At 48.8% G+C, this 41,982-nt stretch carries 34 protein-coding genes; 15 read left to right on the plus strand and 19 right to left on the minus strand.

The window, feature by feature from the left end:
- The 5 genes from AC2215_RS05740 to AC2215_RS05760 all read right to left on the minus strand — a co-directional run.
- Positions 1 to 1,828, minus strand: a 1,828-nt coding sequence (locus tag AC2215_RS05740) for a GUN4 domain-containing protein (RefSeq protein ID WP_486809005.1), incomplete at its 3' end; no start/stop codon positions are given.
- Positions 1,829 to 1,847: 19 nt separating this feature from the next.
- The gene (locus AC2215_RS05745) at positions 1,848 to 2,225 is read right to left on the minus strand and encodes a Pepco domain-containing protein (RefSeq protein ID WP_486809006.1); all 378 of its coding nucleotides are present in this window, start codon (positions 2,223 to 2,225) and stop codon (positions 1,848 to 1,850) included.
- Between the two features lie 103 nt (positions 2,226 to 2,328).
- Complete coding sequence (locus AC2215_RS05750; protein ID WP_486809007.1) at positions 2,329 to 2,463, minus strand: hypothetical protein; 135 nt, start codon at positions 2,461 to 2,463, stop codon at positions 2,329 to 2,331.
- Positions 2,464 to 2,996: 533 nt separating this feature from the next.
- Positions 2,997 to 3,128 carry a hypothetical protein gene (locus tag AC2215_RS05755; RefSeq protein WP_486809008.1) on the minus strand — a complete coding sequence of 44 codons (132 nt, stop codon included), beginning with the start codon at positions 3,126 to 3,128 and terminating at the stop codon, positions 2,997 to 2,999.
- Positions 3,129 to 3,179: 51 nt separating this feature from the next.
- Positions 3,180 to 3,971: a DUF928 domain-containing protein gene (locus AC2215_RS05760; protein ID WP_486809009.1), complete on the minus strand. Its 792-nt coding sequence runs from the start codon at positions 3,969 to 3,971 to the stop codon at positions 3,180 to 3,182.
- A 393-nt stretch (positions 3,972 to 4,364) separates the two neighbouring features.
- Between AC2215_RS05760 and AC2215_RS05765 the strand changes: the two genes are divergently transcribed.
- Together AC2215_RS05765 and AC2215_RS05770 are read left to right on the plus strand one after the other, a co-directional pair.
- Positions 4,365 to 5,546, plus strand: a complete 1,182-nt coding sequence (locus AC2215_RS05765; protein WP_486809010.1) for an ABC transporter permease — start codon at positions 4,365 to 4,367, stop codon at positions 5,544 to 5,546.
- Positions 5,547 to 5,712: 166 nt separating this feature from the next.
- Positions 5,713 to 7,785: a TolC family protein gene (locus AC2215_RS05770; RefSeq protein WP_486809011.1), complete on the plus strand. Its 2,073-nt coding sequence runs from the start codon at positions 5,713 to 5,715 to the stop codon at positions 7,783 to 7,785.
- A 413-nt stretch (positions 7,786 to 8,198) separates the two neighbouring features.
- Here AC2215_RS05770 and AC2215_RS05775 read toward each other — a convergent pair whose 3' ends face one another.
- Positions 8,199 to 8,480, minus strand: coding sequence for a DUF6464 family protein (locus AC2215_RS05775; protein WP_486809012.1), 282 nt, complete (start codon positions 8,478 to 8,480; stop codon positions 8,199 to 8,201).
- A gap of 308 nt (positions 8,481 to 8,788) precedes the next feature.
- Between AC2215_RS05775 and AC2215_RS05780 the strand changes: the two genes are divergently transcribed.
- The gene (locus AC2215_RS05780; protein ID WP_486809013.1) at positions 8,789 to 10,024 is read left to right on the plus strand and encodes a response regulator; all 1,236 of its coding nucleotides are present in this window, start codon (positions 8,789 to 8,791) and stop codon (positions 10,022 to 10,024) included.
- Positions 10,025 to 10,146: 122 nt separating this feature from the next.
- Here AC2215_RS05780 and AC2215_RS05785 read toward each other — a convergent pair whose 3' ends face one another.
- Positions 10,147 to 10,665 (minus strand): protein-tyrosine phosphatase family protein, encoded by a 519-nt coding sequence (locus AC2215_RS05785; RefSeq protein ID WP_486809014.1) that lies wholly within the window; start codon positions 10,663 to 10,665, stop codon positions 10,147 to 10,149.
- A gap of 759 nt (positions 10,666 to 11,424) precedes the next feature.
- Here AC2215_RS05785 and AC2215_RS05790 point away from each other — a divergent pair.
- The 8 genes from AC2215_RS05790 to AC2215_RS05825 all read left to right on the plus strand — a co-directional run bounded on the left by AC2215_RS05790 (position 11,425) and on the right by AC2215_RS05825 (position 21,692).
- Entirely contained in the window at positions 11,425 to 13,608 is a 2,184-nt protein-coding gene (locus tag AC2215_RS05790) for a GumC family protein (RefSeq protein ID WP_486809015.1), read from the plus strand.
- Between the two features lie 240 nt (positions 13,609 to 13,848).
- Positions 13,849 to 14,679 carry an ABC transporter permease gene (locus AC2215_RS05795; RefSeq protein WP_486809016.1) on the plus strand — a complete coding sequence of 277 codons (831 nt, stop codon included), beginning with the start codon at positions 13,849 to 13,851 and terminating at the stop codon, positions 14,677 to 14,679.
- A 90-nt stretch (positions 14,680 to 14,769) separates the two neighbouring features.
- Complete coding sequence (locus AC2215_RS05800) at positions 14,770 to 16,083, plus strand: ABC transporter ATP-binding protein (protein WP_486809017.1); 1,314 nt, start codon at positions 14,770 to 14,772, stop codon at positions 16,081 to 16,083.
- 3 nt (positions 16,084 to 16,086) lie between these two features.
- A complete protein-coding gene (locus tag AC2215_RS05805; RefSeq protein WP_486809018.1) occupies positions 16,087 to 17,067 on the plus strand; it encodes a sulfotransferase family protein in 981 nt (326 codons plus the stop codon).
- Between the two features lie 236 nt (positions 17,068 to 17,303).
- Entirely contained in the window at positions 17,304 to 18,335 is a 1,032-nt protein-coding gene (locus AC2215_RS05810; protein ID WP_486809019.1) for a glycosyltransferase family 2 protein, read from the plus strand.
- Positions 18,332 to 19,543, plus strand: coding sequence for a glycosyltransferase family 4 protein (locus AC2215_RS05815; RefSeq protein ID WP_486809020.1), 1,212 nt, complete (start codon positions 18,332 to 18,334; stop codon positions 19,541 to 19,543). Before AC2215_RS05810 ends, AC2215_RS05815 begins: the two co-directional genes overlap by 4 nt.
- Before the next feature lie 516 nt (positions 19,544 to 20,059).
- Complete coding sequence (locus AC2215_RS05820; RefSeq protein ID WP_486809021.1) at positions 20,060 to 20,908, plus strand: glycosyltransferase; 849 nt, start codon at positions 20,060 to 20,062, stop codon at positions 20,906 to 20,908.
- A gap of 16 nt (positions 20,909 to 20,924) precedes the next feature.
- Positions 20,925 to 21,692 carry a HEAT repeat domain-containing protein gene (locus AC2215_RS05825; protein WP_486809022.1) on the plus strand — a complete coding sequence of 256 codons (768 nt, stop codon included), beginning with the start codon at positions 20,925 to 20,927 and terminating at the stop codon, positions 21,690 to 21,692.
- Positions 21,693 to 21,824: 132 nt separating this feature from the next.
- On the opposite strand, the gene AC2215_RS05830 is transcribed toward AC2215_RS05825, so the two are convergent.
- Entirely contained in the window at positions 21,825 to 23,339 is a 1,515-nt protein-coding gene (locus AC2215_RS05830; protein WP_486809023.1) for a SagB/ThcOx family dehydrogenase, read from the minus strand.
- Positions 23,340 to 23,860: 521 nt separating this feature from the next.
- On the opposite strand from AC2215_RS05830, the gene AC2215_RS05835 reads away from it, so the two are divergent.
- Positions 23,861 to 24,454 (plus strand): pentapeptide repeat-containing protein, encoded by a 594-nt coding sequence (locus AC2215_RS05835; RefSeq protein ID WP_486809024.1) that lies wholly within the window; start codon positions 23,861 to 23,863, stop codon positions 24,452 to 24,454.
- A gap of 115 nt (positions 24,455 to 24,569) precedes the next feature.
- Here the strand turns inward: AC2215_RS05835 and glsA are convergent, their stop codons facing one another.
- The 4 genes from glsA to AC2215_RS05855 all read right to left on the minus strand — a co-directional run bounded on the left by glsA (position 24,570) and on the right by AC2215_RS05855 (position 32,275).
- Entirely contained in the window at positions 24,570 to 26,636 is a 2,067-nt protein-coding gene (gene glsA / locus AC2215_RS05840; protein WP_486809025.1) for a glutaminase A, read from the minus strand.
- A gap of 71 nt (positions 26,637 to 26,707) precedes the next feature.
- The gene (locus tag AC2215_RS05845; protein WP_486809026.1) at positions 26,708 to 28,213 is read right to left on the minus strand and encodes a mechanosensitive ion channel domain-containing protein; all 1,506 of its coding nucleotides are present in this window, start codon (positions 28,211 to 28,213) and stop codon (positions 26,708 to 26,710) included.
- Positions 28,214 to 28,344: 131 nt separating this feature from the next.
- Positions 28,345 to 30,552 carry an adenylate/guanylate cyclase domain-containing protein gene (locus tag AC2215_RS05850; protein WP_486809027.1) on the minus strand — a complete coding sequence of 736 codons (2,208 nt, stop codon included), beginning with the start codon at positions 30,550 to 30,552 and terminating at the stop codon, positions 28,345 to 28,347.
- Positions 30,553 to 30,832: 280 nt separating this feature from the next.
- On the minus strand, positions 30,833 to 32,275 hold the full coding sequence (locus AC2215_RS05855; protein WP_486809028.1) for an ammonium transporter: 1,443 nt from the start codon (positions 32,273 to 32,275) through the stop codon (positions 30,833 to 30,835).
- A gap of 140 nt (positions 32,276 to 32,415) precedes the next feature.
- Here AC2215_RS05855 and AC2215_RS05860 point away from each other — a divergent pair, with 140 nt between their 5' ends.
- Positions 32,416 to 32,625 (plus strand): hypothetical protein, encoded by a 210-nt coding sequence (locus AC2215_RS05860; protein WP_486809029.1) that lies wholly within the window; start codon positions 32,416 to 32,418, stop codon positions 32,623 to 32,625.
- 454 nt (positions 32,626 to 33,079) lie between these two features.
- On the opposite strand, the gene AC2215_RS05865 is transcribed toward AC2215_RS05860, so the two are convergent.
- The 3 genes from AC2215_RS05865 to AC2215_RS05875 all read right to left on the minus strand — a co-directional run bounded on the left by AC2215_RS05865 (position 33,080) and on the right by AC2215_RS05875 (position 36,414).
- Positions 33,080 to 34,456 carry a serine/threonine protein kinase gene (locus tag AC2215_RS05865; RefSeq protein ID WP_486809030.1) on the minus strand — a complete coding sequence of 459 codons (1,377 nt, stop codon included), beginning with the start codon at positions 34,454 to 34,456 and terminating at the stop codon, positions 33,080 to 33,082.
- Positions 34,457 to 34,605: 149 nt separating this feature from the next.
- Complete coding sequence (locus AC2215_RS05870) at positions 34,606 to 34,971, minus strand: hypothetical protein (protein WP_486809031.1); 366 nt, start codon at positions 34,969 to 34,971, stop codon at positions 34,606 to 34,608.
- A 66-nt stretch (positions 34,972 to 35,037) separates the two neighbouring features.
- Positions 35,038 to 36,414 carry a serine/threonine protein kinase gene (locus AC2215_RS05875; protein WP_486809032.1) on the minus strand — a complete coding sequence of 459 codons (1,377 nt, stop codon included), beginning with the start codon at positions 36,412 to 36,414 and terminating at the stop codon, positions 35,038 to 35,040.
- A 332-nt stretch (positions 36,415 to 36,746) separates the two neighbouring features.
- Here AC2215_RS05875 and AC2215_RS05880 point away from each other — a divergent pair, with 332 nt between their 5' ends.
- The gene (locus AC2215_RS05880) at positions 36,747 to 37,472 is read left to right on the plus strand and encodes a pyridoxine 5'-phosphate synthase (RefSeq protein WP_486809033.1); all 726 of its coding nucleotides are present in this window, start codon (positions 36,747 to 36,749) and stop codon (positions 37,470 to 37,472) included.
- A 28-nt stretch (positions 37,473 to 37,500) separates the two neighbouring features.
- On the opposite strand, the gene AC2215_RS05885 is transcribed toward AC2215_RS05880, so the two are convergent.
- From AC2215_RS05885 to AC2215_RS05900, 4 genes are all read right to left on the minus strand, one after another.
- Complete coding sequence (locus tag AC2215_RS05885; protein WP_486809034.1) at positions 37,501 to 37,995, minus strand: DUF2721 domain-containing protein; 495 nt, start codon at positions 37,993 to 37,995, stop codon at positions 37,501 to 37,503.
- Between the two features lie 56 nt (positions 37,996 to 38,051).
- Positions 38,052 to 38,810, minus strand: a complete 759-nt coding sequence (locus AC2215_RS05890; RefSeq protein ID WP_486809035.1) for a flavodoxin family protein — start codon at positions 38,808 to 38,810, stop codon at positions 38,052 to 38,054.
- A 148-nt stretch (positions 38,811 to 38,958) separates the two neighbouring features.
- Positions 38,959 to 39,690, minus strand: coding sequence for a hypothetical protein (locus tag AC2215_RS05895; RefSeq protein ID WP_486809036.1), 732 nt, complete (start codon positions 39,688 to 39,690; stop codon positions 38,959 to 38,961).
- Positions 39,691 to 40,058: 368 nt separating this feature from the next.
- Positions 40,059 to 40,274 (minus strand): hypothetical protein, encoded by a 216-nt coding sequence (locus tag AC2215_RS05900; protein ID WP_486809037.1) that lies wholly within the window; start codon positions 40,272 to 40,274, stop codon positions 40,059 to 40,061.
- A gap of 93 nt (positions 40,275 to 40,367) precedes the next feature.
- On the opposite strand from AC2215_RS05900, the gene AC2215_RS05905 reads away from it, so the two are divergent.
- The coding region (locus AC2215_RS05905) for an ArnT family glycosyltransferase (protein WP_486809038.1) at positions 40,368 to 41,982 on the plus strand (1,615 nt) is incomplete at its 3' end.

Below are 41,982 nucleotides of genomic sequence, written 5' to 3' on the forward strand. Positions count from 1 at the left end.
AGTCTTCCTCCGTAGATGGTTCTTCGATGATTGGCGGCTCTGAATCTGAGGGAGGCTCGGTGTTTGAGTCTTCCTCCGTAGATGGTTCTTCGATGATTGGCGGCTCTAAATCTGAAGGAGACTCGGTGTTTGAGTCTTCTCCTGAAGAATCAATAGGGGGTTGGGTTTCGATGTTCTCAGATGTTGGGTTCGAGTTGCAAGTTTCAAAACGAGATAGGAGTGCCACCACAGATCCTCGATGAATATCCCCATGACTATCTTGAATTCTCGGGAGATGACCCTCTCGAGAGCGGATTAAGCTAAAGGTCAGTTTATCGTTAGACAACAATTTTTCTCCGACTCGCCAGCCGACAAGCTCGCTAAAATCATTCCAGTCTTCTGTATTGTCCCAACCTCGATAAATATCGTTCTGAATGCTAAAGCCAAAGTGACGATCGCTGTTGTCAAGCCAAAGTTGGTTAATTTTGTTGAGTTTCGAGCAGGAGAATTTAGTAATTTCGTCGATCGAAAGACTCTCGTCACCATTGGCATCGCCAATCTGAAGCATCAGTTCAGTGGTCGTCCAGTGAGCCTCTTTCCATCGTTTCTCTGTGAGGAGGTGTTCGAGTTCGGTTTCATCGATCTTCTCCGGCACTGGTGGATTTGGAATCGGTTCGTTTTCTCCTTCTCCTGTTACTGTGCCATTTTCTACGAATGGAGGTTGGGGTGTGTTGTTGTAATGTGAGATCGCGGCTAGAATGCCGATGGTTGCCAGAAGACCGATCGCAGCTAAACTCAACCACTTCAACTTCCGAACGTTCGATCGAGAAGACCCAATTTTAGAAATTCCCGTTTCCCCCCCAGAAGAAGAAGCCGATTTTTGACCTTTGCTCCCAGCGAACTGGTTTCGAGGCGGCTGGAATAATTTTGACTGTCCCCAGGACTTCCGCACGATCCGTTTATATGCTGTTAATGCTTCGGGATCGGCAGGAGAAATGGCTAAAACCCGAATCGTCAATGCCTCGGCGGTATTGAGTTCTCCATCAACTTCTGCGGTGAGGGCTTCTTTTTTGAGGCGATCGATATCCCCGAGGGTTGCCTGCCGGGGCAATAAAATCAGATGGTACTTGTTTGCCGGTTCGGCAATAGCATAGGGGGTTTGCCGAGGCTTGCGAAACCGCTGATTGATTTCGGCAACGCGGTATTGCAAGCGCTGGTACAATCGTTCGACAGTGGCACAGTTTCCTTCTCCTTGAATCCGCAATGCCTCCAACAGCGCGTAGGTAAACGCACCTTGTCCGATTTCATCAATCTCGTAAGACCGCTCTGCCGGACTGCACGAGGCAATGGCGATCGCCCCTTTCTGATTTTCCGGTCCAATTCCCAACCCTTTCGAGCTTTGTTCGTCCCGGCAGGCATCCAGCAGCAGCACGACATTATCTGCCCCGCAACGCCGCAATCGTTCTGTCACCCAATTGAGGGAAATTGCCGTTTCTTCTACGCCGTCGGGATGGGGATCGGCATCGGAGGGCATGAGATAATCGCGATCGGCATGGCGCAATCCGTGACCGCTAAAGAAAAACCAAAAGTTATCCCCAGCAGACATAAATGGCGTGTTAAACCGGGTTCGGAGAAATCGCCTCAATCGGTTGCCAATCGGTTGAGAGGAAAAGGGTTTTCCAGTATCGTGAATGGGTGGCGAGTTATCGGTAAACAAGTACACTTTCTCAAATCCCGCTTCCGCCAGAAAGTAATCTCGCATCAGTTCCGCATCCCGCTGTGCGTACTTGAGTTCTGGCAGGTTATCGTACTGGTTTACGCCAATACAAATTGCCCAGTTTTTTCCCATGACTTACGCTTCCCATCGTTTACGGTTCTTTGCGCTTGAACTTCAGTTCGATCGCACCCTTACCGCCTATTTTTCCGCCCGTTCCCAACAAATTCACCTCTCCCTGACCGTTGATTTCTACCGAGAGTTTGAGTTCGTCGAGTTGCATCTTTTTCGATCGAGATGCTTCGGCGCGATCGAAGGCTTCTTCTACCACCGCTAAAAACTCCGTCAGATTGGCTTTCAAATCTTTGGCACTAACGCGAGTGCGCAACTTCAAAGCATCCGGCTGACGCTCGTTATATTCGTCGCGATCGTAATCCGCGCCGATATCTTCGATTCCTTTGCTACCGGTTCCCCCCAAGTTGGAGGTTTCCTCGCTAATAATCCAAATCCCTTTGGGTGTTTCAGTTGACATAGCCTACCGACTCTTGTAGAGAAAAGTTTCTGAAAATTTGCGATCGACAATGGCGAAGCAGTTTCAGCCCTTAGATCGCACTGAAATCCGCCAATTCTAAGATTCAATCCACCACTTGGAAGCTTATTTCCGAACGTATTGCCGTACCTAAATTTGAGAGATCGTATACGAGAGAACCGATCGCCCAAAATGCCTGGAATCTCGTTGAGGCGATCGTTACCTTCCAAGTTGTATTCACGGGACTTACGCAAGTACGCTAAATAGGGCTTGCTGTGATGGGTTACACCAACACATCCTACAGATCGAGTTTCTGCGTCAGTCCTAATTCAATACCCTACGGGCCAATACCTATGATTCCCATTACGAATGTCAGCACTCAGAATCCGTAATGTTTCGCTTTTTTCACAGAGGAGTTACACCAATTCAGGTTCAAATTTGTGTCGCGAGAGTAATTTCCCTGAGAATATACCCTTTTTATTGAGAACGAGCGAGATTTTGGCAACGAAATTGCAAGGGTTTTATCCCTGTGGTACGATAAATTTTATCGAAACAAGGGCGAAGCTATATCAACTTACCGTACGCTTATCTTTTGTGATGGTAAATTATCGATCGCTCTAAGCTGAAAAAATGAAGTAATGGGAAACGTCACGATCTCGGTGATGGGGTCGGTCATGGGTGTGAGGGAATTGGCAAGCGCGATCGCCCGCGAAACACAGAGTCTTGAGTACTTTGGGACTTTGGCGACTCCTCTGCCACACAGCGATCTAAAGTCTAATTTGCACTAGCCATGAGTGATTCCACATCCGGTAGCAACTCTATCGTGCGATCGGGCAGCGTCGGCATCTGACATTCATAGATCTCTCCAGAAATCCAAAATAAAATCAATTTAGATACCGAATTCATACATTTTTTATCCCTTTCCCCCTTAACCCTTAACCCTTTTCCTCCAGATGTCTAATATTCCCCAGAAGCCGATTCATCGTTGCGTACGGTTTGTTGTCCCGACTCGAGAGTGCAGCAGGGCACGAGCGGCTCTAAGCGGAGGTCTTCCAAACGCACCACGGGATGTTGCAACACCTCCGTCCATTCCGCCGCCAGTGTTGCATCTTCGGGATTTGCCCGGTAGAGTTCCCCCAGTTCGGTGAGCATATCGTGCCACAGACCGTTTTTCCCGTAGATTTCAATCCGTTCTCGGGGGGTGGCATTTTCTAGTTCGGACTCGAGTCCCATCGAAAGTGGTTCCCGAATCGTCACGCCACTAATAAAAGAGATGTTTTCGGAGTTGGGGGTAGCAAAATGAAACATCCAACGATACCAGGTCCCAATTTCCAGGGATGGGGCGGTTTCGGGCAGACGAAAGCTGACGATACCCGGTCCGTCGGTCATATTAAATTTTGTTTGGTAGAGAATTTCATCGGTCTCGTCATCGAGAAGATCGAATTCCACAGAACCCAAATTACAGGGGACGTACAGCCAAAATGTGGGGCGTTCTTCGAGGGTTAAACCAACATTTGTATCTGGGACTAATGCCAAAAATCGAATCGCAGACAGTCGGCAAGACGTGCCGCGACTCCCCGCATCTTGTCGGTTTCCCGGAGCGCCCACCGTCGGCGGGTTAAAGCGCGCGAGTTCCACCTCGGTCTGCGGTAGCGAGCTGCGGGCAGGTCCCCCCATCCCTCCCAGGGTGATTCCCGCGATCGTCAATGCAAGAGATACGTTCCAATATCGCCATCTGGTCCAAAGCATATTCTTAATCGGTTCCGTCAATCTGCGCAAATTTAATGATACAAAATCCATTCGATCGCATTTCTTGTGAGGCACTTAATATACGATCGAGCCATCAATTTGGTTTTTCGGGCGATCGATTCTGAGCGATCGCCTAGATGCACGTATAGCAACCGCGCCTTGCGGTTAGGACAACGCCGGACAATTGTGTAATGAACCCGCGGTCTTTCCCCCGAGAGCTAGCGTTGCCCCCTTCGCCCCCTTCGCCCACAGTCACTGGTGTCCTAACGACAGTGGCGACTGCTATATATTAGATGAGGGAAAGACAACGAACCCTAGAAAATAGACAGATAAACAATTGGCAGATCGTTATTTCCCTTTCCCCGTCTTCTTTTTCCCGCTTTCAACACAATTATGGGACTCCAGATCCCGGACTTATTTAAACTGACCTATGTTTCCTTGCGGGGCAATCCCCTGCGATCGAGTCTGACCACCCTCGGGGTGTTTATGGGGGTCGCGGCTGTGAGTGCCACTCTGCAAGTGAGTAACATCAGTCAAGCAATTATCGCCCGACAACTCGCCGAACGAGAAGCTCCCCACATCCGCGTCAGACCCGACTGGCGACAAGGCAACTACCAACCCTTCGAGCTAGAAGACTTGACCTACCTGCAAAATCGGTTGAGCGGGGCAAAAGCTGTGAGTACGACACGGTGGATGCGACCCAGTCCGGCGATTTTTCAAGATCGAGAAGCTCAACCGGAAATGTACGGTGTTTCCCAAGATTATTTTGACACGTCCGGCCGAGTGATGGTGGCGGGGCGATCGTTTACTCCAGCGGATTTCGCCAACTATCGCTCGGTGGTTATCATCGATAAAACCCTAGCCGAGGAACTTTTCGGCAAAGATCGCCCCATCGATCGGCGTATCTACGTTGGAGGACGGCCCTATGTTGTCGTGGGGGTGATGGCGGCCAAACTGCGAGATGCCGCAGAAGAAGATCCCCAAGGAATACTAGTGATGCCCCTATCGGTTCATAATGCGTTAACAGGCAGCCGATTTTTGCGGGGGATTCTGATTCGTCCCAACAGCATCAGCGATATCGAGACCCTCGAACAGCGGTTGCTGCAACTTCTCGAACAGCGTTACCCCAATCGCTCTTTTCGCACCTCCAATAACATCCTCGATATCCTCGAACAACAGAAAACCCTTAACGTGGTGGGGCGATCGCTCCTGGCAGTGGGAGGCGTGGCGTTGCTTGTCGGTGGTGTGGGGATTGCCAATATCACCATTGCTTCGGTGATGGAACGCACCAAAGAAATCGGCTTGCGACTGGCAATCGGGGCACAAGCCAAGGATATTCTCCTCCAATTCGTGCTGGAGGCGATGTTACTGAGTTTACTCGGCGGAACCCTTGCCATTGGCAGCGTTCACGGTTTGACGGTTGTGGTCAGTCGGCAATTTGAGTTACCCTACGAATTCGATGGAAAAAGTGCGGCATTTGCCCTGAGTTCGGCATTGCTGGTGGGCATTGGGGCGGGGTTTTTCCCGGCGTTGCGGGCAAGCCAGCTCGATCCGGTGGCTGCATTGCGATCGTAAGAAAACGTCAGTTTTGAATAAGACTGTTTCGGGTGGGGGTGGGATGTAGGGTGTGGGGTGCGATTCTTTAGGTAAAATCGATCGATGTCACTCGACGTATTCAGCATTTATTGGTGTTTCTGCCTTGAGTCACGAGCCTCTTGAGAATCAAACATCTTCCTCGAAAATGAATTCTCGCCCGATCGGGAAAGTGATGGGACTCGCCGTAGCTTTTGGCGTTGCCAGTTCCTTGGTTTGGGGATTGAGATTTAACCCCCAAGTTCGCGCAGATTCGAGTGTGGTATCGGCGAAAAATTTGCCCGATCGATTTTTTCCGAATCTATCGCCCGATCGCCTTTCTCCATCTCCATCGACCCCAGAATCAACTAGCGATCGCCGATTGGAAGAGTTGCCACCCAATTTGCCTCAACCACCCGAACCGAATGCCAGAATATTACCCTCGGTAGCAACGCCTTCTAACTCGGCTTCAAAGAATCTAGTCGTTGATTTACAACGGGAGCAAGATACTCTACAAGGCGAGCAAGATGTTTGTGCTACGCACACGTTGCGCGAACGCACTGGTTATTCTCACAAACCTGACGGTTGCGATCGTGCTGTTGCCTCTTCTCAAATCTCCGAATCCGAGAATTCTACCGAACGTCAAAACTTACCGATCGATAACGAAATTCTAATTTCCGAACGTGAGATTCTCAATCTAGCCCGCGAAAATTTGAATCGAGAACAAAATGAAGAGAAGAATGCGATCGCTTTAGCTGAACGTAGGGAATCGGAAACCCTTGAAGAGCAAAGGGAGGAAAGCGAGGACATCCAAGAATCCGAACCCTTAGAAATTCTCGATCGACCTGAAGAATTAGAAACCATCGAAACTAACGAACCGGCGCTAGAACTTACCCTAGCCGATACTGTTATTTTAGCCTTACAAAACAATCGAGACATTAAAAATGCCTATCTCGATCGCATTCTCGATCGACAAGATTTAGCCGTTGCCGAAGATCGATTCAATCCCGATTTTACACCGGAACTTTCCGTGGAAATCGATCGAGATTTCTCTGGGGAAAACCGAACCCATGGCGAAGCGATCCGAATTGGCGGGGGGATTAATTGGCGGGTTCCGAGTGGTGGAACCTTTAGCGTTAACCTGCAAGGGGTTGGCAACGCCCGCAGGCAGTCGGGGGGTTTACGGAGCGATCGCAACTCCGTGGATGGTAACTTTTCCCTCACATTTCGACAACCCTTTCTTCGCAACTTCGGCACCGATGTCAACCGCGCCCCGATTGAAATTGCCCGCTTAGTTGAAGCATCCAATCTTTGGGATTTGAAGTCAACCCTCATCGATACGATTACCAATGCGATTCAGAGTTACCGAGAGTTACTCCAAGCCCAACAACAACTCAATATCGAAGAACGCGCTCTAGAAAGTGCCAAAGAACAGCTTGAAAGAACCCAGGCGTTAATCGAAGCCGGTAGAACCGCCCGAGTCGAACGAGTGCCTAACGAAACGGCGATCGCCAATCGAGAAGTGAGCGTTCTCAACGCTCAAAATCGCCTCCAATCTCAGCAACTTTCTTTGATTGAAGTTTTGGATATCGATCGAACATTCATTCCCGTGGCCATTGAAGTACCCCAATCCGATCGATTAGAAGAAATTTCCTTTGAGGAAGAGGCGTTACTGCAAGTTGCTTTAGCCCAGAATCCATCCTACCAGCAAACGTTACTTCAGCTCGATCGAGAGCAGTTGCAATTATTAATCGCCGAAAACGATCGCCTGTGGAACTTGGATGTAGAAACCAGTTTGACTGGAGATTTGAGCAGCGAATTGAGCGATCGAACCGACTTTCGAGCAGGAGTCGTCTTCAGTCGAGAATTTGGCAATCTCAGCCGCGAACAAGCCGTCGAGCGCAGTCAAATCCAGATTCAACAGCTCGAAAATGATATCGAAGAAGCCCGAGAAAGTCTCGCCATTGATGTCAGAAATGCCATTCGAGACGTGCGGGATAATTTTCGCCAAGTCCAACTCGCCCGCCGCGCCCGAGAACTTTCAGAACAACAACTGGCAAACGAACAGCGCCGCCTCGAACTGGGACGGGGTAGCATTATCGAGGTGGTTCGATTTGAAGATGCTTTGGTTCGGGCGGAAAATGGAGAACTTAACGCAACGATTAGCTATCTCAATTCTCTGACTTTTCTCGAACAAACGATCGGGATTACCTTAGAAGAATGGGGCGTTACGATTGAGTAAGTAATAAGTAATAACGCCATGTGCAACTTGTTTATCCAAAACCTGACCCCACGGGGAATGGGGAATGGGGGATTTTTCGACTCGCTCACCATATGGCTTGGCTTAAAGTTGCACACCGCGTTAATAAGTAATATCAAGTTCGGATAATTACTTACAATAAAGAATCGCTTGTGCCTAAATTCAGGCGAATTTTAATGAGAAGTATTTAAGCGAACCTGATGTAATATAGCGCTTCTCATACTCATGAGGTACGGAAGATCCCCCTAAATCCTCCTTCATCAGGGGGAAGCCAGAGGAAGCTGCACTATTCGTTAATTCAAGACTTTTCCGAGTTCCCCCCCTGATGAAGGGGGGTTAGGGGGGATCTCAATTTCCACCGCAGTCTTTCTCCCCCAGCTTCCCCAGCTTCGATCCTAGCGGCTGCTGTAGTGCCGACAATCCTGACAGGGACCTTGGGGATTAATCGCACAGCGCAGATAGGGAGATCGAGCGTTAAACTCGCAGGTGCGATCGCCGATGATGCGAGTGTGGACGATTCTGGGGGGAGTTGACAAGAGAATGCCGGTGGCGGTGGCATCTCGGGCAGCAATCAGTCGATCGCGTGCCCGATCGCGTAACTTCCGAACGTACCAGCCCGAAAACATGGCGGGGGCTAAACCCACCGCGAAAATTAGCAGGATTTCAACGGTTGCCATTTAGTCTGCAGTTGATTTTTTTCACGATAGCGCATCCTTTTGGGAAGAGCCACCGCCAACGCAAACAAACGCAAACATAAATATACACGAGCATCAACACGAAGACTTTAGCGTAAAGAATAAGTCAAGAAAAATCAGTCAATCGATTGGCAAGATTTCAATAATCCGGAACTCGGGAACTCAACTCGCCCGAGGTGCTACAGACTCCGAGCACCGATCGATACATCGAACGAGGGAACCTTTGAATCCGAAGGAAGACCCAGCATTTATTTCGGGATTTATTAGAACGGTTTTTGGGAGATATGACGATGACATTCAATCTAAAAAAGGTAAGCCGTAAAAGCTTTATTTATAAGTTAACGATTTTGGGAGAACATAAATTTACCGGGCGTTTAACCATCAGAACCCTATCGGGCGTGGAATGGACGCTGTATCTATGTATCGGTCGTTTGATTTGGGTGACTGGTGGCAATCATGTTGCCCGACAGCTTTATCGACACCTCTATCGAGATAAACTCAAGCTCGATCTCGATGCGCTGCTTCGAGGCCCCAACTTCCAACCGGAGAACAGCAATTTTGAATATGGTTGGGATTATCACGCGATCTATATGTTGATGGAGAAGAAAAAAATTAGCATCGATCGAGCTAAAGAAATCCTCGAAAAAATTATTGTCGAAAATTTATTCGATATCATGCAGCATGAATTTCGAGAAATGCTGATTTATGAAGAGTTTAATTCCGATCTCGATCGCTCGACAATTAACTTCATTAAAATCTTTAATATTAAACCACTCCTTTTGAATGCGATCGAGAATTGGAAACAGTGGCAAAAACTAAAATTAAATAGTATCTTTCTCGATTCAGCACCAATTTTAAAACACTCAGACAAACTCAAAGAGAAAACCAATCCACAGACTTACCAGCATATGGTAAGATTGATGAATGGCAAAAGAACCTTCCGAGATGTTGCCAACTTAATTAAGAAAAACGAAATTAAAGTCGTTAAACATTTAATTCCTTTGGTGGAAACGGGCATCATTCAATTGGTAGAATTGCCGGATTTTCCCCATCCCGGACACAAAGCTCGAGCTTCTGAAAATGCGATCGCCGATCGAGCTAAAAAACGAATTGCTTGCGTAGACGATAGCCTGCAAGTTTACAATCTGATGAGGGGAATTATCCAAGAAGCCGGTTACGAGTTTATCGGTTTACGCGATCCGGTTCGCGCGTTAGGCGTTTTAATCGATCGCCAGCCAGATTTAATCTTTCTCGACTTAGTCATGCCGGTGATTAACGGTTACGAACTGTGCCGCCAAATTCGCCGAGTTTCGAGCCTCAAAAACGTGCCGATCGTTATTTTAACCAGTGGGAGAATTGATGGTTTTCGCTCCAAAATGGCGGGGGCTTCCGATTGTACGAAAAAGCCGATCGAAACGTCAAAAATATTAAGTGCGATCGACAAATATTTATCGCCAGATAACGCCCTCCGAGGGATGGAGAAACCTCCCGCCGCCACGCATTCGATCGATACGATAGCAGTCTAAATGCACCTCCCATTGCCCCAAACGCTTCAGAAGACGCGCGCCTCTACTGAAATCGGTGAAAACCGATTTCAGCAAGGCGAGTCGTAGACTCAAGAATCCCCATGCCTTTAACCTGGGGAGTGTCAATTGGCGATAAACTGCTCTAGTACTTGTAGTTGTTCGGCGGTCGGACAAGTGCGAGGGTGAACGGATTTTACCCATTCGAGGGCTTCCCAGAGATTTTGCTGGTTGTAGCGACACAAATAGGCAATGCAAACCGTCGGAGAGCGCTCCATACCCGCAAAACAGTGAACGTAGATAGGCTTTTGGTTTTGCAAGCTTTGATGGACGATTTCCACGGCAGCCGCCAGTTGTACCGGAGTGAGTTTTTCTCGGTAATGTCGATCGGGTAGAACGTAGCGCCAGGTTTGAAAACTTGCTTTGATAGCGGGTAGCATCTCCCCTTCCGATTCATCGCACAGTGCCAGCACCGCTTCAATGCCGGCATTTTTCAACTGTGCGGCCCGTCCCACTCGCGGCAGTCCTCCCACCGCCAATTTTCCCGGAATTACCCAACTAATGGCATCACTTCCTGGCCGATCGCATTGCCGTCGTCTGCGTCCCAAACGTCGCATCAATTCTTCGTACAGTTGTCGCACCATCTTTTAATAAGTAATAAGTAACGCCATGTTCAACTTGTTTATCCAAAACCTAACCGCACGGGGGAATGGGGAATGGGGAATGGGGAATGGGGGATTTTTCGACTCGCTCACCATATGGCGCGCGCAAAAAGAGCGCACATCGCGTAAGTAATAAGTGATAAGGGACTTGCAAAAAAATAAGGTACCCGCTTCACAAATACGTGCAGTAGGGGTCAAGAGCCCTTGACCCTTACGATGGGTACGTTATTTTCCCGCACATCCCTAAGTCGTATCGGTGAAGCCTGAATCAAACGGAACGTGCGCCTCTTAATTCATCAAGAAAAAATTGAGACCTCATTCGTTTATTGAATCTGAAGATTTTCAGTACCCGTCAAACTTATTACTTATTACTTGTAAACGCACTTCCCATTATCAATTGTCCATTGTCCATTGACTCCAGACGTTGCTTCTGCGTAAAAGTTGCCTTCTCGATCGATCCCAGCATCGATGCGTAATTATCCCCGATACCCCACGAAATCGATTCCGAGAAAACCCGGAACTATTTGCAGCCCGAGGGGTCTATGGCAACGGAGAGGCACGGAAACTTACGTAAATTCCCGTAACTTGCGTTGTCAATTCCGGTGGGTCTGCCATAACATATCAGTAACATTTCCGAGGAGACGGTTTGGGAGCATTCTCCCACCCAGGCAAAACCCACCCAGGCGAAAAACCGGGCGATGATGCTACTGCACCATCGCGCGCGATCTGCGAGTCAAGGTGATGAGCAACGAATCTACCCTCCTCAATGGAGTTGGGGTGCCAGTCGAAGATACGGATTTCTCGCTGTCGGAGCTAGGGCAGACCTTGCGCCGGCAATGGAAACCTTCGCTCCTCGTGGCGGTGGGCGCATTTGCGTGGCTCGTGTTTTCGACGATGCGGCAAACGCCTCAATACAAGTCCCAAACGCTGATATTACTGGCTAACGAGAAAGCGACACCCACGATTCTCGGGTTGGAGGCGGCCGAGGTTGGCGTCAAAGATTTATCGACGGAAATTCAGATTTTACGCAGTCAGGCGTTAATCGAGAGCGCGATCGCCCGATCGGATGCTATCGATTTGAGCGGGGCGCAAATCGTCGAAAGTTTATCCATCGGGCAAGCGGGGGAAGCGGACGTACTCATCGTTTCCTACACCGACCCCGATCCCCAACGGGCGAAGACGGTGTTGGATGTTCTGGGGGCCACCTATGTCGACTACAGCCTGGAACGGCAGCTCTCTCAAGCCACCAATGCCATTACTTTCATTCGCGAACAACTCCCCGCCGCGATCGCCGAACTCGACGAAGCCGCCCTGGAAATTCGCGAGTTCCGCCAGCGTCACGGCATTGTCGATCCCGATGCCTATGCGGTGTCTGCGAGCAACTACAAGCAATCCCTCGAACAACAAGCGCGGGACGTGGAAGTGAACCTCAGCCGCATCCAGCGCCAGTACGGGGAACTGCGCCGCCAATTGAACCGGGCCGGTCAAAATCCAGATACGGCACTGCCCTACACGATTCTCAGCCAAGATCGAGACTATCTCGATTTAGCTGCCCGATTGCGGGAAATCGAAGCCCAGTACGCCCTAGAGCGCACTCGCCTGCACGATACCCATCCGACGGTGGAAGATTTGCGGTTTCAACGCGATGAGCTGCGGGGGCTGTTGCAAGGGCGAATGGGGCAGGTGTTGGGTCGCGCGCCATCACCTAAAGATATCAAGCAAGCCTCGCGGGTGGAAGATATTCAACGGGGTTTGACCGAACAACTGTTGGAAGTGGAAGCGGAACTCGCGGCCGGCAAAAGCCAGTTGACTGCCATTCGAGAGTTGGAAGCCGAAGTCGCTTTCAATTTTCAGCAAATCCCCCAACTCCAGCAAACCTATGCCGAACTGCAACGTCAGTTAGCCTTGAAATCGGAATCGGTCGATCGCTTTTTATCCCAGTTACAGGAATTGGAGATTGCCGAGGCTCAAGAAATTGCCCCCTGGCAGGTATTGGAACCGGCCTATTTACCCAGCGAACCGATTTCGCCCGATGTGAAGCGCGGATTGATGATGGGGGCGATCGTCGGCGGATTGCTAGGGGTGGGAGTGGCGATCGTCTTAGAACGGCTCGATCGCCGCGTCAAACAAATCGAGCAGGTCAAACAACTCACCCGCTTGCCATTGCTTGGCATCATTCCCAGAGTGAAACATCCCCACGAACGAGACGGCGCGTTTGTCGAAGCACTCCGTTCCGTGGCGATGAACTTGCGCTACCTAGTGCGCGAAACCGGCGCGATGAAGGTATTGGCCTTCACCTCAGCCACCCCCGCAGAAGGAAAAACGACGCTGACTTACGGATTGGGGGTGGTGATGGCCGGGTTGGGGATGCGGGTGCTGGTGGTGGATGGGGATTTGCGCAAGCCGACACTGCACAAACTAGCCCAACAAGCCAATGCGACGGGGTTGAGTACGGCGATCGCCACCGAACGACCTTGGGAGGAATTGGTCAGATCTGGGGAAATCGAAAATCTCGACATCCTCACCGCCGGTCCGAGACCCCCCAATCCCGTGGCGCTGTTGAATTCCAGCAAAATGCTGACCCTGGTGGGGCAATGGCGGCAGGCCTACGATTACGTTCTCCTGGATACGCCGCCGGTGGGGTTGCTGGCGGATATGCAGAGTTTGAGCGATCGCATCGATAGCGCGATTTTCGTGGTGGGGATGGAAAAAGTGACTCAGGGGGCGATCGAACGGGCGATGGAAATCTTGCGGGGATGCCGGATGGCAGGGGCGATCGCCAATTTGGTCGATCGAGGCCATGGGGATTACGGCTATGGGAGAGATTACGGGGACTACGCTCTTTCTGAGTTCAATGGAGGCGATCGGGTTGGGGAAAATAACGGACAAGTGGAGAAACTTTTAGATATTTTTCGTCGTCGCTGAGGGGGATTATAGCAGTTGCAATCTGGGTGAGGACACACGCGATCGCGAGTAGGAGAACCTGTAGGGGCACAAGCATTTGGGCAATAAATTCTGGGTAACGCGAAACTTAAGATATCCAAATGTTTGGCCCTCCTCTGGGGATGCTAGCGGTTACTATAAATTTTGAAAAAAAGATAAATCTTGCCAGAAATTTTGATTCGATAAACGTCAATCGTCCGCGCTATTTTTCGGAGAACAGTGGTGTCATCTCACGCTCAAAAACTGATTATTGAAGCCGGTCGGACCGAAAGCCAGTATTGGAAAGATTTATGGCACTATCGAGAGCTATTTTATTTCCTAGCTTGGCGCGATATTCTCGTTCGATACAAACAAACGGTTATTGGTATTGCTTGGGCGCTGCTGCGACCGTTTTTAAGCATGGTAGTGCTAACAATCGTCTTTGGAAAAATCGCCAAACTGCCCTCAGAAGGGGCACCCTACCCGATTTTAGTGTTTGCGGCGATGCTGCCGTGGCAGTTTTTTGCCAACTCTTTATCAAGCTGTAGTACCAGTCTCATTACGAACACGAATTTAATCGCTAAAGTCTATTTTCCGCGACTCATTATTCCCTCCAGTGCAGTGGTGGTGAGTTTCGTTGATTTTCTCGTTTCGGGCATGATTTTACTGGGGTTAATGGCATGGTATAACTTTATTCCCGGTTGGCGCATTGTGACGTTACCGTTTTTTATTGCGATCGCCTTTGCTGCGGCGATTGGCGGGGGATTGTGGCTGGCATCCCTGAACGTTAAATATCGCGATTTTCGCTATATCGTGCCGTTTATCGTCCAATTTGGCTTGTATATTTCTCCGGTGGGTTTTAGTAGCAGTGTCGTGCCGGAACAATGGCGATTTTTGTATTCTCTAAATCCCATGGTGAGCGCGATCGATGGTTTTCGCTGGGCAATTATTGGCGGCGAAGCGACATTATATTTACCGGGATTTATCCTATCTCTGGCTCTCGTTTCTACGTTACTCGCGAGTGGGATTTGGTACTTTCGAAAAGTGGAGCGAACCTTTGCCGATATTATTTAACTCTGAAACCATCGATTTATCCCTTTTGTTCTAGTTTATCGGCTTCCGTTTAATCTTCGAGCCAACCCTTAAAAAAATCCTGCTAAATTCATGTCTGATACAGTGATTCAGGTCGAAAATCTCGGTAAAAAATATACGATCGCCCATCAGAGACAAGAGCGATATGCGACATTTCGAGATGCGATCGTTCAAGGGGTGAAGTCAGTTAGTCATCTTGTAAAACCCCGTAAAACTAAGGATTTACGTTCAACTCGCGAAGAATTTTGGGCGTTAAAAGATGTATCGTTTGAGGTCAAAGAAGGCGACAGAGTTGGAATTATCGGTCGAAACGGAGCGGGAAAATCGACACTTTTAAAAATATTAAGCCGCATCACCGATCCCAGCCGAGGACGCATTACTATCAATGGTCGAGTGGCAAGTTTATTAGAAGTAGGAACGGGATTTCATCCCGAATTAACCGGTCGAGAAAATATTTTTCTCAATGGTGCAATTTTAGGGATGAGTAAAGTTGAAATCAAACGCAAGTTCGATGAGATTGTGGCGTTTGCTGAAGTCGAAAAGTTTTTAGACACTCCTGTTAAACGCTATTCATCCGGGATGTACGTACGTCTGGCGTTTGCTGTGGCCGCACATTTAGAGCCGGAAGTTTTAGTGGTGGATGAAGTTCTGGCAGTTGGGGATATGGCGTTTCAAAAAAAATGCTTGGGAAAAATGGAGGATGTCGGAAAAGAAGGACGCACGGTATTATTTGTCAGCCATAATATGAGTGCGATTGAAAAACTCTGCGATCGAGCCATTCTTTTCAATTCGGGTCATCTGTTATTAGATGATTCGACTCAGAACTGTGTTTTTCAGTATTTAAATTTAGGCAGTCAAGAGTTAGAGACTCATTTAGCCTATTCAGTTAAACGCAACTTATTACAATCTGTTAGAAGTGGCATTACGATTCAAAATATTGAAATTTTATCAGAACTCGAATCCCCCAAGAAAGTTATTCATACGGGTGATTTCTTAACGATTAGAATCACCTACAGTACTGAAGAACATTTTTTACAGTCTTCGATCGCATTTATGGTGAGTTTAAAAAGTTACACCGGTCAAGAAATTTTTCGATTGAGCACGCTTCCCATTAGTGGTTTTGAAATTGATAAACTCGAACCTCAAGGCTATATCGATCTCACAATCCCTCAACTCCCAGTGACCGCTGGCAGTTATCGTTTTGACATTGCAGTCACCAAACCGAATATTGAATTTCTATTTAAACTTGAAAGTGTTGTTTCTTTAGAAGTGAGTTCTAAAGATATCTATGGAAGTGGAGTGTCTTTAGATCAAAGTAGTGGTTTTTTAGTCTTACCTCACAGTTGGTCTCACTCTCCAAGTCCCAAAGCTAGCAAATTGAGATAAATCATGCACTCTCCAATTGATGATATCGGGAAAAAATTAATTTTTTTAATTTCTCAGCCTCGTGCCGGTTCGACGCTGACTCAACGCATTCTGGGCAATCATCCAGAAATTCATACCGTCTCGGAACCTTGGCTGATGCTGCATCCTCTTTATGGTCTACGAAAAGAGGGGTATGACGCAGAGTATAACGCGCGTTGGTGCCATTCCGCCTTGGTTAACTTTATCAAAGAAGTTCCAGGAGGAGAAGACACTTATTTCCAAGCAATTCGTCAAGCTTATACATCTTTATATGCATCGGCATTAAGCAGCTCCGGAAAAAATTATTTTCTCGATAAAACACCTCGCTACTATCACATTCTTACCGAATTGTATCGAACGTTTCCCCACGCTAACTTTATTATCTTACTGAGAAATCCGTTATCGGTCTTATGCTCGATTTATCGCACTTGGATTCAGGATAAGTGGGAACGTCTGTATCTATACAAGCACGATTTACTGCAAGCTCCCCATTTACTCATTAATGGAATTAAACATTTACAAAATAAAGCATTCGTTTTGCATTACGAACAAATTCTGGAGAATCCAGAACGAGAGTTTAAGAGAATATACCAACAGCTCGGTCTAAATTTCGATCGAGAAACGATTAACTACGATAATTCGAAAAAATGGGAATTTGGAGATCGGGATATGGTCTATCGTTACACTCAGCCAAATCCGCAAAATTTAGATCGCTGGATTCAGTATTTAAAACATCCTCAAGTCTGGCGTTTAGTGAATGAATATTTACAGTATTTAGGAAAAGATATTATCGAAACGATGGGTTACACTTGGGAAGATTTAAATCGCACGATCGAGTTCAATCGCCCGTCTCGAATCAAATCCTGGAAAACATTACCTTTAGAGTTTTTCCTGCGAGAACCTCACGAACGCAACAAAATTGAATACGAATCCCTGTTATTTAAATTCTCAAATATTTTTAAATAAGCCTATACCATGCCTAAATATATAGATTTTTTTTGTTTTTGTTATATATATAGGAATTTTCAGTAGACGGAGGTACACCCAAATTCTATTTCCAATTCCCTATTCCCCATTCCCTGTTTCCTAAAACCAGAAACTCTGGACCTCATGAGTATGAAAACTGCTATATATTGATGATTTTTTTCTTGAAGTGAGAATTAGGTTGCTCTGACAAATTTGAATAGTCTCGGATTGAGAAAATGCAAACCGTTCGAAATTTGCCGACTCTACAAATGCTACCACCTCCTCCACTCGGAAAGGAGGGGTGGCCTTGGACGCCAGAAACATTACCCATCTCCGAGAAAGATTCCAAGAATTCAGAATCTCCAAAAATTAGTATTGTTACTCCCAGTTTTAATCAGGGTGAGTTTATCGAGGAAACCATTCGATCTATTTTATTACAGGGTTATCCCAATTTAGAATATATTATTATCGACGGTGGCAGTAGCGATAATTCTCTGGAAATTATTCGCAAGTACGAACCGTGGATATCTTATTGGATTAGCGAACCCGATCGCGGACAATCTCACGGGATTAATAAAGGGTTTGAAAAATCCACGGGTACCATTTTAGCTTGGCTCAATTCCGACGATTTACTCAAACCCAACGCACTACATTTTGTCGCGAAAAATTTACGAGATTTCTCAACTCCAACTTGGCTTGTGGGTGGGACGGAAATTATTGATGCGTCCAGTCAATTTTTGGATACTCGGTTTGTGGCGGATATTTCTAGAAAAACGCTGATTTCCTGGTTAGCGAACTGGTTTCCCCAACAATCAACCTTTTGGAATCGATCGATGTGGGAACGGGTGCGTCCCCTAGATGAAAAACTACACTACACCATGGATTTGGATTTGTGGTTATCCACGATCGAGCAGGCAAACCCCATTTATTGCGATCGCTTACTTTCTTGCTACCGATATCAACCAGCCGCCAAAACTCAAGGGGATGCAGATGTCGTGTGGCAAGAAACATTGCAGGTTTTTAAAAACTATTTGCGCTCGTCAAATCTTGACGTGACTCAAAAACGAGAAATTGCTCGTGCAATCTCACAAGAAGCATTAGTTTATGCGAATCGAAGTTCAGTCAGCAGGCAAATTTTTCACTACTTATTATCGGCGATCGAGCATCATCCATCAACTCTCTTGACCCAAAAATTTATTTATGCGATCGCCAAACTTGTGTTAGGTCGAAATAACTATCAATTCTTGAGCAAACTCCTGAAGCCATGACCTCAGTAAAACCGGTTAATGTCACCTATTTAACCCACATTCAAGAATTTGGAGGTTGCGAACATCATTTACTCCAACTGATAGAATCACTTGACTCTCAAGAATTTAACAAAAATATAATTTTTATTACAGATACTTACTTTTCCCATAACACTGAGCCGTTTTTCGAGTATGTCGCTCGACTCCAACAGGCAAAAATTATCGATCGAGCCATTCATATTCAAATTCATAAAGGCTTAAGAGATATTCGCAAGATTTGGGAACTGACCAAAGCGATATCGAAACAAAATAGTATCCTTCATGTTTATAAAGGTTCGATCGATTCTGGCAATATTCCAATTGTCATTGCTCTGGCTTTAAATAAGATTGTCATTCAGACGATTCAAAATAAACCCGCAAAACCCGATCCGCAATATTTTATAAAATCTCAAATCCTGCGTCCGTATTGTTTGAGAACGCCAAAACTCGCGATCGCTGTCTCAAATTCCGTTCGCCAAGATTGTATTGACCACTATCAAACTCCCGCCGATCGGATTAAAACAATCCAGAATGGAATTCACTTAACCAATTTTAAAACTATCGATATAGACCGAGAAGAAAAAAAGAGAAAAATCGAACGGGAGTACAACATTAATCTCAGCGATAAAACGATTTTCTTGAATGTGGCTAGACTTTCCGAACAGAAAGGTCATATTTTCCTATTCGAGGCTTTACTTAAGATTTCTAAACAACATCGATCGCTTTTAAAATACGCTATTTTTTTACTCGTCGGTAATGGTCCTTTAGAAAAAAAATTAAAACAAACTATCAAAGAATATCAACTCGAAGATAATGTTGTTTTTTTAGGATTTCGACAAGATATCAATGAATTACTCGCCTGTGCGGATGCGTTCTTACTCTCAAGTCTTTATGAAGGTTTACCGCTAACCATCGTTGAAGCTATGGCAATGGCAAAACCCGTACTGGCAACTGCAGTCGATGGCGTTTCAGAGATTGTATCTGATGGAGAGACGGGTTTATTATCTCCACCTCGAAATGCTGAGGAGTTAGCGAATACAATCCTTCGTTTTATGAATTTATCGAGACCAGACCGAATTAAGATGGGTCGAAAGGGTCAAGAGGTGGCAATGAATCAATTTAACTTAGAACATCAAGTTCGCGAAATCGAAAACATATATCAAAAACTTTGGCGGCAATATTTTGAATAATGGGGAGTTTATTAAATGATTTATCTCGTCGTTCAAAATTTTCATTATCACTCTAAAATTATCAATGGTGGTTCTCAAAGTGCTAGAAACTTAATTTTAGGCTTAAAGAATTTTTCGTTAGATTTAATAATAATTAGCTGGAGATGGAAGACCGATTTTCAAGTTTTTGATTTCTCGAGTTCGATTAAAGTTGATACCTGTGAATTTGGAAAATATATTTCGATCGAACTCCCAGCCATTCAAACTTGGAAAGATAGAAATATAATTGCGTTATTTCAAAAAATCTTAAGTCAACTCCCCACTCAAACTGGAATTTTTCACCTGCTTGAGGTTAAAGAATCTCTAGGATGTTGGTTAGAAGCATTAGCATCAACCGAGTTTAAAGTCGTCGTCACCGCACTCGACTACGCATGGCTTTGTGCCAACTCTCACCTCCTCACGAGAACCTCACAACGCTGTCAAGGACCACAAGATGAAGTCTCTTGCTTGCAATGCCATTACAATCATCGAGATGTGATGAAAAAAGTTGCGCTCAAACTTTTCCTGGCATCCACATATTTTCCATCAGAATTAAAAAAAATATATCCCGAAAATATCTCTGAAATTATAGAGAAAACTTCTCGGAAGCGGCGAATTACTGAAACGCGACTGACAAATTTAAGACCAGATTTTCAACAAATTGATGCCCTCATTGCACCATCACAAAGTCTCAAACACTTTTTTGCCAGAAATGGCTTACCGGTCGATAAAATCTTTCACGTTCCCTATGGGACGCAACCGGGAACTCAAATTCGGAGATCGGATCGACCCTCAGATGGAATTGTGTTTGGCTTTGTCGGCAAACTCACCTTCGATAAAGGATTAGATATCTTAATTGAGGCATTATCTCAAGTGCGATCGCAAACCGAGCGAAATGTCTTTTTAATCGTCTATGCTGGCAACGATCGGTCTGGATTTGGCAAACAAATGACGCGCAAAATTAACGCCCTTCCTTGGGTTAGCCAACGACAGTTTAACGGACGCGATACTCGATCGATTGATGACGCACATCGACAGATTCATTTTCAAGTTGCCCCCAGTCGGTGGACGGATAATTTACCCAATGCCGTCCTCGAAGGGATCGAACGCCAGACCCCCATCATTGCACCGAAGTACGGGAGTTTTTTAGAAATGGTGGAAGAGGGGGTCAATGGTTGGTTGTATCCGGAAAATACCGTTGGCGAACTCAAACTATTGCTCGATCGAATTGCGAGCAACCCAGATCGTTTTGCGCGCCTGCCCTTTGACAATTCTAAAACGCGACTCCCCCAAGCAGAAGCCGAAGATCTCCGGCAAATCTACCAGCAACTCCTGCCATCTTCGTGAGTCTATGAAAGTGCCCATGACCAGACGCGGATTTCAATCTCTCGAAATTTTCCGGTACACTAGGCGCACGGAACCCGATCTGCTGATTTTTCTTCCTAGCCTGCTTCAAGCACATGACAGCGATGGAGGATTCGGGTTCTGGAGCCGAACCCAGCGCGATCGTAATGAGGAAGATTTTGTGATGACCATCGACGAGCTATTCCAACAACTCAAACACCCCAACCCCAACCTCAGAAGTCGGGCGATGCGAGAGATTGCCGACTGTCGCGACGAAAATACCATCGGGCGGCTGATGGGGGTGTTGGATGAGGAAGATGTGGTCTATCGGCGCGCTGCGGTGAAAACCCTCGGCGTTATCGGTGCCGATGCCGTTGCCCCCGTCGCCCAGTTGTTGCAAGAGAGCGAGAATCCCACAGTGCGCGCCAGTTGTGCCAAGGCGCTGGCTCAGGTGGCGGTCAACTATTTCGACGATCCCATGCCAGAAGAAGGCTTAGCGGGATTAGAAGCTGCCCTCAACGATGACAATCCCGTAGTTTATATCGCCTCCGCAATGGCATTAGGGGAAATGGGCGCTCCGGCATCCCCCATCCTCGCACAGACTCTGAAAACCACCGATAACATCGCTCTGGCGGTCGCGATCGTCAACGCGCTGGCTTCTGTCGGGGGTGACGAAGCATCAGAAGTGCTGACAGCTTTGGCCAACGATGAATCCATCGATACTTACATTCGCGAATCCGCAACCAGCGCCCTATCCCGATTGGAGTTTGTCGGGCGAGGGCGCTGACGATTCAAGGGCGAAGAGGGCGAAGGGGGACAATAGACAATGGCTCAGTCGCGACGCTCTTCCCCCTCTCCCTTGTCCCCTTGTCCCCTTGTCCCCTTGTCCCCTTGTCCCCTTGTCTCCCCCCTCTTCCCATCACTTCGGTTGTCCCAGGGTGGTGATGTAGAGAACGGCTTCATCTTCGGGAATGCCCAACACTTCATTGACGCGATCGTCGAAAAAGCCAGCGATACCGCTCGCGCCCAAACCGAGGTGAATCGCTGCCAAATTAAGACGCTGTCCCAGATGTCCGGCATCGAGGTGTAAGTAGCGGTAGGCACGATCGCCGTATTTCCCCACGGCCTGTGCTAAATCGGCGGTATGGAAGAGCACCACGGCTGCATCCCGTCCCAACGGCTGACCCAAACATAAGAAATGCAGCTCCTGGCGGAAGTTTTTAAACCGGACTTGTCGCAGTTCTTGGGCTTTGGGTGCGTAGTAGTAGCAGCCATCGTCGAGACCTTCCACGGCCGTTACGGCAATAAACGTTTCGATCGAATCCAAATCGCAATAATCGGGCGCGTTATCGAGTCCTTGCTCGACGTAATGCTTCGGCTGATAGGTAAAATCGAGCAGCAGTTTGAGCTCGGCCAGAGAAATCGAACCTCCGGTATATTCCCGCGTCGAACGTCGCTCGAATATCGTTTTTTCCAGACCGATCGCATTTTCCCCCCAATCAATCGGAGGTGTCGTGGTTGCTACCTTCGTACAAAACGGGAAGTTGTATTTATCTTCCAGGGGAGATTCTTTCGAGGTAGATGCGGTGGCATCGGCGGGTTTCGGTTCGGTATCGATTTGCGAGACGCGATGGAGATAGGGCAGTAACTCCCCTTCCTCTAGTTTCGGATAGTCGGTGGTAATGGCAGAGGCGATCGCACTTTGATGGAGGGAAATGTGATGCTCGATATCCCGCAAATCGGCTAGAGCAACGATCGAAAGGGTGCCTTCGGTTTGGGGATCGAGGTAAAGCAACTTGTTGACGGCTAGATCGGAAAAACCGACGATGAGGTGGGGGCGATAGTCGTTGAGGGCCGAAGCCAGTTCGATATTCCCCAGCAGGTGACCCGTATCGAGGTTGATGCGGCGGTAGGCTCGATCTTGGTAGCGCCACGCGGAACGGTAGAATACGGCAGTGGTAGCGATCGCCAGTTGAGTACGATCGAGCGATGGGTGCCAGAAACTCGCCTCCTGAAGCGATCTCCACAGGTCACTATCCCAAAACCTTATCAGGGAGTGGCTTCGGACTTGGTAGTTGTACAATCCCGCCGGCAGTTCTGGGGTTCCCCGCGAAATCAGATAGATTTCTGCTGGATACAACCCGCCAGCCGATGGGGCCGAACGCAGAAAAATCGATTCCCCGTTGAGGGTGCGCACTCTTGCGGTGATACCGTAGCTCGCGTAAAGCAACCGGGAGATACGACACCACCAACTCAGTTCGGCTTTGGGGTCGAGATAGGGCTTAAGATCGATGGTCGTCCCGAATTTATATTCTTTGAAAGGAACCGGCTGAGCATCCCAGTCTAGGGGTTTGCTTTTAGAGTCGATCGTTTGGGGATCGTACTTCGTTCGTTCGTGGTAATGCTGGGCAAAACAAAGGGATTCGTCAGACATCGATCGATGGAGGAAAGACTACGCACACCCACAACCTAACCCGAGAGCGAGACTCCCGACAATATGGGGGGACAAGGGAGACAAGGAGACAAGGGGACAAGGGAGACAAGGAGACAAGGAGACAAGGGGACAAGGGAGACAAGGGAGACAAGGGAGACAAGGGAGACAAGGAGATAAGGGAGACAAGGAAGAACGTCGCGACTGACCCATTGTCCATTTTCCTCTTCTGCCTCCCGACGGTCGGCATTCCCTTGCGTCTTGCGCGTCCCGAGGAGTCCAACCTCCCTCTGCCTCCCCTGTCCCCTTTGCCCTCGATGTCCACCAATACCCGTTCATCTTTGGTACAAGAGAGAACAGTCGATGGATGCTTAAGCAATGCTTAAAAACGAGCGCAGATTTCGTTACACAATATTAAGCTAACAATTGAGGAATAGGTATAAATACACACCAACCTCTTAAAGGTTTATTCCTGCGAATCGAACCGGTCTGGTGGTGCGTTCGTTGAGGCGCGTTCTCGATGAATGATGTCTTCCCACGCTCGATCGCGGGTACTTCGTGATGTCCACATATTGGGTAATATGGAACGGGTCAGCGCAGCAGAACTAGTAGCTCAATACACAAGCGGTCAGCGAGAATTTGGGGCGATCGACTTGAGAGAAGAAGATTTATTCGAGATCGATTTGCGAGACATTAATCTCTCCGGTAGCGATCTGACGCGCGCTTACTTGCCTTATGCAAACTTATCCCAAGCTCAGTTACAAAATACGAGTTGGGAGGGGGCGCAAATGGCCGATACAAAATTTTATCAAACAAACTTATCCCAAGCCAATCTCCAAGGAGTCGACCTATCGCGGGCAAATCTTCGTCAGGTTGACCTTCAAGGAGCCAACCTGCGCGGTGCCGATCTTCAAGAAGCGGATTTGTCCAATGCGAACCTGCAAAATGCCGACCTCACCGGGGCAAATTTGAGTCGTGCCAATCTCGATCGCGCGAATTTCGCCGGGGCACAGCTTGGGGGGAGCAACTTTTTTCGAGCGAAAAACGTGGATTTTACCAACGCCAAACTCGACTCGAAGACCATTACCCCCGACGGTTATCGCCCCGATTTTCCGTGAAGGAGAAGTTAATAGACTTCTGGAGGAAAAGGGTTAAGGGTTAAGGGGGAAAGGGGGAAGAAATTCATTTTGGAACCATAGATATCGATCGGATTTTTGATTTTCGCGCCTATGTCTAATTGGGATCGAGTGCCGACCCTAAAACGCCTCCCGCCTTTTCGAGGGCTTCCACCACGCGATCGCGATCGTGTCGGATCGCATCATCTAAGGGCGTAAAACCCCAACGATCTTGAACGTTCGGATTGACTCGATTCGCCAACAAAAACTCAATGACGTTGAGTTGTCCTTCCGAAGCTGCCAGATGGATCGCGGTCCGGCCATCGTAGTCTGCGGCTTCCATGGGAATTCCGCGGGCGATATACGGCAACATGGCATTGAGCTTGCCCTGACTGGCCGCCCAAATCATTGCGGTAATGTCGGTGGTTACGGAACTAGGGAGCTTGATATTCGCTTGAGGGTAAGAATCGCGACCTTTTCGAGCACCGGCTTCGCGCAAAATCACCGACACGCGATCGTGTCCTTGCTGTTCGGCATCATTGAGAGGAGTACAGCCCCAGCGATCGAGCGCATTTACATCCACCCCATGTTCTAACAGAAACTGCACCACATTTTGATGACCGCCAGCGGCCGCCAGGTGCAGTGGGGTGCGCTTATCGTAGTCCCCGGCATTGAGATCGACACCGCGAATTTGATATTGAGTCACCGCCGTAAGATCTCCGCGACTGGCCACTTCAATCAGACTGGTAACTTCTGCGGATTCTCGCTGAATCGGGCTAATCCGGGGATTCTTTTTCTCCGATTGGAAGTCGAGATTATCGTAGTTGTGGACGCTAAATTTTTTCACCAACTGCTTGCAAAATTCAACGCCGCGCACGCTATTGCCTTGGGTATCGAGTTTGGGAGACCAGATACACAATCCCAGCATATTCGGAATCACCACCATCACCGCCCCGGATACCCCCGATTTAGCCGGTAGCCCCACCATAAATGCCCATTCACCGCTGTAGTCGTACATTCCGCAGGAGTACATCATCGACAGGCAATGTTGCACCGTACTGGTTTTAAAAATCTTTTCCCCCGTAATCGGGCAAGTGCCGCCATTGGCCATGGTGGCAGCCACGACAGACATCAGATCGGCATTCAACTCGATCGAGCAGGATTGGAAGTAGAATTCGAGGGTTTCTTCGAGATCGGCCCAAGCCGGGAATGCTTTCGTTTCCATCATGTAGTGGCTGAGGGCGCGGTTGCGATGGGCGGTTTCCCGTTCGGACAAATAGACGGCGTTATTGAACGTAATGCGTTCGTTGCCCGAGAGACGACTCCAGTAATCGAGTACGTAATCGAAGCGATCGGCATGGGGGAGATCGTGACGAATCAGAGAACAGCAGACGATCGCCCCAGCGTTAATCATCGGATTGTGGGGCAGACCTTTACTATTGAGGGTGATTTCGTTAAATCCCAAACCTGAAGGTTCTCGTCCGACGTGCTGGTGGACGAATTCGGTGCCGAGTTCCTCGAGGGCCATACAGTAGGAAATCGTCTTACTCGTGCTTTGCACCGTAAAATTGTCGAGGGTATTGCCGCGAGAATAGCGCTGTCCGTCCACGGTGCAGATGGCAACGGCAAAGTTTCGCTCGTCAACCCGAGCCAGTTGGGGAATATAGTTGGCAACCGCACCATTGTCATTGCTACTGACACTCTCGTACATCGCATCGATGTCGCCGCAAAAATCTTGAAAGTCCGGAATCGCTAACTGGGCTTTGAGCACTCGCCGGATGAGATGGATGTTGGGTCGGATAATTTTTTGAAAGCTCTCGAAGTCAATTTCGGAATCTTTGCGAGGGGAGAGCAGACCTAATTCTTGCAAGCTTTCAGAACAGCGCAGGTCTGTCAGTCTGAGTCCGGCGCGCACAAAGGCATTGAGAAACTCTTCGCGGGAAATCGTACCGCTGCCATCGACATCAACGGATTGAAACAGATGCAGATCCTGTTCGTCCACACCCGCGATCGCCGTTGCCGGCTGACCGGCGATCGGTGACGAACGGGGAGTGGTCTGGGGTGGAGTGGATTTCGCACTCTCTGGGGGTGCCGTCTCGGAGGCGGGTCGATCGAGGGTTTGGGTTTTTGCTTTGGCTTTGGCTTTCGTTTGGGCTGGGTTGGGGTTTTGGGTTGGGTTTTCCATGGTACTCAGAATAAAGATGACGACAAAATCGACGAAAACGGAAAATCGAGGGTCTTAAAGCAATCGATGGGTTAACCCGTGGAGTGGGTCGAGGTCAAAACACCACGATCGCCGGGAATTTGATTCACCGATCGGTATCGGTTGGTCTCTTGGATCGATCGAATGGCACTCTTGCGATCTTCAATAAATTGATTCATGCGATCGGCGAAGCGGGCGCTACTGGCCATCAGGGAAGAGATAGCATGATGGTCGAACACCAATACCGTCAGGTCTCGAACGACCACCCCCGTGACCAGACTCGCTTCTGAGAGCAGCAGTGCGGTTTCGCCAAAGAAGTCATTGGGGACCAGATGAGCGATCTCTCGCTGTTGCTGTCGGGCATCGGTGACGTAGAGTCGCAGGCTACCGCTGCGAATAATGTAAAAGCCTTCATCGGGAACCCCCTCCACCACCACCCGATCGCCGATACCGTACATTTGCAAGACTGCGTTTTCGGCCAAGTTCGCGATCGCCTCTGAGTCGAGAAAGGAAAAATAAGAGAGCGATCGCAAAAACTCCCGCATTTCCCGCACCCGATCGATGCGTTGCGGTTGTCGTTGATGGACGTGATGCAGGGTGCGAATGGGAAAGGGAATCGTCAGACCGTTGCGCTTGGCCGCATAAAAAATCCGGGTTCTGAACTCGTTGCGAATCTCCTCAACATACTGAAAATCGTTAATGAAGTATTTCACTTCATAGGTAATGGCAAAGTCGTCGTAGGAGACCGTGCGTACATCCGGGGCTGGGAGATCGAGAATCAGCTGGGTTTCGCGGGCGGCACTTTCGAGGACGGCCTTAACGTGGTTTGGGGGGTCGTCATAGGAAAACCCGACCCGGTAGCGCTCGGCATGGAGGGGGTCGCCACTGTGATAGTTATAAATATTTTCTCCATCCAAAACGCTGTTGGGAACCACCAATAAATCTCGATCGAGGGTGCGCAAGCGAACCGATCGCCAATTCAAATCCACCACCCGACCTTCGATATCCCCAAAGCGAATCCAATCCCCCACTTTGAAGGGGCTATCAAACAGGAGCAAAAACCCAGAGACGAGATTGCTCAACGTGTTTTGCAGTGCCAGGGCAATGACTAAAGAACCGACCCCCAAGGCCGTCGCCAGATTACTCAGATCCACTCCCCAAATCGTGCTTAAGACATAAGAGCTGATGCCGAGTACCATGAGGATGCGCGCAATTTGTACGAACAAGCGCGGCACCTTGAGGAGGGCTGGGGATGTGGGTTTGGGATCGCTCGAGAGTAGAATTCCCAGCAGCGATAGCCCCGTGACGATCGCCCCACCCCAAATCGCCGTTTCGATCGCTTTGAGAGTAATCGTCTCTCGTTCCATCCCCAAAAATTGATGCAGCAGCAGCCATAGGGCGAGGGTGGGCAACAACAGGGTGCGAATTTGATTCAGAAGGGCGGCAATCTGCGAATGGCCGCGATTTGCAAACCGATCGATCGACTCCCCCAGAACGATCGCGAACGAGGGAAATCCCAAGATAAATAAAAGAGCTTTTAACCAAATCGACTCATTCATGGATGATTTCTCCTGATGGGGAATGGGGTGTAGGGTGTAGGGTGTGGGGTGTAGGGTGTAGGGTGTGGCGACTGCTATATCTTCCTTGTCCCCTTGTCTCCTTGTCTCCTTTCTCGATATGGCGGTTGCTATCAAGTGGTGTCTTGCCTGGAAGTTGCCAGGGTCTCAATCTCGCGGCGAACGGTCTGGGCACCGTTATTGAGCCTTGTCGCGACGGCACCGCTGCGGTGGAGAACCCAACTGGTGAGCCGACCGACCTCTGCCACCTCAATCTCCTGTGCGGGTTCGAAGGTATATAAATCGCGGACGCTGTCGTGGACTTCTTCGGTCACCCGAATCGTATTGCGATCGGCGACTCGATTCAGTTCGTGGGCGATGGCGAGGGTTTCTCCCCAGAGGTGATAGTTCAGCCGTTTGGTCCCCATCACCGCCGCGATCGATTCCCCCGCATCAATGCCAATATGGAGTTTGAGATCGAGGTGATGTTTGTGGTTGAAACGCTGTAAGATATCGAGCATCTCCAGCCCTAGGTCGACCACTCGCTTGGTATGGTCCATGCGAGGCATCGTCAAACCGCACACCGCAAAGTAAAAATCCCCAATCCGGCTGAGGGCTAATACATCCAAACGCTCGGCCGCTTCATCAAATTCATCGATCGATTGGGCTAATAACTCCGTCACCTCGGGAACCGAACGCTGGGCGGAAAGTTCCGTGAGTCCCCCCAGACGGGCCACCAAGACGGTGGTTTGTTGGGTGGCATCGGTGATAGGGATTTCTCCGCTTTCGAGCCGCTCGGCCGCCGTACTGGGCAAAATATTGAGTAACAGGGTGCGATTTTCACCCGCTTTGGCAACCACGAGCGATCGCTGTTCTTGCAGGCTGCGGATGACTTCGTTAAATGCCTCAACTAACAAACTCAGCTCGTCTTGGGTGGTGGCGGTCAGTTCGGCGCGATCTAGCTCTCCGGCAATAATTTTGCGCGAGTCTTCCACTAACAGGCTAATGGGTTTCACCAGACGATTGGCCGCCACCGCAGCGATCGAAGTGACCAGAAAGACCAAAATCACCGCCGCAATCAGAATGTAGGTCTGTAGGTTTGCTAACGGCGCGTAGGCTTCCGCCAAATCCATTTCCGAGAGAATCACCCAATCGACCCCTTTGATGCTCAAGGGAGCGTAGGAACTCAACACCGGTACCCCTCGGTAATCATCGACGATCTGAGTCCCCGATTCACCGCGATGAGCCGCCATGGCCGTTTCGGTTTCCACGGATTGGAGGAGGATGGAAGTTCCCAAGCGGGCGATCGTTTCGATGACATCATCGGGGGTTCCCAGCTTTTGCAGCGCCTGTTTGTATCCTGTCGGATCTTCGATCGAAAACCGAGAAATGGAGCGCATCAGGAAATCTGCCCCAACTAGATACACCTCCCCGGTTTTACCCAATCCTTCGTTTTCCCAGTTTTGATTTCCGGTGAGGACGTTGTTAATCCGATCGACCGGCAACTGAACGGCTAAAATGCCCACCGGCTGACCCCCGTCGTAAATCGGTGCGGCAAAGAACGCGGCCGGGGCGCCATAGGAAGGACGATACGGGGCAAAGTCGATAATTTGCACCGCCCCCGGTTCGGGATTTTTTTGCACCATTTCTACCACCTCTGCAAAGTTACTGCGCGAATAAGGCCCAGAATCGAGACTGGTAGCAAAATCGGTTTCTTTGTAAACCGAATAGACGATCTCCCCCGAATCAAAATCGATTAAAAACAAATCGTAGTAGCCAAAATGGAGGATGAGATTGCGCAAGATGCGGTGATAGCTGCCGTGAACCTTGCTGTACTCGCTGCCATCGTTGGCTTTGATGAGTTCGTCTTTGCTACCGACGGGGTGAGGGTTTTTGGCAATGTATTGGTACTGCAAATACTGTGCCGCCGGTTTCCCCGGATTGTAGATGTCAAAAATCGGGGTGCCATCGATATTGTCGGTCAGCCGGGGAAAGAATTCTTCGGTGTAGTAATCTGAGATGGCTTGTACTCCCTCTGGGGTGAGGGAGACTTTAGCTCGATCGATGTTGTCAAAAGCCCGATCGAACTCCTGCATCGCCGAGACGATCGTCCGATCTTCGGCCAAGGTTTCCACCTGGCTGTACATGAATTGAAAATAGGACTCAATCTCCGCAGATTTAGATGCCCGCACGCTAGTGAGTTGGTCGAAGATGCGCTGGGTTAAAATATTTCGCGCCCGCTGCCAGGTGAGGAAGCCCATTACGGCAGCCGAACCTAAGCTGACCACCAACAAGACGAGCATCACCTTGGATTTAATTCTGAGTTGCCCGAGTCCTAACACGATCGATCTCCCGTATAGCTCGAAGAAAAAGGAAAAGGGGGCAATCTTGCGCCCCCCGAGAGGGAACTCCTGAAAAGAATCTCTTGACGAGATGGGGATGAAGGCGAGTGGCATTGGACCCACTTGAGGATGCGGGGAAGAACGATAACGGATGTTTCTTCGTCAATCGTCGATCTGTAATTGTCGATCGGTTTTTGCGATGCTCCTGATGTTCCTCATCGGTCTTGCGCTCGCCATCGGGATATCCCCATGAGTTCCCATTGCGCGATCGAAGCGATCGCTACAATTTGGTTTCGATTTCGGTCGTCGGCGCGTCATCGATCGTGGAAAAACCGGCATAGGCAATCTGACCGTGTTCGTGGATATCGAGACCTTCGATTTCCTCATAGTCGTGGACGCGGATGCCGATGGTCATTTTTAACAGCACCCAGCAGATGTAGCCCGTAATCACCGTAAAGGCGCCGTAGGCCACCACACCGAGCAACTGCACGCCAAACTGTTGCAAACCCGCATTCTCACCGAAAATTCCCACGGCCAGAGTTGCCCAGATACCGTTACACAGGTGAACGGAAATGGCGCCGACGGGGTCGTCGATGCGCAGTGCATCAAAGAAGTCGATGGCGAATACAACAATGACACCGGAAATCGAGCCGATAATAATAGCCGAGACAAAAGAAACCTGGTTGCAACTGGCAGTAATCCCCACCAAACCCGCAAGAATTCCATTAATCACCATGCCTAAGTCGGGTTTCTTACTCTTGACCCAAGAAACCATCGTGGCAACGGTTCCCCCAGCCGCACCGGCGAGGTTGGTGGTGATAGCGATGTAAGCAATATTTTCATTGGCTGCGAGTTCGGAACCGGGGTTAAATCCAAACCAACCAATCCAGAGAATCAAACAACCGAGGGTGGCTAAGCTGAGGTTGTGACCGGGAATCGGCTTGACCAGTTTGCCTTCGTACTTGCCGTAGCGCGCCCCCAGAACGATCGCCCCCACCAAAGCCGACCAACCGCCAACACTGTGTACAACCGTCGATCCGGCAAAGTCTGCAAACCCCAAGTCAGCCAGCCAGCCGCCGCCCCAGGCCCATTTACCGGAGATACAGTAGAAGGCAATGTTGACGATGCTGAAGATTAAAAAGGAATCAAATCGAATCCGCTCGGCCACTGCTCCCGAGACGATCGTTGCCGATGTAGCGGCAAAGGCAGCTTGGAAGAGGAAGAAAATTGTCACGGGCAGACCGACTGGAAAGGGATCTAAGCCATAGGTGGCAGAATCCCCGGACATCAAGAATCCGCTCAGACCGATAAATTTATTGCCCTGACCGAACATCAACCCAAAACCGACGACCCAATAGGTCAGCAGTGCTAACCCGAATACGATCAGGTTTTTGGAGAGAATGTTGACCGCGTTTTTCTGGCGGCACATTCCCACCTCCAACATCCCAAATCCGGCATTCATGAAGACGACCAGGGTCGAGGCCACTAAAATCCAAACAACGTTGAGGTATCCCTGCTGGAGAGCGACCTGTTCCGCAAGAGACTCAAGTGTTACGTCATCCGCAGCCAACGTAATGGTTGATAAAACAAGAACAATACAAGTTGAGAGTGAAAACAGCACTAAGATGCGATGTTGCTTCACCCATTGAAATAAATGGACTAAGGCATCGCGGTACCGGGTATCTCTCCCGGAGGAGATTCGATCGCTCGAATTCCGTTTCATTGCTTTTGGATGACTGGGCATAATTGCTCCTCCTTCTTTAATTGCTAGAACTGTGCGCAAGTTCCTCCGAAACCCTTGCACGATTGGGTCTAAAACTGAGTTTATGCAGGATATTTTTTGATGTTGGGAGCGCTCGAACGTTGTGCGAAGAATTATTCGAGCAAACCGTTCCCGTGGATATAACAATCCACAGTTGCACTGCAACGATCGGATACTCGATCGCTCCCGTCGAGAATATTCTCCCCATTCAATACAGCTCGATTGGGTCGATCTTGCTATTCGATGTCTCCAACAACTCGATCGACACCCAAACTGGGCGAGATCGATCGATGAAAGATCGCATCAGTTGATGGGATAAACGTTTTCTTTGGAATATTTGTACGCAGATTTAGATTTGAACCACCATTGAGGGGGGTCAATGACATTGGATTGAGTGCTGAAACGAAGTTCGTTGAGTCATTGGAGTTTAGACAAACCTTACCGTTGCAGCCGATCTATCCTGAAATCGACAACAGAGAAAGTAGGGTTTGAGCCTATCTTGTCGTGACGTATGTGTAAGTCCCGTGCTTCTTGCTTCGTATCACAATAGCAAAAGAGATCGGGTGGGTGCTTTCCGAATTCGGAAAGTAAATTTCCAGGTTTGGAAAAACCTCGCGGTATCGCACGATGCGGATGTATTAGATATCTCCGAGAAAGGGTTAAGGGTTAAGGGTTAAGGGGGAAAGGGAGAATAAATTCATAACTTCGGAATAGAAATTGATTTGAGTTTTTATTTCGATCGGATGTCTATGACAAATGCAAGCGTCATCTCGATCGCACCCCGCGCAAAAACGTAGAAATTTCCGTGACGATCCATTCCTGTTCGATCGAGGTCAACCGCGATCCGAAGTAATACACGCCATCCCCCGTACCAAAGCCGCAAGCTCGATTATCTTCGATCGCCTTTACCCAAGAAATTTGTGCTGGGTGTCTTTCCACTCGCTTGTAAAAGCACAACCACTGCCACTGACAGCAAAAAGTTTGCCGATCGATTTTTAAGCGGACGCGACCAGAGGCCGGGTAAGCAATACAACTCAGACACGCCAGCCAAAAGGGAACGCACAGGAAAACGGCCCCTCCGGTCACGAACACAGCACTCCAGAAGAGCATGATGAAAACGAGGGTCCGATTGAGGGAGGCGATGGCTGCTGGGATCGTCGAGGGGGGAATTTCGATTTCCAGTTGCTTGGCGGTTTTTTGCACTACCACGCGAGAGCCTTTCAATTTCGGGGATTCGTACTGCCAGATGCGAGCGCGGTCGGGATCGTGTTTGCCCAACAGAAATTCCAGCGCCTCGGGTGCCGACTCAAACCGATCTTCGATCGCCGGTTCGAGCATCGTTTCCAGCCACTGGGCAAAGGCGGGGGCAACATGCACTCGATCGCGAAAATCGAGTTTCATCCGCTTTTTCGGTAAATCCGTCGGCGAGCGATGGGTCAATAAAAACAGCAGCGTTGCCCCCAATCCGTATAAATCCGATGCCGGAACCGCCTCTCCCCGAAACTGTTCTGGGGGCATATACCCGACCGTTCCCACGAAGGTTCCTCCTTCAATCAGAGTCGTACGGTAGACATCCTGCACCGCACCAAAATCCACCAGATACACCCGTCCGTTCTCGTCGCGAATGATATTTTGGGGTTTGATGTCGCGGTGAATGACCGGAGGCGTTTGTTGGTGCAGGTAATCGAGGACGTGCAGGATTTGTTCGGCAATGTCTTGCACCTGAGCTTCATCGGCGTGCCAACGGTTTGCCACCAGGGCCGCCAGGGATTTCCCCACCACTAATTCTTGTACCAGAAAAAAGTAGCGGTCTGTGGGAGTATCTCGATCGAAGTAGTCCAGGTAGCCGGGAATCCCAGAGTGGTGGAGATTTGCTAAGACTCGAGCTTCTCGCTCGAACATCTCGAGTACTTTCCAGTCGCCAGTTTGGCGCAAGGATAGAACTTTCATCGCCACGAATTTGCCATCGGCGAGATCTTCAGCTTTGTAGGTCGTTCCAAATGCCCCCCGTCCCAATGGTTCGAGGATTCGATAGCGCGTTTTGGGAGACTCGACGATTCGATCGGTCTTCGTTTCGGTGGGTGGTGAGTTCGGTTCTTGTGAAGTTGTGGATTTTAAGTGATTTGAATTGACCGAATCCATAAGCCTATCCCTTCTTTACGCCTTCCGATCTATTCTTAATTTAAAAATGAGTTAGAAAAAATTACGAGAGTACCAGCGAGGGTAAATATGGTTCCCCAGAGAGACCAAGACCATCGATTATCTTGTTCGAATTGTAACTTCTATTCTGCTTAATTTTCTAGAAAATATGTGATATTTTCGACGAGTTTTTGCTTGGGATAATATAAACTGTCAGAATCATCAGTGAATTGTCTTTCACGTTCTTCGGTGACAAGAATAATTTTATGGGTTGTTGTTGTTTCCTCAATTTTCTCTCCTCGATCGTTCTTTTTTGTTTTCGTTGTTTCTAGTGTTTGGATTCGGGCACCTTTTAATCCATTGACGGATATGATTTCAGACCCCGTCAGTCCAGCAATTGTCAGACTGCATTCTAGATATAAATTCAGTCTAGAGCAAAACAAAGTTGTTTTTTTTGCCGTTGCGACAGATAAAATACCGAATGCAATAAATAAAGTGTCAATAAAAATTGTACTCAAGAAATTTCTTTTATAATCTATTCTTAGATAAAACAACTTTTAGTGAAAAATTAAAAAATAAATAAGTCAAAGTATATGATTTATTTTTTGTAAAAAACATGATATTTTATTGACCAACCACTTGTTATTATGTTGACTTAAGTTAAAATCGAGCGAGTGCGGGTAAATTCCTTCCCAAATCTTGCAAGAGTAATGATAAGTTACGATCCGGCTTTTGGAGTGGTATGACTTGCGAATGCAGTGTTCAACCTTAGCAATATCTGCTGTTTTTCCCGAGATTCTTCGATAGGTCAAGCCCCAGAGGCTCCAGTTAATGCCAAATTTTTGCGCATCAATGCGAACTTCGCACCGCCATGACATACCGATAATCAAGATAAAAACGACGAAGACTAGCAAACAGAAGATAACCAGCAAAGGCCATTGAAAATCGGGAGTTTCGTTCAAATAACAGAGTAAAAAAATCAAGGAAAAGAAAAAGAAAAGAACCCAAAAAATCTGAAAAAATAGCAGTAATCCGTTCTGAAGTGGTTGGAAGGCTACCGTTAATCTCTCTGGTGTTTGACTCACCCTCAGCGCGGCGGTTCTTTTAATGACTTCTGGGGCAATATCCGATCGCTCTTGCAACGCTGCCAGGGCAATTTTTGCTGAAGAAAATCGGTCTTCGATCGCCGGTTCCAGGGCTTTTTCCAACCAGTCTGCTAAATCTGCTGCGAGGTTAACCTCCGAATCGCGAAACTCGATCTTCAGCCGCTTTTGGGGAAAATCCACTGGAGATCGCCCCGTCAGCACAAATAGTAGCGTGGCTCCCAAGGCATAGAGATCGGAAGCCGGTTCGACCGATCCGCTAAACTGTTCCGGGGGCATATATCCCAACGTCCCCACAAACGTGCCGCCACGGGTGAGGGTATTGCGATACACGTCCTGTACTGCCCCAAAATCCACCAGATACACCGTGCCATCTTCCCGCCGGATGATATTCTCCGGTTTGATATCGCGGTGAATGACAGCTGGGGTGAGGTTGTGCAAGTATTGGAAAATCTCCAAAATTTGGCAAGCAATGCGTTTAACTTCGAGTTGAGTGGGATGCCAACCTTTTTCGACTAACGTCGCCAGAGATTGCCCGCAGGCGAGTTCTTGCACCAAATAGAAGCGGCGATCGCCCTTGCTATCTGGTTTTCCATCTGGGGTATCCTCGTAAAAGCGATCGAGATATTTGGGAATTGCCGGATGGTCGAGGTTTGCCAGCACGTTTGCTTCGCGATCGAACAATTCCAGAACCTTCCAATCCCGCACGTGGTGTAGCGAGACCACTTTGATGGCAACTCGTTTGTAATTGCTTAAATCCTCCGCTTCGTAGGTGGTGCCCATGCTGCCCCCACCCAGAGGCGTAACAATGCGATAGCGCCGCGCCACAATATCGTTGGGCTGGTGTAAGTTTTTCATTATCGACAGCCTGAAGACTCTTGCGCCCAGTTTAGAAGTGCGATCGTACACAGATGGGTTTTGTGTATGAAGACTCACAAATTTATAATCACCGCGACATTAATGCAGCATCGGACAGACACGGAGAGGGGGAGACGCGGTGACGCACAGAGGACGAGATAGGCAGATGACACACAGTCGAACGTCAATGTTGCCAAACTTTACCGAAGTCCCGAAGTGTGACGATCGAACTGGCGCTATACAATAGTGATTCGATCGCAAACGGAAATAAACCGCCAAAATAGGTTCGCCCCGATCGCGATCGAACATTCCCTGCTTAGATCGACACTGCCATGACTAACCTCAGCGTTAACCTCAACAAAGTTGCTCTGATTCGCAACACGCGCAACATTGGCATTCCCAGTATTGTCAAGATGGCGCAAATCTGCATCGATGCTGGGGCGAAAGGCATCACCGTTCATCCCCGTCCGGACCAGCGCCACATTCGACCCGGCGATGTTTACGACCTGGTCCCCATCGTGACGACGGTGGAGTTTAATATCGAAGGGAATCCCTTTGAAGATTTATATATGGATATCGTGCGACAGGTGAAACCCACCCAATGCACGTTAGTTCCCGATTCTCCCGATACCTTCACCTCCGATAGCGGTTGGGATTTAACGAAAGATCTCGATCGCCTGATTCCCGTTATTCAGGAGTTACACGACATTGGCAGTCGCGTGAGTTTGTTTATGGATGCCGATGTGGAGCAAATTCGCCGAGTACCGAAAACCGGAGCCGAGCGCATCGAGCTGTATACCGAGCCTTACGCCACCGCATTTCGCGAAAATGACGATTTAGAAGCCACATTTCAAAAATACGTCGAGGCGGCAAAAGAGGCGCAAGTATTGGGGTTAGGGGTGAATGCCGGACACGATCTGAGTTTGGATAATTTGGCGAAGTTTTGCGAGATTCCCAATATTTTAGAAGTTTCGATCGGTCATGCGCTGACGGCGGAAGCGCTGGAGATGGGATTCGATCGAACCGTGAAAGAATATCTGAAAATTTTGTCCGATTGAATCGAGAATATCGATCGAACCCCATAAATCATTTCGATCGCAATCCGCAAATCCGCCGGACTTCATTCTCAGCCACCTGATGAGACTGACGAAAATCTAGGGCGGCAAACAGGATACTAAAAAAGAGACAGCCAACTCCCGTCAGAAAAATGACCAAAGCCATCGTTTCCAAAAGCGGCCACCGAACGATCGCCGCTCCGGCAAGCAGAAACATACTCGCGAGAAATAAGGCGATCGCGATATAAATTCTCAGCAGTGAATGGTGTAACGCCTGATGGTGGCGCAATAAATCTGGAAGTTGACTTTCGATTTGTTGAATGCGTTCTTGGGTATAGTCGAAAGAACTTTCAGATCGATCGGGCTTTTGTAGTAAATCGAAGCGCTCGCGACTCATTGCCCGAAGTCGATTTGTCAGAGCCGCGTAGCGACTACCCAAACTGTTGAGCAGCAGTCCGCACGCGGTAATCATCACGACAGGAGCCAAGATAAACTGGATAATCTCGGCGGTTGTTAGGGATTCCATTACATTGTTCGAAGCGATTTACATCAAGCCCTCTTCTTCAGAGGTGGACTCGATCGCTATCGTTTGTGCTCTGGATTTTTAAAGTCAGTATGACAGCCTGCATCCCAGGTATCCGGCTGATTTCCATGAGCGGGAATACCACCGTTATCTTTCAACATTCGGGCCAAATGCATACAGTTCCAAGCCAAGAACGTTGTATTTCGATTCGTAAAATCATTTTCTGGGCCGCCAGACCCCGGATCGAGATAGGATGGTCCGGGTCCGACTTCTCCGAGCCACCCCGCATCAGCTTGGGGGGGAATGGTATAGCCAATGTGGGAGAGCGAAAATAAGATATTCATCGCACAATGCTTCACCCCATCTTCATTACCCGTGATTAAAGTTGCCCCCACTTTGCCGTAGTCGCGATATTGACCTTTTTGGTTGAGAAGGTGGGTGTAACCGTACATCCGTTCCAGAACGCGGTTGCACACGGAACTTTTCTCTCCCAACCAAACGGAGGTACACAGCACCAGAATATCGGTGGCATCAATTTCCTGTTGAATTTGGGGCCAATCGTCTTTCTCCCATTCGGGCGTTTCGGACATATCCAAACCCAATCCTGCGGGAATTTCGTAATCAACGGGACGAATCACCTTCGTTTGCACCCCATTGGCTTCAAAAATCCCTTTGGCAATGTCGATGACCCCTCGGGTATGGGATAACACCGGGGTTCGATTGAGGGTGCAATTGAGGAAAAGCACTTTCAAATCGTCGTATTGAGCTGGAGCCGTTTGGCATTGATGCTCGGAGATTTTTTTAAGCTGTTCGGACACGATGGCAAAGTTTTGATTAAATATTTTTCAATCTAGTGAGAATTTTGCCGCCTGCTGTCCTTGGGGTGGAATAGGTATAGAATTTCTTTACGTTTTCTCAATAACTCTTCACGGCAAACCCGATCGCACCCCGAATCTCGATCGAGTTTTATACCGCCAGCAAAACAACTGAATAAAAGGTTGCCCCCGCCGCAAATAAACCAAAATGACTCTCTTGTTCTTCGGGTAATTCCTCTTTCAAAACATTGAGAATAATACCTCCGGACATAAAAGCCCAAATGGCCGCGATCGCCGCCGCATCGACATGGAATGCCTGACCTAAAACCCAGCCAAAAACGATCGCCCCAGCCAGAATTAGGCTACCTACGCGATCGTAAATTTGCTTGTGGTGTTCCCGCAATCCGACATCATTGACGACGAAGTGTAACGCCAGGGCAAAAAAGAGTAACAAACAGGCTAGAAGTCCGTGTTCTTCTGTCTCTCGAAATAGATAGCCCAAAATTGTGTTGTAGATCGCAAAGGAAAGGGTATGAATCCAGAAAATCCCGGACTGGGTGCAATCTTCATCGTGCATTTTCTGCCGATAAGCGCGCGATCGCAATGCTAATTTTTCCAATCCGTAAAATGTTGCCAAACCGATAAGTGCGAGCAAATAAACGTGTTTTTCTAAATATTTGACGAAGAAACCAACACCATGCTCGATTTCCTCCTGAGCTTTGCCTAATTCGGGAAAAATATCGAGGAAAATATAGGAGATCGAAACTCCCCCAGCAATCGAGATCCACCAACGTCGGCGAATGTGGTTTAACCCAGGAATGCGACCTACAAAAATATGCACCAATGCCAAACCAATTGCTAACAACAATCCGATGATATTCATACCTTCAGCCAGAAATAGAATCAAAGATTTAGTTTAGCAATCGCGATCTCAACTCACGTCAGGCGCTCGATCGGACAATTTCCGGCGAGAGTGGGGTGTATAGCTGTATTCAGTGAGGGCGCGGATAGTCCAATCTAACATGAGCGTATCTTTCTTTTACTTTCTCCCCCTGCTCCCCCTGCTCCCCTGCCCACGTTCACTTGTGTCCTAACACGACTGCATATAGCTATATGTGGGGTTTTAAGTCAGCATCGACGATCGCGGATTCTCCCCCAATGCTCGATCTCGATGACCAGATATATAGCAGTCGCCATTGTATAGCTGTATAGCAGTCGCCATTCGAGTTAAGACAACACCAGCAAGTTGTGTCATCTGCCGGAAGTCTTCCCCCCCCTTGCTCCCGATGCTCCCGATGCTTCCGATGCCCCCGAAGCCCACCGGCACGAGTGTCCTAATTGCAAGGCGCGACGGCTATAGGCGCGGATAATACCGGACAATTGTTTAATTAACTCGTGGTCTTTTCCCCCAGCCGCCCCAGCCTCCTCTGCCTCCCCTGCCCGCAGTCTCAATCCCAGTTGTGGCAACTGTTATAGAATAAAGAAAGATCGGGGATAAGTGCCGATCGCGCGTCGATCGCGTTCGGGTTTGGGATGTGAGATTTACTCTAAATCTGGTGGATGAAAACTGGCATAAAAATGGGTCAGATCGATCGCCGTCTCAATCAATTTTGGATGGCTGGATTGCTACTCGCTGCCCTGATTCTTTTCACGGCGTCTCTGGGAAACTTGCCCTTACGAGATTGGGATGAAGGGATTATCGCCCAAGTCGCGCGGGAAATGTGGCGATCGCCGGCGGCTTCCCTGCCGTGGCTGCATCCGACCCTCAACGGCGAACCCTATTTCAACAAACCCCCCCTGATTCACGGACTCATCACCCTTGCCTACCAATTGGGTGGGGTGAATGAAGTTACCACCCGGCTACCCTGCGCCCTCCTCACTGCAGCGAGCGTTCCCCTACTGTACGCCATCGGCAGAGAACTCTTTCCCCGACGAACGCCAGCAATTTTCGCATCCCTGGTTTACCTGACCCTGCTTCCAGTTGTTCGACACGGGCGATTGGCGATGTTAGACGGCCCGGTGTTGTGCTTTTTCATGCTGATGGTGTTGTGCGTTTTGCGATCGCGCCGGAATTTGCACTACACCCTGGGAGTGGGCATCAGTTTCGGTCTGATTGTCCTGACGAAGGGCATTTTAGCCCTATTACTCGGGGCGATCGTTGTTGTTTTTTTGGCGTGGGATACCCCGAGATTGCTTACCAGTCTTTACGCTTGGTTGGGGGTGGGTATCGGTAGCGCCCCGGCAATCGGTTGGTACGGGGCACAGTTGCAGTATTACGGACGAGAGTTTATCGATGTCCATATCTTGGCACAATCGGTCGATCGCATTAGCAATGCCGTCGAAGCCAACACCGGACCCCCCTGGTACTACCTCCTAGAACTGCTCGAATACAGTTTGCCCTGGCTGCTGTTTGCCATTCCCGGATTGCGGCAGGTTTGGCGAGAACGAAATCTGGGCGCGTCGAAGTTAATTCTGGTGTGGGTGGCGGTGTATTTAACGGCGATTTCGGTGATGGGAACTAAACTGCCCTGGTACGTTCTCCCGATCTATCCCGCTTTTGCCCTCGCCGCTGGCGTGCACCTATCGGAAATCTGGTACGGGGCAACCCGAATGCCCAATGGGGTTGCTAAGCCTTATCCTCGCGCCTGGATGGGGGTTTTGGTCTTGCTGGCCTTAGGGGGATGGGGGGCAACAGCTTATTTTGGTCTCGTGGAAATGCCCACCAACGCAAATTTTTTTGTGGCGTTGCTGGCGATCTCGGTGACGATGACCTTTGCTGGGTTTTTGGTGGTGCGCCGAGATTCTCAGTTTGTCCCGATCTTATTTTGGGGGATGTACGTATCGCTGCTGTTATTCGTCACCTCCGATCGCTGGATTTGGGAACTCAACGAAGATTACCCGGTTAAACCCGTTGCCGAAATGATTCGATCGCAAACTCCCTCGGATGTCACGATCTACACGTCCCATCCCTACAATCGTCCCTCGCTCAACTTTTATAGCGATCGACAAATTGCGATCGCCAATGCAACAGAGTTACAACAACGTTGGCAAAATCCAGATGTTGCGGCTTACTTTTTAGTTCAACCCCCTTTCCAATTCGAGGAGAGTCGCATCTTGGGAGAAGCCGCTGGCTGGCAACTGATAACCCGGGATGGGGAGATGGGGAGATGGGGAG

This window comes from Zarconia sp., from assembly GCF_057467645.1.

What these genes read in the sequence shown, in the direction of transcription:
- AC2215_RS05865 (WP_486809030.1), bottom strand. Translation starts at nt 34,456, where the DNA reads ATGGATTCGGTCAATTCAAATCACTTAAAATCCACAACTTCACAAGAA.
- AC2215_RS05875 (WP_486809032.1), bottom strand. Translation starts at nt 36,414, where the DNA reads ATGAAAAACTTACACCAGCCCAACGATATTGTGGCGCGGCGCTATCGC.
- AC2215_RS05745 (WP_486809006.1), bottom strand. Translation starts at nt 2,225, where the DNA reads ATGTCAACTGAAACACCCAAAGGGATTTGGATTATTAGCGAGGAAACC.
- AC2215_RS05880 (WP_486809033.1), top strand. Translation starts at nt 36,747, where the DNA reads ATGACTAACCTCAGCGTTAACCTCAACAAAGTTGCTCTGATTCGCAAC.
- AC2215_RS05815 (WP_486809020.1), top strand. Translation starts at nt 18,332, where the DNA reads ATGACCTCAGTAAAACCGGTTAATGTCACCTATTTAACCCACATTCAA.
- AC2215_RS05775 (WP_486809012.1), bottom strand. Translation starts at nt 8,480, where the DNA reads ATGGCAACCGTTGAAATCCTGCTAATTTTCGCGGTGGGTTTAGCCCCC.
- AC2215_RS05780 (WP_486809013.1), top strand. Translation starts at nt 8,789, where the DNA reads ATGACATTCAATCTAAAAAAGGTAAGCCGTAAAAGCTTTATTTATAAG.
- AC2215_RS05835 (WP_486809024.1), top strand. Translation starts at nt 23,861, where the DNA reads ATGATGTCTTCCCACGCTCGATCGCGGGTACTTCGTGATGTCCACATA.
- AC2215_RS05855 (WP_486809028.1), bottom strand. Translation starts at nt 32,275, where the DNA reads ATGAAACGGAATTCGAGCGATCGAATCTCCTCCGGGAGAGATACCCGG.
- AC2215_RS05885 (WP_486809034.1), bottom strand. Translation starts at nt 37,995, where the DNA reads ATGGAATCCCTAACAACCGCCGAGATTATCCAGTTTATCTTGGCTCCT.
- AC2215_RS05830 (WP_486809023.1), bottom strand. Translation starts at nt 23,339, where the DNA reads ATGTCTGACGAATCCCTTTGTTTTGCCCAGCATTACCACGAACGAACG.
- AC2215_RS05820 (WP_486809021.1), top strand. Translation starts at nt 20,060, where the DNA reads ATGAAAAAAGTTGCGCTCAAACTTTTCCTGGCATCCACATATTTTCCA.
- AC2215_RS05825 (WP_486809022.1), top strand. Translation starts at nt 20,925, where the DNA reads ATGACCAGACGCGGATTTCAATCTCTCGAAATTTTCCGGTACACTAGG.
- AC2215_RS05895 (WP_486809036.1), bottom strand. Translation starts at nt 39,690, where the DNA reads ATGAATATCATCGGATTGTTGTTAGCAATTGGTTTGGCATTGGTGCAT.
- AC2215_RS05760 (WP_486809009.1), bottom strand. Translation starts at nt 3,971, where the DNA reads ATGCTTTGGACCAGATGGCGATATTGGAACGTATCTCTTGCATTGACG.
- glsA (WP_486809025.1), bottom strand. Translation starts at nt 26,636, where the DNA reads ATGGAAAACCCAACCCAAAACCCCAACCCAGCCCAAACGAAAGCCAAA.
- AC2215_RS05805 (WP_486809018.1), top strand. Translation starts at nt 16,087, where the DNA reads ATGCACTCTCCAATTGATGATATCGGGAAAAAATTAATTTTTTTAATT.
- AC2215_RS05755 (WP_486809008.1), bottom strand. Translation starts at nt 3,128, where the DNA reads ATGAATTCGGTATCTAAATTGATTTTATTTTGGATTTCTGGAGAGATC.
- AC2215_RS05845 (WP_486809026.1), bottom strand. Translation starts at nt 28,213, where the DNA reads ATGAATGAGTCGATTTGGTTAAAAGCTCTTTTATTTATCTTGGGATTT.
- AC2215_RS05785 (WP_486809014.1), bottom strand. Translation starts at nt 10,665, where the DNA reads ATGGTGCGACAACTGTACGAAGAATTGATGCGACGTTTGGGACGCAGA.
- AC2215_RS05800 (WP_486809017.1), top strand. Translation starts at nt 14,770, where the DNA reads ATGTCTGATACAGTGATTCAGGTCGAAAATCTCGGTAAAAAATATACG.
- AC2215_RS05790 (WP_486809015.1), top strand. Translation starts at nt 11,425, where the DNA reads ATGAGCAACGAATCTACCCTCCTCAATGGAGTTGGGGTGCCAGTCGAA.
- AC2215_RS05765 (WP_486809010.1), top strand. Translation starts at nt 4,365, where the DNA reads ATGGGACTCCAGATCCCGGACTTATTTAAACTGACCTATGTTTCCTTG.
- AC2215_RS05770 (WP_486809011.1), top strand. Translation starts at nt 5,713, where the DNA reads ATGAATTCTCGCCCGATCGGGAAAGTGATGGGACTCGCCGTAGCTTTT.
- AC2215_RS05810 (WP_486809019.1), top strand. Translation starts at nt 17,304, where the DNA reads ATGCAAACCGTTCGAAATTTGCCGACTCTACAAATGCTACCACCTCCT.